At 38.1% G+C, this 57,108-nt stretch carries 58 protein-coding genes and 1 tRNA gene; 20 read left to right on the forward strand and 39 right to left on the reverse strand.

All coding sequences use genetic code 11. The features are described 5' to 3' along the window. Positions 1–308: 308 nt before the first annotated feature. Both CHB66_RS07220 and trhA read right to left on the reverse strand, forming a co-directional pair. Positions 309–381 (reverse strand) — tRNA-Gln (locus CHB66_RS07220). Between the two features lie 142 nt (positions 382–523). Next, entirely contained in the window at positions 524–1,162 is a 639-nt protein-coding gene (trhA, locus tag CHB66_RS07225; RefSeq protein WP_089239487.1) for a PAQR family membrane homeostasis protein TrhA, read from the reverse strand. Positions 1,163–1,330: 168 nt separating this feature from the next. On the opposite strand from trhA, the gene CHB66_RS07230 reads away from it, so the two are divergent. Then, positions 1,331–1,579 carry a hypothetical protein gene (locus CHB66_RS07230; RefSeq protein WP_089239489.1) on the forward strand — a complete coding sequence of 83 codons (249 nt, stop codon included), beginning with the start codon at positions 1,331–1,333 and terminating at the stop codon, positions 1,577–1,579. A gap of 58 nt (positions 1,580–1,637) precedes the next feature. Here the strand turns inward: CHB66_RS07230 and rplI are convergent, their stop codons facing one another. The 4 genes from rplI to CHB66_RS07250 form a co-directional block, all read right to left on the reverse strand. Further along, entirely contained in the window at positions 1,638–2,081 is a 444-nt protein-coding gene (rplI, locus tag CHB66_RS07235; protein ID WP_089239491.1) for a 50S ribosomal protein L9, read from the reverse strand. A gap of 44 nt (positions 2,082–2,125) precedes the next feature. Beyond that, positions 2,126–2,377 carry a 30S ribosomal protein S18 gene (gene rpsR / locus CHB66_RS07240; protein ID WP_014773610.1) on the reverse strand — a complete coding sequence of 84 codons (252 nt, stop codon included), beginning with the start codon at positions 2,375–2,377 and terminating at the stop codon, positions 2,126–2,128. Continuing rightward, entirely contained in the window at positions 2,377–2,745 is a 369-nt protein-coding gene (gene rpsF / locus CHB66_RS07245; protein ID WP_089239493.1) for a 30S ribosomal protein S6, read from the reverse strand. Before rpsF ends, rpsR begins: the two co-directional genes overlap by 1 nt. A gap of 70 nt (positions 2,746–2,815) precedes the next feature. Next, the gene (locus tag CHB66_RS07250) at positions 2,816–3,736 is read right to left on the reverse strand and encodes a hypothetical protein (RefSeq protein ID WP_089239495.1); all 921 of its coding nucleotides are present in this window, start codon (positions 3,734–3,736) and stop codon (positions 2,816–2,818) included. A gap of 40 nt (positions 3,737–3,776) precedes the next feature. Between CHB66_RS07250 and CHB66_RS07255 the strand changes: the two genes are divergently transcribed. Continuing rightward, complete coding sequence (locus CHB66_RS07255) at positions 3,777–4,364, forward strand: class I SAM-dependent methyltransferase (protein WP_089239497.1); 588 nt, start codon at positions 3,777–3,779, stop codon at positions 4,362–4,364. A 1-nt stretch (position 4,365) separates the two neighbouring features. Here CHB66_RS07255 and CHB66_RS07260 read toward each other — a convergent pair whose 3' ends face one another. Beyond that, positions 4,366–5,145 (reverse strand): class I SAM-dependent methyltransferase, encoded by a 780-nt coding sequence (locus CHB66_RS07260; RefSeq protein WP_089239499.1) that lies wholly within the window; start codon positions 5,143–5,145, stop codon positions 4,366–4,368. Between the two features lies 1 nt (position 5,146). Next, positions 5,147–5,533 (reverse strand): Co2+/Mg2+ efflux protein ApaG, encoded by a 387-nt coding sequence (gene apaG, locus CHB66_RS07265; protein WP_089239501.1) that lies wholly within the window; start codon positions 5,531–5,533, stop codon positions 5,147–5,149. Positions 5,534–5,609: 76 nt separating this feature from the next. On the opposite strand from apaG, the gene ung reads away from it, so the two are divergent. Next, a complete protein-coding gene (gene ung, locus CHB66_RS07270; RefSeq protein WP_089239503.1) occupies positions 5,610–6,272 on the forward strand; it encodes a uracil-DNA glycosylase in 663 nt (220 codons plus the stop codon). 5 nt (positions 6,273–6,277) lie between these two features. Here the strand turns inward: ung and CHB66_RS07275 are convergent, their stop codons facing one another. The 10 genes from CHB66_RS07275 to CHB66_RS07320 all read right to left on the reverse strand — a co-directional run bounded on the left by CHB66_RS07275 (position 6,278) and on the right by CHB66_RS07320 (position 16,696). Beyond that, positions 6,278–7,117: an N-acetylmuramoyl-L-alanine amidase-like domain-containing protein gene (locus CHB66_RS07275; RefSeq protein ID WP_089239505.1), complete on the reverse strand. Its 840-nt coding sequence runs from the start codon at positions 7,115–7,117 to the stop codon at positions 6,278–6,280. A 142-nt stretch (positions 7,118–7,259) separates the two neighbouring features. Continuing rightward, positions 7,260–8,336 carry a signal peptidase I gene (lepB, locus tag CHB66_RS07280; RefSeq protein ID WP_089239507.1) on the reverse strand — a complete coding sequence of 359 codons (1,077 nt, stop codon included), beginning with the start codon at positions 8,334–8,336 and terminating at the stop codon, positions 7,260–7,262. 14 nt (positions 8,337–8,350) lie between these two features. Continuing rightward, the gene (gene dapB, locus CHB66_RS07285) at positions 8,351–9,073 is read right to left on the reverse strand and encodes a 4-hydroxy-tetrahydrodipicolinate reductase (RefSeq protein ID WP_089239509.1); all 723 of its coding nucleotides are present in this window, start codon (positions 9,071–9,073) and stop codon (positions 8,351–8,353) included. Positions 9,074–9,076: 3 nt separating this feature from the next. Further along, positions 9,077–9,676 carry a DUF5683 domain-containing protein gene (locus CHB66_RS07290; protein WP_317045588.1) on the reverse strand — a complete coding sequence of 200 codons (600 nt, stop codon included), beginning with the start codon at positions 9,674–9,676 and terminating at the stop codon, positions 9,077–9,079. Between the two features lie 4 nt (positions 9,677–9,680). Beyond that, positions 9,681–10,595: a ParB/RepB/Spo0J family partition protein gene (locus CHB66_RS07295; RefSeq protein ID WP_089239511.1), complete on the reverse strand. Its 915-nt coding sequence runs from the start codon at positions 10,593–10,595 to the stop codon at positions 9,681–9,683. A gap of 9 nt (positions 10,596–10,604) precedes the next feature. Next, positions 10,605–11,384 carry a ParA family protein gene (locus tag CHB66_RS07300; protein ID WP_089239513.1) on the reverse strand — a complete coding sequence of 260 codons (780 nt, stop codon included), beginning with the start codon at positions 11,382–11,384 and terminating at the stop codon, positions 10,605–10,607. Between the two features lie 9 nt (positions 11,385–11,393). Further along, positions 11,394–12,077 (reverse strand): metal-dependent hydrolase, encoded by a 684-nt coding sequence (locus CHB66_RS07305; RefSeq protein WP_170932452.1) that lies wholly within the window; start codon positions 12,075–12,077, stop codon positions 11,394–11,396. 392 nt (positions 12,078–12,469) lie between these two features. Further along, positions 12,470–14,269 (reverse strand): membrane protein insertase YidC, encoded by a 1,800-nt coding sequence (gene yidC / locus CHB66_RS07310; RefSeq protein ID WP_089239515.1) that lies wholly within the window; start codon positions 14,267–14,269, stop codon positions 12,470–12,472. A gap of 102 nt (positions 14,270–14,371) precedes the next feature. After that, positions 14,372–15,991, reverse strand: coding sequence for a CTP synthase (locus tag CHB66_RS07315; RefSeq protein ID WP_089239517.1), 1,620 nt, complete (start codon positions 15,989–15,991; stop codon positions 14,372–14,374). 150 nt (positions 15,992–16,141) lie between these two features. Further along, a complete protein-coding gene (locus tag CHB66_RS07320; RefSeq protein WP_089239519.1) occupies positions 16,142–16,696 on the reverse strand; it encodes a hypothetical protein in 555 nt (184 codons plus the stop codon). 42 nt (positions 16,697–16,738) lie between these two features. Between CHB66_RS07320 and CHB66_RS07325 the strand changes: the two genes are divergently transcribed. The 4 genes from CHB66_RS07325 to CHB66_RS07340 all read left to right on the forward strand — a co-directional run bounded on the left by CHB66_RS07325 (position 16,739) and on the right by CHB66_RS07340 (position 20,257). Continuing rightward, positions 16,739–17,425: an aspartate/glutamate racemase family protein gene (locus CHB66_RS07325; protein ID WP_089239521.1), complete on the forward strand. Its 687-nt coding sequence runs from the start codon at positions 16,739–16,741 to the stop codon at positions 17,423–17,425. 226 nt (positions 17,426–17,651) lie between these two features. Continuing rightward, the gene (locus CHB66_RS07330; protein ID WP_089239523.1) at positions 17,652–18,122 is read left to right on the forward strand and encodes a hypothetical protein; all 471 of its coding nucleotides are present in this window, start codon (positions 17,652–17,654) and stop codon (positions 18,120–18,122) included. Further along, positions 18,119–19,540 carry a CCA tRNA nucleotidyltransferase gene (locus CHB66_RS07335; protein ID WP_089239525.1) on the forward strand — a complete coding sequence of 474 codons (1,422 nt, stop codon included), beginning with the start codon at positions 18,119–18,121 and terminating at the stop codon, positions 19,538–19,540. The genes CHB66_RS07330 and CHB66_RS07335 overlap by 4 nt, the downstream gene beginning before the upstream one ends. Positions 19,541–19,546: 6 nt before the next feature. After that, positions 19,547–20,257 carry a tetratricopeptide repeat protein gene (locus tag CHB66_RS07340; RefSeq protein WP_394335278.1) on the forward strand — a complete coding sequence of 237 codons (711 nt, stop codon included), beginning with the start codon at positions 19,547–19,549 and terminating at the stop codon, positions 20,255–20,257. Between the two features lie 78 nt (positions 20,258–20,335). Here CHB66_RS07340 and CHB66_RS07345 read toward each other — a convergent pair whose 3' ends face one another. Further along, a complete protein-coding gene (locus tag CHB66_RS07345) occupies positions 20,336–20,875 on the reverse strand; it encodes a DinB family protein (protein ID WP_089239529.1) in 540 nt (179 codons plus the stop codon). A 92-nt stretch (positions 20,876–20,967) separates the two neighbouring features. On the opposite strand from CHB66_RS07345, the gene CHB66_RS07350 reads away from it, so the two are divergent. The 3 genes from CHB66_RS07350 to CHB66_RS07360 all read left to right on the forward strand — a co-directional run bounded on the left by CHB66_RS07350 (position 20,968) and on the right by CHB66_RS07360 (position 23,544). Beyond that, positions 20,968–21,300 carry a zinc ribbon domain-containing protein YjdM gene (locus tag CHB66_RS07350; RefSeq protein ID WP_089239531.1) on the forward strand — a complete coding sequence of 111 codons (333 nt, stop codon included), beginning with the start codon at positions 20,968–20,970 and terminating at the stop codon, positions 21,298–21,300. Between the two features lie 314 nt (positions 21,301–21,614). Then, a complete protein-coding gene (locus tag CHB66_RS07355) occupies positions 21,615–22,919 on the forward strand; it encodes a PAS domain-containing protein (RefSeq protein ID WP_089239533.1) in 1,305 nt (434 codons plus the stop codon). Positions 22,920–23,127: 208 nt separating this feature from the next. Beyond that, positions 23,128–23,544, forward strand: coding sequence for a LytR/AlgR family response regulator transcription factor (locus CHB66_RS07360; protein WP_089239535.1), 417 nt, complete (start codon positions 23,128–23,130; stop codon positions 23,542–23,544). Between the two features lie 19 nt (positions 23,545–23,563). Here CHB66_RS07360 and CHB66_RS07365 read toward each other — a convergent pair whose 3' ends face one another. Continuing rightward, positions 23,564–24,781, reverse strand: coding sequence for an S-adenosylmethionine:tRNA ribosyltransferase-isomerase (locus tag CHB66_RS07365; RefSeq protein WP_089239537.1), 1,218 nt, complete (start codon positions 24,779–24,781; stop codon positions 23,564–23,566). Positions 24,782–24,878: 97 nt separating this feature from the next. On the opposite strand from CHB66_RS07365, the gene CHB66_RS07370 reads away from it, so the two are divergent. Continuing rightward, the gene (locus tag CHB66_RS07370) at positions 24,879–25,964 is read left to right on the forward strand and encodes an o-succinylbenzoate synthase (RefSeq protein ID WP_089239539.1); all 1,086 of its coding nucleotides are present in this window, start codon (positions 24,879–24,881) and stop codon (positions 25,962–25,964) included. A gap of 252 nt (positions 25,965–26,216) precedes the next feature. Here the strand turns inward: CHB66_RS07370 and CHB66_RS07375 are convergent, their stop codons facing one another. Next, positions 26,217–26,408: a cold-shock protein gene (locus CHB66_RS07375; protein WP_076500877.1), complete on the reverse strand. Its 192-nt coding sequence runs from the start codon at positions 26,406–26,408 to the stop codon at positions 26,217–26,219. Between the two features lie 207 nt (positions 26,409–26,615). Here CHB66_RS07375 and CHB66_RS07380 point away from each other — a divergent pair, with 207 nt between their 5' ends. Next, positions 26,616–27,011, forward strand: a complete 396-nt coding sequence (locus tag CHB66_RS07380; protein WP_089239541.1) for a DUF7793 family protein — start codon at positions 26,616–26,618, stop codon at positions 27,009–27,011. Positions 27,012–27,189: 178 nt separating this feature from the next. Here CHB66_RS07380 and mnhG read toward each other — a convergent pair whose 3' ends face one another. Genes mnhG through CHB66_RS07415 form a run of 7 tightly spaced genes read right to left on the reverse strand, consistent with a single transcriptional unit; the run spans position 27,190 to position 32,879 of the window. Next, on the reverse strand, positions 27,190–27,546 hold the full coding sequence (gene mnhG, locus CHB66_RS07385) for a monovalent cation/H(+) antiporter subunit G (protein ID WP_089239543.1): 357 nt from the start codon (positions 27,544–27,546) through the stop codon (positions 27,190–27,192). Beyond that, a complete protein-coding gene (locus tag CHB66_RS07390) occupies positions 27,539–27,814 on the reverse strand; it encodes a cation:proton antiporter (RefSeq protein ID WP_076500874.1) in 276 nt (91 codons plus the stop codon). The genes mnhG and CHB66_RS07390 overlap by 8 nt, the downstream gene beginning before the upstream one ends. Next, positions 27,811–28,290: a Na+/H+ antiporter subunit E gene (locus CHB66_RS07395; protein ID WP_170932453.1), complete on the reverse strand. Its 480-nt coding sequence runs from the start codon at positions 28,288–28,290 to the stop codon at positions 27,811–27,813. The genes CHB66_RS07390 and CHB66_RS07395 overlap by 4 nt, the downstream gene beginning before the upstream one ends. Further along, positions 28,287–29,810 carry a proton-conducting transporter transmembrane domain-containing protein gene (locus CHB66_RS07400; RefSeq protein WP_089239545.1) on the reverse strand — a complete coding sequence of 508 codons (1,524 nt, stop codon included), beginning with the start codon at positions 29,808–29,810 and terminating at the stop codon, positions 28,287–28,289. The genes CHB66_RS07395 and CHB66_RS07400 overlap by 4 nt, the downstream gene beginning before the upstream one ends. Then, positions 29,803–30,159 carry a Na+/H+ antiporter subunit C gene (locus CHB66_RS07405; RefSeq protein ID WP_089239547.1) on the reverse strand — a complete coding sequence of 119 codons (357 nt, stop codon included), beginning with the start codon at positions 30,157–30,159 and terminating at the stop codon, positions 29,803–29,805. The genes CHB66_RS07400 and CHB66_RS07405 overlap by 8 nt, the downstream gene beginning before the upstream one ends. A 1-nt stretch (position 30,160) precedes the next feature. Next, the gene (locus CHB66_RS07410) at positions 30,161–30,571 is read right to left on the reverse strand and encodes a Na+/H+ antiporter subunit B (protein WP_089239549.1); all 411 of its coding nucleotides are present in this window, start codon (positions 30,569–30,571) and stop codon (positions 30,161–30,163) included. A gap of 1 nt (position 30,572) precedes the next feature. Further along, positions 30,573–32,879, reverse strand: coding sequence for a putative monovalent cation/H+ antiporter subunit A (locus CHB66_RS07415; RefSeq protein WP_089239551.1), 2,307 nt, complete (start codon positions 32,877–32,879; stop codon positions 30,573–30,575). Positions 32,880–33,124: 245 nt separating this feature from the next. On the opposite strand from CHB66_RS07415, the gene CHB66_RS07420 reads away from it, so the two are divergent. Next, positions 33,125–35,680 (forward strand): phosphoenolpyruvate carboxylase, encoded by a 2,556-nt coding sequence (locus CHB66_RS07420; protein ID WP_089239553.1) that lies wholly within the window; start codon positions 33,125–33,127, stop codon positions 35,678–35,680. Positions 35,681–35,715: 35 nt separating this feature from the next. Here the strand turns inward: CHB66_RS07420 and CHB66_RS07425 are convergent, their stop codons facing one another. Continuing rightward, positions 35,716–37,206, reverse strand: coding sequence for a potassium/proton antiporter (locus CHB66_RS07425; RefSeq protein ID WP_089239555.1), 1,491 nt, complete (start codon positions 37,204–37,206; stop codon positions 35,716–35,718). Positions 37,207–37,431: 225 nt separating this feature from the next. Between CHB66_RS07425 and CHB66_RS07430 the strand changes: the two genes are divergently transcribed. The 4 genes from CHB66_RS07430 to CHB66_RS07445 all read left to right on the forward strand — a co-directional run bounded on the left by CHB66_RS07430 (position 37,432) and on the right by CHB66_RS07445 (position 42,186). Beyond that, positions 37,432–38,247: an adenine nucleotide alpha hydrolase family protein gene (locus CHB66_RS07430; RefSeq protein WP_089239557.1), complete on the forward strand. Its 816-nt coding sequence runs from the start codon at positions 37,432–37,434 to the stop codon at positions 38,245–38,247. Next, a complete protein-coding gene (locus tag CHB66_RS07435; protein ID WP_089239559.1) occupies positions 38,244–39,926 on the forward strand; it encodes a cation:proton antiporter in 1,683 nt (560 codons plus the stop codon). Before CHB66_RS07430 ends, CHB66_RS07435 begins: the two co-directional genes overlap by 4 nt. After that, a complete protein-coding gene (locus CHB66_RS07440) occupies positions 39,923–40,603 on the forward strand; it encodes a potassium channel family protein (RefSeq protein WP_089239561.1) in 681 nt (226 codons plus the stop codon). Before CHB66_RS07435 ends, CHB66_RS07440 begins: the two co-directional genes overlap by 4 nt. A gap of 98 nt (positions 40,604–40,701) precedes the next feature. After that, positions 40,702–42,186, forward strand: coding sequence for a S10 family peptidase (locus CHB66_RS07445; protein WP_170932454.1), 1,485 nt, complete (start codon positions 40,702–40,704; stop codon positions 42,184–42,186). A gap of 181 nt (positions 42,187–42,367) precedes the next feature. On the opposite strand, the gene CHB66_RS07450 is transcribed toward CHB66_RS07445, so the two are convergent. Next, the gene (locus tag CHB66_RS07450) at positions 42,368–43,264 is read right to left on the reverse strand and encodes a glutamate--tRNA ligase family protein (RefSeq protein ID WP_089239563.1); all 897 of its coding nucleotides are present in this window, start codon (positions 43,262–43,264) and stop codon (positions 42,368–42,370) included. A gap of 98 nt (positions 43,265–43,362) precedes the next feature. On the opposite strand from CHB66_RS07450, the gene CHB66_RS07455 reads away from it, so the two are divergent. Continuing rightward, the gene (locus CHB66_RS07455) at positions 43,363–44,106 is read left to right on the forward strand and encodes a hypothetical protein (protein ID WP_089239565.1); all 744 of its coding nucleotides are present in this window, start codon (positions 43,363–43,365) and stop codon (positions 44,104–44,106) included. Here CHB66_RS07455 and CHB66_RS07460 read toward each other — a convergent pair whose 3' ends face one another. Further along, entirely contained in the window at positions 44,107–44,586 is a 480-nt protein-coding gene (locus CHB66_RS07460) for a DUF4442 domain-containing protein (RefSeq protein WP_089239567.1), read from the reverse strand. It lies immediately after the preceding gene. 101 nt (positions 44,587–44,687) lie between these two features. Here CHB66_RS07460 and CHB66_RS07465 point away from each other — a divergent pair, with 101 nt between their 5' ends. Beyond that, on the forward strand, positions 44,688–45,494 hold the full coding sequence (locus CHB66_RS07465; protein WP_089239569.1) for a M48 family metallopeptidase: 807 nt from the start codon (positions 44,688–44,690) through the stop codon (positions 45,492–45,494). A 52-nt stretch (positions 45,495–45,546) separates the two neighbouring features. Here CHB66_RS07465 and CHB66_RS07470 read toward each other — a convergent pair whose 3' ends face one another. Both CHB66_RS07470 and CHB66_RS07475 read right to left on the reverse strand, forming a co-directional pair. Further along, on the reverse strand, positions 45,547–46,353 hold the full coding sequence (locus tag CHB66_RS07470; protein WP_089239571.1) for a 3'-5' exonuclease: 807 nt from the start codon (positions 46,351–46,353) through the stop codon (positions 45,547–45,549). Between the two features lies 1 nt (position 46,354). Next, a complete protein-coding gene (locus tag CHB66_RS07475) occupies positions 46,355–47,725 on the reverse strand; it encodes a UDP-N-acetylmuramate--L-alanine ligase (RefSeq protein ID WP_089239573.1) in 1,371 nt (456 codons plus the stop codon). 192 nt (positions 47,726–47,917) lie between these two features. On the opposite strand from CHB66_RS07475, the gene dnaB reads away from it, so the two are divergent. Next, complete coding sequence (dnaB, locus tag CHB66_RS07480; RefSeq protein ID WP_089239575.1) at positions 47,918–49,504, forward strand: replicative DNA helicase; 1,587 nt, start codon at positions 47,918–47,920, stop codon at positions 49,502–49,504. 69 nt (positions 49,505–49,573) lie between these two features. On the opposite strand, the gene CHB66_RS07485 is transcribed toward dnaB, so the two are convergent. The 6 genes from CHB66_RS07485 to CHB66_RS07510 form a co-directional block, all read right to left on the reverse strand. Then, the gene (locus CHB66_RS07485; RefSeq protein ID WP_089239577.1) at positions 49,574–49,876 is read right to left on the reverse strand and encodes a rhodanese-like domain-containing protein; all 303 of its coding nucleotides are present in this window, start codon (positions 49,874–49,876) and stop codon (positions 49,574–49,576) included. Between the two features lie 5 nt (positions 49,877–49,881). Continuing rightward, a complete protein-coding gene (locus CHB66_RS07490; RefSeq protein WP_089239579.1) occupies positions 49,882–51,717 on the reverse strand; it encodes a T9SS type A sorting domain-containing protein in 1,836 nt (611 codons plus the stop codon). Then, positions 51,717–52,490: a PASTA domain-containing protein gene (locus CHB66_RS07495; protein WP_089239581.1), complete on the reverse strand. Its 774-nt coding sequence runs from the start codon at positions 52,488–52,490 to the stop codon at positions 51,717–51,719. The genes CHB66_RS07490 and CHB66_RS07495 overlap by 1 nt, the downstream gene beginning before the upstream one ends. A 108-nt stretch (positions 52,491–52,598) precedes the next feature. Then, positions 52,599–55,559, reverse strand: a complete 2,961-nt coding sequence (locus CHB66_RS07500) for a M43 family zinc metalloprotease (protein WP_245812686.1) — start codon at positions 55,557–55,559, stop codon at positions 52,599–52,601. Positions 55,560–55,686: 127 nt separating this feature from the next. Continuing rightward, on the reverse strand, positions 55,687–55,929 hold the full coding sequence (locus tag CHB66_RS07505) for a NifU family protein (RefSeq protein WP_076500835.1): 243 nt from the start codon (positions 55,927–55,929) through the stop codon (positions 55,687–55,689). A gap of 17 nt (positions 55,930–55,946) precedes the next feature. After that, positions 55,947–57,041: an Mrp/NBP35 family ATP-binding protein gene (locus tag CHB66_RS07510; RefSeq protein WP_089239585.1), complete on the reverse strand. Its 1,095-nt coding sequence runs from the start codon at positions 57,039–57,041 to the stop codon at positions 55,947–55,949. Positions 57,042–57,108 lie beyond the last annotated feature (67 nt).

Here is a 57,108-nt window from a genome sequence, read left to right on the forward strand (position 1 = left end):
AGTTTAGAGGCGTTTCAAATGTAGAGTTCTTCCTATTTAGACTAGCTAATATCTATGGCTAAATTTTGAACCTCCCCAGATTTTAAGACTGATCCCGTTTCAAATGTAGAGTTCTTCCTATTTAGACTAGCTAATATCTATGGCTAAATTTTGAACCTCCCCAGATTTTAAGACTGATCCATTTTAAGACTGATCCCTGATCCAGGATAACTGAATGATTTTTTTTGAAAATAAATAAAAAATTAGTTAAAAGCAAAAGCTCGGGAACATACATAAAAAAATCCGAAGCATTTAAGCTTCGGATTTTGTTGGCCGACTAGGGCTCGAACCTAGACTCTTCTGGACCAAAACCAGACGTGTTGCCAGTTACACCATCGGCCAATTTTCCTTTTGGTTAATTACTCTACCTTAAGGTGTCACAAATGTAGGGTGACTTTCTTTTTTATGCAAGTACCAATACAAAGTTTTTTGCCTGTTTTTCTTAATTCCCTAGATTTCAGAAAGAAAAATAAAAGTGAAATTTTCAAGCCCCTTGAATCAATAACATAATGCCTATAAAATGTAGAATAGTTCCAGCCAAAACAAATATATGCCATATGGTATGAGCAAAGGCCATCTGTGGCCTAGTATAGAAAATGGTGCCCAATGTATAACTTAAACCGCCAGCCGCGATTAGTGAAAGGATTGTAGTACTTAGGTTTTTTAATAGTGGATTGATTAGAAATATTGCCATCCAGCCCATGCCCAAATAGAGGATTAGAGAAGCTTTTTTAAATCTGTGAGTAAAGTAGACCTTGAAAATAATCCCAAAGGCAGTCAGGCCCCAAATAATTCCAAAAAACACCCAGCCCAAAGTACCTCCAACTGTCAATAGTAAAAATGGAGTGTACGTACCTGCTATAAGAAAGTAGATTCCAATATGGTCAAGAGTTCTAAGCCAAGCCTTGACCTTCTCTTCTTGTACAGCATGGTAGAGTGTAGAAAAAGTGTAGAGCAGCAAAATAGAACCACCAAATAAGCTACAACTTACGATATGAATGGCGGATCCTTCTATTACAGAGAAAGTGACCAATAATGAAATGGCTACCACACTGAATAATACACCGATACCATGCGTAATGCTATTGGCAAATTCTTCCTGTAATGTTTGCTTTCTTGTCATGTTTATGTTTTTGGTAAAGATAATCAATGGAATTTTCAGATGATGTCAGTCACGAAATCGTTTGAAAATTGTGTTTTTGTTAATTTTATTTAGAAATATTGATAAAATAAAAATAAATATGCAGATTTAATGAAAATAACATCTCTTAACCCTATAATTGTTAGTAACATGACAGAAAAAAACCTAGTAAAAACTGTGCAGAGCACATTGGAAAAATTGGGAAAATTGAAATTGGATCAACAGCTTCAAGAGGAGCTTACTTGGTGTTTGGGAAGCTATGAATATGATCAGAATCCTGTTGGAGTGATTGAGAAAAGTAGCAAAGCATTAGAATTGCTCAAATCCAAGAGAGAAGAGCATGCGAGGGCTGTTTCGAAGAAACTTATCGAAGATTTGGAAAAGCTTGTCTTGAATTGAGGGATAAAAAAAGGCTTTCTCGAAAGAGAAAGCCTTTTCTGTAATAATTGTAGACTAATTACTCGCCAACAACTACAAATTTCACGTTACTTTTTACTTCTCTGTGAAGATCAACTTCAGCTTCAAATTCTCCAGCAGCTTGAACAGGTACATTGATAGATATTTTCTTTCTATCAATCTCAATACCTTGAGCAGCTAGGGCATCAGAAATTTGAAGCGTGGTTACTTTACCGAAAATCTTTCCAGATTCACCGATTTTAGCTTTGATTTCCAAAGTAGTACCTTCTAATTTAGTAGCAAGGTTTTCAGCTTCTGTTTTGATTTTTTCAGCTTTGTGAGCAGCTTGCTTAATGTTTTCAGCTAATACTCTTTTGTTAGAGCCAGTAGCCAAAACAGCGAAACCTTGAGGAATCAGGTAGTTTCTACCGTATCCAGGCTTTACATCTACAAGGTCATTCTTGTAGCCTAAACCTTTTATGTCTGTTTTAAGAATAACTTCCATTTTGATAATTTTTTAAAATTTGTAATAAATCGATCAGTGATAGATTATTTCAATCCATCTGCTACGAATGGCAATAAAGCCAAGTGCCTTGCTTTTTTAATAGCGTTAGCCACTTTTCTTTGAAACTTCGCAGAGTTACCGGTCAATCTTCTAGGAAGGATTTTACCTTGCTCATTCACAAACTTCAAAAGGAAGTTAGGATCTTTGTAGTCAATATACTTGATACCGTTCTTTTTGAATCGGCAGTATTTCTTTCTATTCTCTACTCTATTGATTGGTTCGTTTCTTAGTGTCATTAGGCTTGCTCCTCCTTAGCTTCAGCTTTTTTGTTAAATTCACCTTTTCTTCTTTTCTCAGCATAAGCCAAGCTGTGCTTGTCAAGTACTGTAGTCAAGAAACGCATTACTTTCTCGTCTCTTCTGATTTCAAGCTCAAACTTCCTGATCAAAGTTGGCTCTGACTTGAATTCAATCAGAACGTAGAAACCGGTGCTTTTTTTCTGAATTGGATAGGCCATCTTCTTAAGACCCCAATTTTCCACATTAACGATTTCTGCCCCCTCTTCTTTTAACAAGTTTACAAACTTGTCTACGGTATCCTTCATCTGAACATCAGACAAAACGGGAGTTAAAATGAATACCGTTTCATAATTTTTCTGGAACATGATTAATTTGTTTAATTAATGTTTATTTAAACAGTCCGCAAAAGTAGAGTTTTAATCCTTTTTATCCAAATTATTTGACTTCAAAACTCCCAGTTCCAATTTGATAATTGTCTGCATAGATTCTTACTTCATACTTTCCTGAAGTGTAATTGCTACCTTTTTCATAAAAGTAAGTCAAGGATTGCTTGCTGTTGTCAAAGAGAATGTCCTGATGTGTGGTGTAAAATTCCTCTCTTCCGTCGATCATAAAAGTACCCGAACCGCGGGCAATGTCAAAAATTGGTTGATTGTTTGGAGCGATGATTTGTACATAGATGTCTCTTGGTCCTTTTTGAGCTACTTTATTATCTGCTAGGTTGAAAGTGATTTTCAAGCGGTCTATTTGCCTATTTCTAAAACCATCTTCACGCTCTCTACCCCTCGAATTGACTGCTGCCACTACAATATTTTCAGCTTTAAGTCTTGCAGCGATGCTGACTTTTTCTTCAAGTTCCTCCTTTTGTAAATTAAGCTGTACTACTTTTTCTTCGATTTCAGCCTGGCTAGTTTTTAAGTCTTGGTTCTCGCTAAAAAGTTGTTGATTGACTTCTCTGAGTTTGACAATTTCTTGATCTTTTTCCTGCAACACTGCCGTGAAGCTATTGATTCTTCTATTCAAAGCTTCAATTTCTTCTGCTGAGCGTTTTTTCTCAGAGTTCCGCTCGGTGATCAGTTGTTCCCGCATTTCTTCCAAAGCTGCTACATCTCCCCCTAGTTTTTCGATTTCTTGGATCCTTAGATCCAATTGGTAGGTGATGGAATCTAACCTTCTGTTGATCTCGTTGTTGTCCTCAGACAGCAGTAAAATCTCCTCAGTTTTCTTATTTCGATCTACTGCATCGTAATAAAGTTTGATGCCACTGATGATTACGAGGATAATCAAAACAATGATGAGAATGTTTTTTCCGTTCTCAGATTTTCTAGGGTTTTCCTTTTCAAAATTGGTATTCATTGTATATATCGTAGTATTTTCGCCAAATTAATAATTTATCATGAATCTATCACTTGATCAAAGCTATTGGACTTCTCGGTATAAGCAAAATCAAATAGGTTGGGATGTGGGACAAGCCACTACTCCGATTAAGCAATATTTAGACCAAGTTGAAGACAAGTCTATTCGAATTCTCTTTCCTGGTGCAGGAAATGCATATGAAGCTATTTATGCTTGGGAAAACGGTTTCCAAAACATTCATGTTTTGGATTTTTCTATCTTTCCACTAGAAAATTTCCAAAAGCAACATCCAGATTTTCCTAATGACCAAATTCATCATCAAGATTTCTTTCAGCACGAGTATCAATATGATTTAATATTGGAGCAAACATTCTTTTGTGCTTTACCTGTGGATATACGCCAAGAATATGCGATAAAGATGCATGACTCGCTTAAGCAAGGTGGATTGTTAGTAGGAGTGATGTTCAATAGGATATTTGAACATGATGGACCTCCATTTGGAGGAACGGTAGATGAATATAAGTCCTATTTCGAAGATTATTTCGACATACTGACCATAGCACCTTGTTATAATTCTATTCCTCCAAGAGCTGGTTCTGAGATATTTATTAGATTTAGGAAGAAATAGGTTAGTATTTTAGAATATAGCTGCTTTTAGGTAGTTTGTTGTCGAAAAATAAAATGCCCGTTTCGAAGAAGTCCAAATCCATACTTACAGTAGAATGTTTTCTGAGTTCTTGCCAAGCTTGATACATGCCTTTTGACCAATGTATATCAGCTATGGCAAGGATACTTTTTTCGTGAAGATAAGGAAGGAGCAAATTGAAATAAGTCATAGTGCCTGCGGATGTGTGTGTGGCGTCTATCAAAGCAAAATCAACTGATTTGATTTTATCCAAAACTTCTGGCAAAGTTTCCTCAATCTTTCCTAAGGTGTAATTGCTATTGCTATCCGTGGGCAATTCTTGGGCTTTTCTCCACAAGGCTTCAGACCCTTCGAAAGTATGAAAATCTCCTTTAGTAGCTCTACTGAGATATCTCGCATTGATACCTGTACAGGTGCCTAGTTCCAAGACTTGATTAGCAGGGGTCAATTGGATGAAATATTGATAAAGCTGAGAGAATTTTCTCCCACTTGTGCTATGTTTGGTGACTTCTCCTGTTTTCCTTTCATTTGATTTCAGCTTCTTGGAGCCAGCGCCAAAATCCGCAATGGATAAGATGTCCTGATCTTTGAGAAGTGTTTTTCTGATTTCTTCCAAATCTAAATCAAAAGCTTTGCGCTCCTTGATAAAAGAGAGCAGCTCAGTGTAGATTTTATAGATAGCAGGAGACTGTAATGAGTACTGATCCTCATGATACAGCCAATATTTGATGTAAGAAAAAAAAGGATAGATATGCTGCTTCAAATCAATTGTCGAAGATTTGGGAGATTAATTGGAATTCTGGTATCATCACCTCAAATAGTTTACCATCCATTATTTTTTCCATTATGTAGGCACCACGCATCTTTCCTAGCCCAGACTTAAGGTTACAACCTGAGATATACTCGTGAGTTTGACCAGGCTCTAATATAGGTTGCTGACCTACTACACCATCGCCCTCTACAATCTTGATCGCATCGCCAGCATCAAAAATTTCCCACTTTCTTCTCAACAATTGTATGGTATGGGCACTGTTGTTTTCTATATTTACCTTGTAGGTAAATACGAAGTGTTGCTGATGTGGACTGGAGAACTCTGGCTGATAAGTAGCTTCTACGGTGACTTTGACTCCTTCTGTGATGGCACTGACCATAATTGATTTGGTTTGATAACCTACGGAAAACAAATCTATAGTATTCTAATTAAAACGCAACGAAAAAATCACCATAATGGATGTAAAAATTGAAGCAAGTTGGAAATCAGTTTTGAGTGAAGAATTTGGCAAACCTTATTTCATCAAACTTTCAGAATTTGTCAGATCTGAGTATGCCTCTCAACAAATTTTCCCAAAGGGAAAAGAGATTTTCATTGCATTTGATCATTGTCCTTTTGACCAAGTGAAGGTAGTGATACTGGGGCAAGATCCCTATCATGGGCCAGGTCAGGCGCATGGTTTGTCCTTTTCTGTCAGACCTGGGGTGCCATTTCCTCCAAGTTTGCTGAACATTTTCAAAGAGATCAACAAAGACTTAGATCAACCTATTCCATCCAATGGAGATTTGACTCGTTGGGCAGATCAAGGAGTCTTGCTCCTGAATGCAACACTTACAGTTAGGGCTCATCAGGCGGGTTCTCATCAAAAGCAAGGATGGGAAACTTTCACAGATGCTGTGATTAGGAAGTTGGTAGAAAAAAAATCAAATGTGGTATTTATGCTTTGGGGAGCCTATGCCCAAAAAAAGGCCGCTTTTATTGATGAAAGTAAGCATCTCAAACTGCATGCACCACATCCTAGTCCTCTTTCCGCCCATAGAGGGTTTTTAGGTTGCGGACACTTTTCCAAAGCAAATACATACTTGGAAGAAAATGGTTTATCAACGATCAAATGGTAAAGCTTTCAATCAAGCATCCTAGCCACCATGATACCTGTCTGGGATTTGTTGTTTTGAATGTAATCTGCGAGTGGCACAGCTGTGATTTCTACCTGCATGCTGCGTGTGCTGGCATGCAGCAAGTGAATTCTGCCTGCCTTTTCTATTGCAAAGCCCACATGGACAATATCAAGATTGTTTAAAGAGGAAGTAATAGCTATCAGATCTCCAGATTTGATGTTGGATTCATGTTTCTTGATGTCAGATTTTGGGATGTAATGATAGGTTCTATTTGCAATTTGGGTTTCTATAGATTTGATGTCATTGACAAAAATGGGAGAACTCAGTTGCGGATAATATTGTGGGTTTTCTGACATGAAGCTGGGCTGATTGGTATAAGTTTGTCCACCAATTTCAGCAGTGATATCTTTGATGATCCCTTTTTGTTCGTTTTCATAAAGCCAATCTGAGAAATAATGTAATCTAGATGGGTATTCTCCGAGTATACCATTTCGATACCTGATTTTCTCTAATTCTTTTTCATAGCTTTCAAAAGTGATTTGACCTTTCTTGACAATGCTTGAAAGACCAATCACAGTTTCTAAATATGTAGTACAATCAAGTCCAACTAGGTTAATCACCAATTTTTCATCACCAGGTATTTCCAGTGTTTTTTCTACATAAGGAGTACCTAGCATCCAGCTTCCTATGATGATGTTCAGTTCAATAGGACTGTGTTTTTCTTTTTCTAATAGTGAAGCTTTCTCTAAATATCCATCTAGTTTCTGCCTGCTTTCAAGCGTGCAGATGGTTTGAGCTATTAGCAAATTGGGAAAGAGTAATAAGAAGAACAAAAGCTTATGCATAGCTAGAAACGGCATCAGGTTACATATTTGAAAGCGAATATTCATCATATAAAAGTACTAAAATTAAGGCACAAGGAGTAAGCCAAAAAATAAAGCCAGTCGAATTCAATTTTCGACTGGCTTTAATTAATGATGAAAGTATTTATTTAATACCATTGAAGAATCTCTCCCAGCGGATTTTGCTGAACATTGATTTGTGTTTATCAAGTGATAGCCATAGGAACCATGCTTTTCCTACTATATGATCTTCAGGTACAAAACCCCAATACCTAGAGTCAAGGGAATCGTGTCTATTGTCACCCATCATGAAGTAATAGTTCTGTTTGAATGTATATTCAGTGACTTCTTGACCGTCAATATAGAGTTTGTTGTTTTTGATTTCTAGGTTTTTGTGACCTTCATACTTTTCAATTGTGAATGCATATTTGGCCATATTCTCTTCATCCATAGAAATTGTAAAACCTTCACCTGGGATTTCTAGGGGACCCCAATGGTCTCTGTTCCATCCAAAGTAAGCACCATCAGGGAAAACCATAGATTCACCCATATCTGCTCTTTCAAATCTAGGGTTTACTGAGCCAATAGCAGGTGAGTTTTCTAGTTTTTTGGCGTCTTCTTCAGTAGCCTTCACCATATATCCAACACCATTAGAAAAAGGCATATAGTTATCTCTACTGATACCATAATCTTCAAAGAAATCAGGTGAGAGATTTCTTTCTGTCAAAACATCATATGAAAACTGCATCTTTGGAGGGTTTTCAGTCTCCTGACCGTTGATGTAGACTTGTCCACTTTTGATTTCCAAGATATCACCAGGGACAGCTACGGCTCTTTTTATGTAATTGGTCTTGAGGTCTACAGGGTATTCATATTCAGCAGGATAGTTGAATACAACCACATCATTTCTTTTGACAGAAGTGAAGCCAGGTAGTCGATAGTAAGGAAGTTCTATCCAGTCTAGGTATGACTTGATTTCTGTTCCCCAGATTTTTTGGTGGGTGAGGGGCATTTGCAGAGGTGTCTTTGGAATTCTCGTTCCATAGTGCATTTTACTTACAAAAAGGAAGTCACCTATCAAAAGGGATTTTTCCATGGATCCCGTAGGAATTGTAAATGGCTCAAGTAACAGCCATCGGATCAAACTCGCTGCAATGACTGCAAACACCAATGCATCAACCCACTCTCTGGCTGCTGATTTTTTCTTTTTTTCTCTAGTCATAGGTTTCAAAAATATTAGAAAGATAGGAAATCATCCATAGATAGCACACCTTTTTTGTCTTTAATCCACTCGGCTACCAAGACCGCGCCAAGTGCAAAGCCCTGGCGGCTATGGGCAGTATGGCTGATCTCAATATCATCGATAGCAGACTGATAGCGAATGATATGTGTACCTGGAGCAGGATCAATTCGCTTGGCTGTGATAGGAAGCACCTGTTCGTCAGCGTTCACTTCTTCGGACAGTTTCCAGGTTTTTAAATGTGTGATATTCTCCAATATTCCTTCCGCCAGGGTAATAGCAGTTCCACTTGGCGCATCTTTTTTCTCGGTATGATGTACTTCTTCCATGCTGACTTTATAGTCATTTTGATCTCCCATCAGTTTGGCAAGATATTGATTGACTTTAAAGAATACATTCACCCCAATAGAATAATTGGATGCATAGAAAAAGGCTCCGCCATATTTTAGTGTCATTTCATCCAATTCAGGTTTCTGTGCTAGCCAGCCTGTGGTGCCGGATACGATCGGAATTTCTTTGCTTATCGCCCACTTGATGTTCTCTACAGCGGCTTCTGGTTGAGAAAATTCAATGGCTACATCAATTTCAGCTGGATTAAGTTGATCCAACTCGTGCCGGTTGTCAATATTGATTTTTGCAACTATGGAGTGGCCTAGGGATTCAGCGATTTCGCTGATGATTTTGCCCATTTTGCCATAGCCAAGGATAATTATATTCATTATTTAGAAATTAAGCTTCAATGATAATCCTACCACATTCCTTCCTGCGAAAAGAGTTTGGTAAGAGGGTTCAAATTTCATACTGATATCATCACTAATGTCAAATCCTGATAAGTGGGCATCTACTTGAGCATCTACTATATTGAGAACATAGATGGCTGCAAATACGATAAAGTTCAGGTCTCTATTTCTTCTCCAGAAGTCTACATTTCGGACTAATGCATCTCGATTGAGATTGGGGAAGCTTTCACTTTGCCCATTTTGATCAAAGAACCGGAGTTCATTTCTGAAAAGTTGGTATCTTCTGTTATTGAATTCTATGAAATAGAGATTGGTCACAAATCCTCCATAAATGATCGGAAGCTTCCAAACTTTTTCATTGTAAACCTGACCTGCTCCTGGAAGCACAGCAGAAAGTATGGTGGCTAGTTTGGGATCCTTTGGAAGTTTTTCATTGAGTTCAATATTGACTGTATCCCTTTCAGATTGACCAAAAGCAGTAATATTTGAACAGGCCAATAAAACAAAAACAGCAATGGTTCTCAAGAGCACCATTGCCAAGCTTTTGGTCTTTTCCCTGGGGGTATATTGAATTGGTTTCACCTGATTAGATAATCTCCAATATTTCTAGGATTCTATTGAGGTCAGAAGCCGAATGAAAAGGGATTTTAATTTCACCTTTGTTTTTATCATTGGCCTTGAGTTGTACTTTGGATCCAAAGTGATTGGCTAATCTTTGCTGGATCTTGCCAATTTCATATTTCCTTACTGGATCTAAGGAAGTTTCTTTCTTGGACTCAGAAGCTTCTTCTTGATTATTAAGTGCCTTGACCAATGCCTCAACTTTTCTCACGCTCAACTCTTCGGCTACAGTCTTCTTGAAAATGGCCAATTGCTTGTCAATATCTTCAATGTTGATCAAAGCTCTCGCATGCCCCATACTGATCACTTGATCCCTGATGCCAGCTTGAATGTCTGGAGGTAATTTCAGCAACCTGAGGTAATTGTTGACTGTAGTTCTGTTTTTGCCAACTCTATCTCCAAGCTCTTCTTGTTTCAAATCACACTCTGCCAACAAGCGCTGATAGGAATGTGCGATTTCGAGTGCATTCAAGTTTTCTCTCTGAATATTTTCAATCAAAGCCATTTCCAGCATTTGCTGGTCATTGGCTGTGCGCACATAGGCAGGGATTTTATCTAAACCAGCAAGTTTTGAGGCTTGAAATCTCCTTTCTCCAGATATTAGCTGATATTCATTATCTGCCAGTTTTCTAACTGTAATAGGTTGAATAATTCCTTGTACAATAATGGAATCAGATAATTCTTGAAGGGCGTCTTTGTCAAAATATGTTCTTGGCTGATATGGGTTGACCTGTATTTCAGTGATTGGAATTTCATAGATCCCAGCTGTACTCTGAGCAGGAATCAGATCTTGTTTTTGGTTTTTTTGGGGTGAGTCTTGCAATAAAGCTCCCAAACCTCTTCCCAATGCATTCTTCTTCTGTGGTTTTTTATCAGCCATATTGCTTTATCAATTTACTTTTTCCATTCCGTTTTTCGCAGCAATCTCACTGGCTAGGTTAAGGTAAGCCATGGCTCCTTTACCCTCTGCATCAAATGCAATCACTGGTAAGCCAAAGCTCGGTGATTCGCTCAATCTTACGTTTCTTGGTATGATAGTTTCAAATACCAAACCTTTGAAATGCATGCGAACCTCGTCAACTACCTGGTTGGAAAGCCTTAATCTGACATCATACATGGTCAGTAAAATACCTTCTATTTCCAGATCCGGATTAAGTCTGGTCTGAATGATTTTAATGGTATTCAATAATTTACCGAGACCTTCCAAAGCAAAGTATTCACATTGCACAGGAATGATGACAGAATTTGCTGCAGTGAGGGCATTGATTGTGATCAGGCCAAGGGATGGAGAACAATCAATGATGATGAAGTCATAGTTATCCTTTACTTTGGCGATGACAGACTTCATCTTTTCTTCTCTATTTTCAAGATTGATCATCTCTACTTCAGCACCTACAAGGTCAATATGAGAAGGCACTAAGTCTAGGTGTTCTAGATCAGTTTTGATAATGATAGAAGCGATATCAATCCCATCTACCATACATTCATAGATACTTGTTTCGATCTCTTTTGGATCCTGTCCCAAACCTGAAGTGGTGTTTGCCTGTGGATCGGCATCAATCACCAATGTTTTAAATTCCAAGACCGCCAAACTGGCAGCGAGGTTCATTGCGGTGGTAGTTTTACCGACTCCACCCTTTTGGTTTGCTATAGCAATTACTTTTCCCATTATTTAGGTTCAAAGGGTAATAGATTCTCCAATATTAAGCAAAATCAACTCTTTTCCGGCTTCAAATGCAGATTTTTTTGCAGCTTCAAGGTCTATCTGAATGTAAGGAAAGGTGTCATAATGCATGCCGATGATTTTGTTAGTACCCACAAAGTCAGCAGCTTTGATTGCATCTGCTATTCCCATGGTGAAGTTGTCACCAATAGGAAGAAAGGCAAAATCCACCTTAAATTCCTCTCCAATCAATTTCATATCATAAGTCAAGGCAGTATCCCCAGCATAATAAAAGCACCCTCCTTCGTGGCTGACTACAAATCCTCCCGGCTGTCCACCAGAGCTTCCGTCAGGTAAAGTACTGCTATGTACAGCATTGACATACTTGATTTTCCCAAAATCCAAAGCCTTAGATCCACCATGATTCATCGGGTGAAATTTATCTACCCCTTTTTTTGCAAACCAACTCGCTACTTCAAAGTTGGAAATCAACAAGGCATTAGAGTTTTTGGTGATCTTTTCAGCATCGGCCACATGGTCTTCATGGCCATGACTCAAAAGTACAAAATCAGCTCTCAAAGCATCTACATCTATTGAGGAAGCTTCTGGATTTGGGCTGATAAAGGGATCAAATAGCACGTTTTGATCTTTGATTTTGACCAAAAAAGACGAATGTCCAAAGTATGTAATTTCGATCATCGTATTTGTTTTTGTGTTATCGGCTTCCTACAAATATATCATTTATATTTTTACGCTGAATATTTTGTTTTCCACATCAAATTGTGGATAGTGATAACGTTTTGATAATGAAATATCTACCAAATTCTTTGGCCATTTGTACCAAAAGTCGAAATCCTAATAGATTCAAGATTAAGCAAATAAAAAAGGAAGCTGAAAACAACTTCCCTTTTAAAATTAGTCTTTACCAACTTTTACTTTTTCGCGAAAATTATAAACCGTAATATACAACCTTGATATAGCGTAACACCTATTAATATCTAGTATCAATCAATATTAAACTTTTTCAAAAGCATGGTTTATTAACTTCGATTTCAGCAATACCTAAACGTAGGAGTCCAATTTGAAAGTTATTATTTCTTCTTCTTATTAGCCTCTGCTGCTTTCATTGCATCTTCAAGTTTCTGTTGGAACTTAGATTTCTTTTTATTCGCATTCTTGATTTTGCTAGCTTCGATTTTTTCTCTGATTTTTTTATCATCTACAAATAGCTTGATCAATGCCTGCTGACCAAATGTCACCATGTTAGATACAAAGTAATAGAAACTCAATGCAGCAGGGTAGGAGTTTAGAATAAACATAAAGCCAATAGGCATAATGTATCCCAAGTTCTTCATAGGTCCTTGAGCTGCTGTCAATTGATTATTGAAGTGTGTGTAAGCGATCTGCGACACTGTCATCAAAAGCGTGAATAAAGAGATATGCGCTCCATAGAATGGTATCGTAAATGGTAATTTGATAAATGCATCATAAGTCGATAAATCATGAGCCCAAAGGAAGGATTCTTGTCTCATCTCGATGGAATTCGGGAAGAAAAAGAACATCGCAAATAAGAATGGCATCTGAAGCAACATAGGTAGACAGCCTGAAATAGGGCTGACGCCTAATTGACCAAAAAGCTTCATCTGTTCTTGCTGCTGCTTGGTAGGGTCGTCTTTGTATTTTTCTTTAAGCTCATCAATCTCTGGCTTGATTACCCGCATCTTGGCCATCCCTACATAGGATTTGTAAGTAAGTGGGAATAGGAAACCTTTGATGATCAATACCACCAAAATGATGATGATGCCGTAGTTGCTGAAGTATTTTTCTAAGAACTGGAAAAGGTTTACAATGATGTACTTATTTACCCAGCTTACGAAGACATAGCCCATGTCTACATTTTCTTCAAAACCAGCTGTAATGCTTTTTAGGACTTTGAAGTTATTTGGTCCGAAGTAATAACTCAAACCTGCTTGACCATTTTCCAATGGCAGGGAGATGCTGGCTTTTAAGTTTTTGACTGAAAGGGTGTCTTTAGGAGTAACCTGCTCTAGGTTGGCTGAATTAAATTGATTGGCAGCAATGATTCCTGAAGTGAAAAATCGCTGACTAAAACCTATCCACTTCAATGGCTCTGATACTTGCTCACTTGCCATTTCCTTGGTCAAGCTGAGGTAATCGTGCTTTCCAGTAGATTTGTAAAAGTTAATATTAGTTTTTCTTCTTGATTCTTCTATGTCTTCTTCATGCTTTTTCAGACGATCATCCCAAAGGATATTCACATTTGAATCTACCAATTGGCTACCAAAACCTGAAAGCTCCAAGTTTTTGTCTACCAAATAACTTCCAGCTGCCAAGGTGTATGTTCTTTTGATCGTAGCTGAGCCAGTTTGAGCGGTAAATTCTACAAATGAAACCTCTCCAGCTTCAGTTGCTCTCGTACCTGTATTGGCATTGAAAAAGAATTCATTCAGGCTCAATGGACCTTTCGTCGTATTGATTTCATAAGAAATATCCGAACTATTTTCGTCCAAAAGAACCAGCGCTGTTTTGTCCCAAGAATCAAACTCCTTTAATATCACCTGAGTGATTTCAGCACCTTTGGTGGAGAAAGTGACAATCATCTTGTCATTTTCTAAAGTAACTTCTGAAGCTTTCCCTCTTGTCAAAGGAGCAAAAACGCCAAATTGAACTTGAGCTCTTAAGTCTTGAAGGCTATCAGGTTCTTCCAAAACAAGGTCTAAGCTTTCACTGCTTTGTGGTTCTTGAACATTGGAAACTACCTCGCCGGTAGGTTCTTGTACTTGCGGCTCAGGAGTACTGGCGAAGAAAATCGAATACACCAGAATGACTGCGGCGAAAAGGATCAAACCTGTCGCTTGATTTCTATCCATAATTTTATTTTAAACTGTCTATTCAAAATCAAAGGTAACACAAAAGGCTTTTGAGAAGCTTCCTTTGTATTACCGTTCAAATTTGTGGCAAATATAGAAGTATTATTTGGTCTTTTTGTTTTCGATCGTCGCTTTGATGAATCTGACGAACAATGGGTGAGGGGTGAGCACGGTACTTTTGTACTCAGGGTGAAACTGCGCGCCTAGGAACCAAGGGTGGTTTTTGATCTCCATAATTTCTACCAAACCTGTCTCAGGGTTAATGCCCGAAGGTATCATGCCATTTGCCTCAAACTGCTTGATATAGGCATTGTTGAATTCATATCTATGTCTATGGCGCTCGTTGATCTTGGCTTTTCCATAGGCTTGATATGCCTTGCTACCTTTTTTCAATTCACATGGATAAGATCCCAATCTCATAGTTCCACCCATCTGCTCAATATTTTTCTGATCTTCCATCAATCCAATCACTGGATCAGGTGTATTAGGATCCATCTCAGTACTGTTGGCTTTGGGAAGTCCTACTACATTTCTGGCAAACTCAATGACCGCTACCTGCATACCAAGACAAATCCCAAAGAATGGAATATTATTCTCTCTGACGTAACGCACTGCTTCTATTTTCCCTTCCAAGCCACGCTCACCGAAGCCAGGTGCGACAACCACACCATCGAGTTCTTCAAGTTTCTTTGGAATAGCATCAGCATAGAGTTCTTCCGAGGAAATCAGTTTCAAGTTTACCTTACACTCAGATGCTGCACCAGCATGAACAAAAGCTTCAATAATGGATTTATAAGAATCTGGTAGTGAGACATATTTGCCTACTAACCCAATATTTACTTCTTGTGTTGGATTCTTAAGCCTTCCTAAGAAATCCTTCCATTGCTCAAGGTCAGTGTTGGTTTTGGAAGTGAGCTTCAACTTGCTCATCACACGCTCGTCAAGCTTTTCTTTTTTCATCAACAAAGGCACATCATAGATAGTCTCTGCATCCATAGCTTCGATGACACAATTCAACTGCACATTGCAGAACAGAGCAAGTTTCTTTTTCACCTCCATAGGCAGGTGATGCTCAGTACGGCAGACCAATATATCAGGCTGAATACCTGCTTCGAGCAATTGTTTGACGGAGTGTTGAGTAGGTTTGGTTTTGAGTTCTTTGGCAGCAGCTAGGAAAGGTATCAAGGTGAGGTGGATGACCAAAAAGTTGTTTTGACCGATGTCCCACTTGACCTGTCTGACGGCTTCTATAAAAGGCAAGGATTCAATATCACCTACACAGCCACCGATCTCAGTGATGATGACATCAAATTTGCCATCTTCTCCCAATTTCAAAAAATTCCTTTTGATCTCGTCAGTGATATGTGGGATTACTTGTACGGTTTTGCCCAAGTATTCACCTTTTCTCTCTTTGGTAATGACATTATTATAGATACGCCCAGTAGTGACGTTGTTGGCTTGGGATGTAGGTGTATCTAGGAATCGCTCGTAGTGCCCCAGATCAAGGTCAGTCTCAGCACCATCTTCAGTGACATAGCATTCGCCATGTTCATAAGGATTGAGCGTCCCAGGATCAATGTTCAGGTATGGGTCAAACTTTTGGATGGTGACATTGAAGCCTCTAGCTTGAAGTAATTTGGCCAGAGAAGCTGCGATGATGCCCTTTCCGAGTGAAGAGGTCACGCCTCCAGTGATAAAGATGTACTTGGTGGATGATGCCATAAGAATAGTGCGGATGTGATTTTATTTTGATTCCTATGGGATACAAAGGTAGGAAAATATTCCGTTAAGGTGCGGAAGTGATGAAAAATTGGAGAAGAAAATTGGGCTATCGTCCAAAAAAGATAAAATGAAGTTGAATTGGATTTAAGGTCAATCGATTATCAAACCTGATGTCTGAGCTTGAAAACCACCCATTCCGATTTGTGTATCAAAAATGTTTACTTGTGATTCACTTTTGGTGATATCGTTCGCAGATACCTTGAGTACTACTATACCATTAACTGTTCTTGTTGTTCCGTTTGCTGTAAAGGAAAATTCAAAGGGGCGATCGGAGGAGCTTACGTTTACAATTTTGCTCCAAGTATTTGAATTAGAATGTATTTGCTCGAAAATTGTTTCGCCTTTTTCATTAGTGTAAGAAACAGTAATAGATGGAGTATTCCCAGCAGGTATAAGGAAAAAACTATTGGTGCTGATTTCATACTTTAATTTTAGACTTGGATTAAGATCATTTTTTTCTCCACATGATGAAAAAAAAACAATAGTAGAAGAACAGGGATAAAGTAGATTTTTGTCATGTGTTAATTTTGAAATTCGTAAATTGATGTATTTCGTCTTGCCTCCTAATGTATAAGTTATTTTTTGATTTTTGTAAAAATTGAAATTTTTTTGTTTTGTAAATTCGTTTTGATTTGATCGTACCAAAAGTCACCAAGATCTCCTCCTATTATCGCTACCTTCACCTCTATGAAGACACTCGGTATGATCGGTGGAACCTCTTGGCATTCTACCATAGAATATTATAAACTGATCAATGAACTCGTGGGTGAGGTGATTGGTGCGGATCAGAATCCTCCTTTGATTCTTTATAGCATTAATATACAGCTGATGCGGGAGCAAAACAAAGAAAAAATCATAGCCAAATACCTTGATATAGCACAAAAACTCGAGCAAGCAGGGGCGGAGGCCATCATTATTTGTGCGAATACGCCGCATATGGTCTATGAAGCTGTGCAGCCACTAATCAACATCCCGATTTTGCACATCGCAGCAGCCATTGGTAAAGAGGCTCAAAAGCATGGGCTAAGTACTCTTGGGTTGCTTGGGAATAAACCCACCATGACGGGAGATTTTATTCCAGGATTCCTGAAAGAGCATTTTGGCATCGAAACCATCATACCCGCATCAGCATATTTGGATCAATCCCATGATTATGTTTCCAAAGAATTGACACTAGGGAAATTCACAAAAGAGGCAAAGGATTTTTATAAAAACCAAATGTCCTTATTGGCACAAAGAGGTGCGGAAGGAATGATTATGGGTTGTACAGAATTGCCCCTTCTGATCAAGCAAGAGGAGACTGCTTTCCCCCTGATCACCACAACTCAACTTCATGCCCAAATGGCCGCTGATTTTATTTTGGGTAAGGTGTGACGAGTTACTTGAATAGCGACATGGAGAAATAATTGAATTGGTTAGTGTCACTAGCCAGCAGTAATGTAAAACTACTTTCAAGAAAAAGCACAAAACAAAATACTATAACTTATGGTGTATTTGAATGACACAAATGCGAACCTCCTCACAAAGCATCAATACTTTTTAGACTTTCACACCCGCTTTCCCAATAATCTGCTGTATTTTTGTCAAAAAATATTGATCAGTGGAAAATACAGCAGTAGCCAAACAACTCAAATCAAAAGGTCGGGTAGTTATCAAAGAAGGAAATGGGAGATTGATGGAAATCATTCAGCCAGCTTCTTGGACGGAAAGCGACAGTTCTCAAGGTATTTTTTTAATTTTTGATCTTTTTCAAATCAGATCCTTGACAGAGCAGTTCTCTGAGGTGTCCTTAGATGTGGTGGATTTTGCAACCAAAGCTACTATTTATCATAGTCCAGTGAACAGGGTTCTACAAAGTGGGCCGATAGTGGATGGCAAAGTGAAGTTTTCGCTAATTAGGAATGAATTCTGGAATAAGCTCTTATTTGCTTTTTCTCAGCCTGTAGTTTTTCAAGAAGTCACAGAGCAAGATGTAGATTTTGAATCCAAGGAACGATTTCCATTGTATGGCCCTGATGTAAAAGAATTGTATCTGAGCCCAGAAGGGGATGTGAAGATTTTGAAAGGATGAATTTCAGCAAAGAATTAGAAGCATTAGAAATATTCAGTAGGGTAGGTAAGATAGCCGATGAAATGGGCTTAGAAACCTACGTAGTAGGAGGGTATGTGCGTGATTTGATCATGGGCAGACCTTGTAAGGATATAGATTTTGTCTGTGTAGGGCCGGGTATATCCCTAGCTACTGCTGTTGCGGAAAGCTTTCCAAGCCATGTGCCACTTTCTGTTTTCAAAAACTTCGGAACAGCCATGATCAAGTTGGATGATTATGAAGTAGAGTTTGTCGGAGCGAGACGGGAATCCTATAAATCTGACTCCAGAAAGCCAATCGTAGAGGATGGAACACTGCAAGAAGATCAGGAAAGGAGGGACTTCACCATCAATGCCATGGCCATCTGTGTCAATCAAGATCGTTTTGGTGAATTAATTGACCCTTTCGATGGATTGAAAGATATCAAACGAAAAATCATCAAAACACCTACTGACCCCAATGTTACTTTTTCAGATGATCCTTTGCGCATGATGCGGGCGGTGAGGTTTGCTTCCCAATTGCAATTTGATATAAATGCCGATACTTTTGAAGGCTTGGTAAATAATGCCCACCGCTTAAGTATCATTTCTGGTGAGCGGATCATTGACGAGTTGAATAAGATGATCATGGTGGATAAGCCATCCTATGGCTTCAAGTTGCTCTTTGCTAGTAAGCTTCTTCATGAGTTTTTTCCAGAAATGGTAGAATTGCAGGGTGTGGACTCAGTGGGAGACAAATCACACAAGGATAATTTCTATCATACGCTTCAAGTACTCGATAATATCTGTACGATGACAGATAACTTATGGCTTCGTTGGGCGGCTATCATGCATGATATCGCCAAACCTGCTACCAAGCGATTCAATGCCAAAGTAGGCTGGACTTTTCATGGACATGAGGATAAGGGAGCTAGGATGACCCCGGGAATATTTAGAAGGCTCAAGCTTCCAATGGACGAGCGGATGAAATATGTGCAATTGCTGGTGAAACTACACTTACGACCGATTGCTTTGGTCAGTGATAAGGTGACAGATTCAGCAGTGAGAAGATTGCTGTTTGATGCTGGAGATGCCATTGATGACCTGATGAAGCTCTGTCGTGCGGATGTGACATCCAAGAATAACAATAAAGTTCAGCGCTATTTGGCTAATTTTGACAAGGTAGAACAGAAGATCTTAGAGGTGGAAGAGAAAGATCAAGTGAGAAATTTTCAGCCACCTGTTTCGGGAGAAGAAATTATGTCTATTTTTGGCCTCGATCCTTCCCGAATCATCGGAGATCTCAAAGAAGAAATCAAAGAAGCCATCTTGGAAGGTATCATCCAAAACAATAAAGAAGAAGCTTTGCAGTTATTGTACCATTTAGCTGAACAAAGAGGACTGAAACGTAAAACAGAATAAATTCAGATGATGAACAGAATGAGATTACTTGTAGTGCTAATGCTACTTGCTGTAGTACCTGCGATGGCTCAGGAAACACCCGCCAACGCCGAGACACCCGAATCAATCAGAAAAAGAAACGAAACTGACCAGCGAGTCTATCAATTGGCTATCCGCTATAATGACATGGCTGTAGCTCGAACAAAACTCATGGAACTGATTGAAAGAAACCCCACAAATGCTAGATATGGGGAATTACTGGCGACATTGTACTTTGAGACTAACCAATTTAGTGCGGCTGCTCTGACAGCATTGGACGTACTTCAGGTTAACGATAGGAGTATTGAAGCTTTAGAGATTGCAGCTTATTCTCTGGAGCAGATTGGGGCATTGGATAGATCCTTGACTCAATTTGAGCGCTTATATTTATTGACCGATGATATTTTTGCTTTGTATAAGTCTGCTTACCTGCAGTTCAGTTTGAAGAAATTTGATGAAGCCATGAATTCCATCAATATGTTGGTGAAAAACGCGAAATCAGCAGAAGAGAAATTGGGTTTCCCAATCTCAGACACAGAAAACCAAGAGGTAAGTATGAGAGCAGCAGCTTTGAACTTGAAGGCACTAGTCTATGTAGAACAAGGCAGTACAGAAGATGCTAGAAAAGCTTACCAAGAGGCTTTAGCTTTAGAACCTGACTTCAAGTTAGCCAAAGATGGGCTAAATGACCTGAAATAATTTCCTTGACAAATCTCAGTCAAATGTCCTTTAATAGGCCTCGAAAAGAACATCATTTCGAGGCCTATTTATTTACACTCAATCCAATAAGTTTCTCGCTTGAAGCAAGTGACGTCTTTCGTGTTCAATGATGATTGCTATGGCTTGATCTAATCTATAGACGATTAGTCTATTGGCAGGAGAGTGGATGATGCTGCATTTTTGGATATGGGAATCGAGTTCTTTGATTTTTGCAATCAATGCTTGTTGATGCTTTTCAAATTTTCGGATAATATCGTATTGTTCTCCAGAGGATACATGAGGTTCCCAAAGTGGAAAAGTCTTGACTTTTTTAGTATTGGAAACTACCACTGATTTCATAATCATGTCTCCAAGCATTTTTGGGAAGAAGGCGATTTTAGAAATAAACGCCAATTGCAATTCGCCTTTTTTGAGTTTATCGAAAATAGGGAAATAGCTGTTGTTCAGCATGATCAAATGTTCTAAGTTCTCAGCGATGCTCCAAGTTTTAGCATTCGGCTTTTGGAATAAGACTTCCTGAGATAATTCCCCAAAAGTGTTCTTGACCTCTTCCGTGATTTCTTGAAGTGCTTTGGTATAACTTGTAGTCAGAGTCATGATTTAGCGGGTTATTACACAAAGGTAATGCTTATAAATTAGTTTCTATTTACAAATGGGATCATTAGCTAGGGAATTGATATCTTTGTCTCATGCAAAATATCCCAGCTTGCCCCGCTTGTAATTCCCCATATGCTTACGAGACAGATAATGGATTCTCCTGCCCTGAATGTGCTTTTGAATGGATCCACGAATCTACAGAAGAATCAGAAATTCTAATTAAAGATGCCAATGGAACGGTATTGACAGCTGGTGATACGGTAGTAGTCATCAAAGATCTCCCTGTCAAAGGTGCTCCTAAACCAATCAAAGCTGGTACGAAAGTAAAGAATATTAGACTAGTAGAAGGTGACCATAACATTGATTGTAAAATTGATGGTTTTGGTGCTATGGCATTGAAATCAGAGTTTGTGAGGAAGGCATAAGCATATAAGACAGGAATTTGATTGAATTTTTTTATTTCATGAAAAATAGAACAAAACTAATACTGTTTTCTTTTCAAGCTCTGAAATTCATTTTTTCTGATTTGAAAAGTATTTTTCTAAATACCAAAAATTCTTAAATTTTTACTGTGAAAAAAGTTATAAAATTTTGATAATTAATGATTTACAAATTTTTATTTTTTAAAACTTTTAAACTATCTTGCATGCATCAGCAGGAAATATGGCTATGTTATAAATCTTGCCTTTAATCAAAAAGTACAATTTAGCATTCGATTGTGAGCCCTATTACGAAACATATGATCCCTGATTACCTCATCAAATCAACCCAACTCTTTGTGGTGGGTTTGGATATTGAGGGATGGATCAGTACGACGGGGTTGAAATTTGAAGAGGAATTTATGCTCTTCAAAAAAGAGTACATCAACAAGCCTTTCATTTCGTTTTTGGATCCTTCAGAAGAGGGGTTATTTGAATTTTTACTGTCCGATTTACTAGAGACACCGAACAAAAGTAAACAGGTGTTTTTAAGTTTTTCCAATCAGAAAAAGATCAATTGGGAGTTTTCTATCCTCAAGTCAGACGAAGGAGATATTGAAGGAATTCTTGGCATAGGTCAAGAGGTAGTTGTTTCCAAGGAGTCTCATGATAGCGTAGAGCGCTTCTTTGGTCAAGCTGGTATCAAAATCAATACTACCGAGGACGTTTATATCAAGCTTAACTCAAACTGGGAATTGACAGCCATCAACGATCCTGCCCAGCGATATTTTAACAAATGCAGTAACTCCTTACTTAATAAGACTATTTGGCAAGTATACCCTAGCAAAAAAATCCATCAGTTTGCACTGGAATTTAAGAAGGCAAGGGAAGGTCAAGATATCATCAGTTTTGAGGAATATAGAGGGGATATCAATCGCTGGTATAAGGTCTTCTTGATCAATCACGAAGAAGAATTGCATGCTTTACTTCAAGATATTACTGACGAACATTTAAAACGCTTAGAATCCGAACAAGCAAATATTACCTTACAACAAATTTTGGATCAAGCTGAAGAGAGTCATTTTTTAATTGACTTAGAATTAAACGTAATAGGCTTCAACGAGAATGCTAAAAAATTGGTAAAGTGCCATTTCAAAAAGAATCTTAAACAAGGAGATGATTTCTTACCTTATCTCATGAATGGAATGGAAGAGCAGTTTCTCAAAGACCTAGAAAATGTTTTTGCAGGAAAATCTATCTCTTATGAAAAAGAAATTAAACATTCCAGAACAGGTGAGGAATTATGGTTTGAGCATAAGTTTTCCCCACTTTTCAATGCGGACAAAAAGGTGATTGGATTTGTCTATTCAAATAAAAATATTGTAGAGAAAAAACAAGAGTACAAACGAGTAGAGGAAAAAAATAAGGTTTTGAGAGAGGTGGCCTATATTCAGTCACATATGCTTCGATCTCCTTTATCTTCCATGCTGGGTTTGTTAGACTTGATAGACAAGAAGCAGCTTGATGCAGAAAATACAAAGTACTTCTCATATTTGAAACCGTTGGCACAGGAGCTTGACATGGTGATTCGAGAAAACGCCCGCAAGGTCAACGAGTTTGATTAAGACAGTTTTTCATAATGTTATCTTGACTAAAAACCCAGATAGAGCTTTCTATCTGGTTTTTTTTTGCCATTATGTTGCATGCTAGGGAGGATTTTTAAAGCATTTCAAAAACTAAATAGCAAACATTCTGTTTACAAATTACCAAAGTCTGTGCTTCCTTGTGGGAAGTGCTACACAGATTGGTCATTTCACATCAAGGTATGATAAAATGAAAGACGTATTGAAAAATTATAATTCTAATGGAAACGGTCATACTGATTCAAATGAGCAAAGTGCTGATTCAGAGCTCTTAATCAAAGGTGCCATTTTCGTTAGAAATAAAGGAAATCTTGTTAAAGTAAAGTTTGAAAACATCCTTTGGATGAAAGGCGATGGAAATTACACCACTCTTGTGACCAGGGATTCAGTATATTCTTTAAGAAATATTTTGAAGGATTTTGAATCTGTTTTACCAGAGTCGGATTTTATGAGAATTCATAAAAGTTACATTGTACGTTTAGAAGAGATCGTTGCTATTAATCCACGAGAGATAATGGTAGGCAAGGATAGTGTGCCGGTAGGAAGGACATATTACCAAAATCTAATTAATGGAATCAATAAATTGAGCTCAGGGGGATCAGATTGAATCTCCCTTTTTGATTTTTCTAACTTTTCCAAAGTAAGCTGCTATCTCCATAACTTAAGAATCTATATTCCATCTCGAGCGCTTGCTTGTATATTTCTTTCCAATTTCCATTGGTAAAGGCTGCCACCAGTAATATTAATGTGGAACCAGGTTGGTGAAAATTAGTTACTAATCCATCACAAACTTTAAAATCGTAGCCTGGCATGATAAATATTTCTGTACTTCCTGTTATTTCATCTAAATTCTCCAAAATCATCATTTTCAAAATTGCCGCAAAGCTTTCCTGCCTGCTTGGTAGTGGCATGTGAAATTCATAAGGGTAAAGTTTGGGAATCAAGAATGGTACATGTCCTTCGTTGATCAATTTCACACCATACCAATATAAGCTTTCAAGAGAGCGCATGGAGGTAGTGCCTACTGCGATCAGTTTATCATTGTGATTGGCTAGGGATGTAATGGTGGACTTCGAAACAACAACTTGCTCGCTATGCATGGCATGGTCTGTGATTTTTTCTGCTTTGATTGGCTGAAAAGTGCCAGCACCTACATGTAGGGTTAGGAATGCTTCTTTTACTTCATTTCTAGAAAGTTTCCCCAATACTTCTTCTGTAAAGTGTAATCCGGCAGTAGGAGCGGCGACTGCACCTTCTTTTTTTGAGTAGACTGTCTGATATCTTGGCTTGTCTACTTCTGTAGCCTTTCTGTTAAGATAAGGAGGAAGTGGAACTTCTCCAGATGCTTCCACAATGGATACAAAGGGAGCATTTCCCGTCCAAGTGAATTTCACGATTCTACGCGCTCGGTCTTCAAGGTGTGCTTTCAGCTGAATTCGAGTGCCCTGATAGATCACTTCTCCACTCAAGACCTCCCCATCTTTCCATTTTTTCTGATTTCCAATCATCGTCTCCCATGTGACAGACACGGTATTGATCATGACTTCATTGATGACTGTGGTGGGTAGTAGCGGTTTTAGCAAAAATATTTCAACTTTCGCTCCAGTCTCTCTTTGAAAAATCAACCTAGCTGGGATCACTTTTGTATTATTAAATACCATCAAGCTACCCGAAGGAATCAAATCAGGAAGTTGACTAAAGGCTAAATGATTAATTAAGCCGTTCTTGTATTGAAGCAATTTCGAAGCGTCTCTTTTTTCGAGTGGAAACTTGGCGATTTTTTCCTCTGGTAGGGTATATTCGTAATCTGATAACTTTAGCTGATCAAGTGTGTTTGATGACATAGGAAATGATATACTGCTATATTAGAGTGCAAAGATAATCGATTATGCTCATCTGCCATGATCCTAAGAGAAGTAGAAGAAAAATTAATAAGCAACCATGAAAGCCTTAAGAAATCTAGTTTTTGGATATAAGAAACATATTTTAGACTTCAAATTTGATGCTGGTACTTCCAGAGGTGTCTTGAAGCAAAAGGAGACATTTTATATTTCAGTATGTGAAAAATCCTTTCCAGATACCATTGGCTACGGCGAAGCTGGACCTTTGCCAAAATTAAGTCTGGATGATTTTCCTGATTTTGAGCAAAGACTTGCCGAGTTGATTAGCCAGTTTAATGATCAAGATTTATCATTGGAGCATATTGCTTTAGATGACTTTGTGAGCTTACATGTTCCTGCTCACTATCCAAGTATTCGATTTGCCATAGAAACTGCCTTGTTGGATTTGAGAAATGGAGGTCAGCGGTTAATCTTTCCTTCTGATTTCACTATCAAGAATAAGTCCATTCCTATCAATGGATTGATTTGGATGGGGGATAGAGAATTTATGCTGGAGCAGATAGATCATAAACTCAATGATGGTTTCAGCTGTATCAAAATGAAAATTGGAGCTATAGATTTTGATCAGGAATGCGAACTACTAGGATATATCAGAAAGGAATATGATGCATCTCAAATTACCTTGCGCGTAGACGCCAATGGTGCTTTTAGTCCTAGTGATGCATTAGAAAAGTTAAATCGCCTTGCTACTTATGATTTACACAGCATCGAGCAACCCATCAAACAAGGTCAAATTGAAGCCATGAGACGGCTTTGCGAAGTAACTCCGCTTCCCATTGCTCTGGATGAAGAACTGATAGGAGTGGTTGATTTTGAAGAGAAGAGGTTGCTTCTAGAAAAGGTCAAGCCACAATTTATTATTTTAAAACCTACATTGGTGGGAGGACTTCGTTCTTGTGATGATTGGATTGCTTTAGCAGAGAAAATGAATATTGGCTGGTGGATAACCTCTGCCTTGGAAAGTAATATTGGACTAAATGCCATTGCTCAATACACAGCTACTTTTGAACCATATATGCCTCAGGGGCTAGGAACTGGTCAACTCTATCACAATAATATTGAATCTCCATTGAAAATAGATTCAGGTACACTTATTTATGATAGACAGCTTGATTGGGGGATATGAATATTCACAATTGAGCTAACAATTTAATTTGATTGACACTCAATTATTGCGCAAATCGTCGCCATGCAATTGACTACCATCACTTGTCAACCACCAGTGAGGTTCATAAGGATTACTTCTTATTATTACTGGTGTGAAAACGGATAACCATTTTGGACTAATTGAGGATCAAGGAATTCAAAAGAAGATTAAAAACAAAAAGCGGTTCAAACCAAAGTTTGAACCGCTTTTGAGGTTGTCAATGAATATGTATTAAGCTAACTTTACATTCACTGCGTTAAGGCCTTTTCTTCCTTCTTTAAGGTCGAAAGTCACTGAATCATCTTCTCTGATTTCGTCAACCAATCCTGAGATGTGTACAAAATACTCTTTAGAAGATTCATCTTCGATGATAAAACCGAATCCTTTGGACTCATTAAAAAATTTTACTTTTCCTGTGTTCATGATAATATTATTGAATTAATTAATGATTCAAAGGTACGCATACTTTCCACATTAAAAACTTATTTGTAAAATATTTTTTTGTAAAGTTTATATTTTACCAAAATATACATCAAAACATCTTAGATAATTCGATTGATTTTTATCAAATCTTTGGTAATAAAGTACTTCGGTAAAAAAACACTTTCATCATAATTGAGTTTTGAGGATATGGAAGCATATGCATTAGTTGACAATTCAGAATTCCCCTTAGTCATGATTTCTTTTACGGGAAATAAAAGTACAGACGAAAACTTTCAAGCCTATTTGGCATCAACGAAAGCAGTTTACAGACATGAAAGGAAATTAGCGATTATTTTTGACGCGACTTTTGCAGGAGTTCCTTCAATCAAGCATCAAAAAATGCAAGCCAATTGGCTCAAGGAGAACGAACCTTTGATGCAGCAGTATTGTATTGCAACGGCTTATGTCATTCCCAATATGGCAGTAAGAACAGTGCTCAAATTTATATTTGCACTTCAAAAGCAACCTGTACCTTATCAAATATTTGAAAAGCAACAAGATGCTAGACATTGGATAGATGGTTTGTTGAGTAAGTCACATTGATAGTAGACAGTCGACAGACCACGGACTACAGAAGTCAATAAAATGCTTTAAAGTCAAATCTCCCATTCCCAATTTCCCTAATAACTCAATAACCCAATCCCCAATCTTTCAATCTTCAAATTCCTAATAACTAATTCCCCAATCCCTAATTCCCCAATAACTCAATAACCTAAATCCCTCAATCCTCACTTCTCAATTTATGTGACTTCGTATCATACTTGCCCTCTAATTCATCAATTTTCGAATTTTTCCACATTTTGACACCAGTGAAATAAGAGGCTCTCCCAATCATATGAGCACCAACAGGAGCAGTGAGCAGCATAAAAACGATAATAGCAATAACTCTTGCCAATATTGCTGCATCTGAGAAATAAATCCCAGCACCTAACAAGATTAAACCTATGCCAAGTGTAGCAGCCTTGGTAGTCACAGAAATCCTCAAATACAGATCTGGCATTTTAACTACCCCGACCGCTGCTAGTAAAATGAATAGTGCTCCAAGTGAGCTGAGAATGATTACGATTATTTCAGTCATTTTTTTCTCTTTTTTCAAGGTAATAAGCAAATGCTACCGTGCCCAAGAATGCAATCAAGGCCAAAATCATAGCAATATCTAGAAATGCTGGCTGATTGGTGATAATGCTATATACTGCAATGATACCTATGCCTGTGGTCAGTAGTAAATCCAAAGCCACAACTCTGTCGGATAGCTTGGGTCCGATTAGAAACCTGATGAAAATAATCAAGATCGATACAGCCAAAATCGGAAGTATGATGTAATATAAATAGTCGTAAACACTCATCTTGTTATTTCTAATAGTCTACGTTCGAATCCATTTTTGATACCCGCCACAAACTCGGCTCTATCCTTGACATACATAGCGTGTACATACAATACCTTGCGATCATCTGATACGTCTAGACTTAAAGTACCAGGTGTCAGCGTAATTAAATTTGCTAATAAGGTTATCTCCAGGTCAGATTTGGCATCAAGAGGTATTTTCACAATACCAGGCTCCATATAGTGCTTCGGTGTGATGACATCATAAGCCACTTCTATATTAGCTTTGATCAATTCATATAAGAAGAAAAAGACAAACCCTATAAGTTTTGGAATTCTGTTAAAGTATTTGTTTTCTCTTCTATCGGTGGCTGTGATCCACAGTAGGAAAAAGCTGAGAGCAAATCCAAACACAAAGTTCTCAACGGTGAAGGCTCCTGTGATAGCTACCCAAATCAAGGATAGTAAAAGATTGCTTAAGAATTTGGTTTTGATCATGGCATTGTTGTTTTAGATCCCAAAACTGCTTCTATATAGGCTGAAGGGTCGATCAGTTCAGCCGCTATTTGCTTGCTTAAAAGGATAATATGCTCAGCGGCTAAACCAATATACAGAGAAGTAGCAGCTAATAAAACAATCGGAATCACCATAGCCCATTGTTTCAAAGGTTTGAGCTCTCTGAAATATTTGACATTGATTTTTTTAGGAAGGTTCACAGCATCTTTCCAGAATACTTCAGACCAAACTTTAGCAATTACCCATAAAGTAAGAAAGCTCCCTAGTAGAATAAAACCTATCAAAGTATACTGACCTTCCAAATAACTTCCTTGTATCAAGAATAGCTTGGCCCAAAATCCAGAAAGGGGAGGTATGCCTACTAAAGAAAATAGTGGAATTGCCATCAAAAGAGAAAATTTGGGGTATTTTTTATAGATACCTCCTAGTTTTTCAATATTCAAGGTTCCTTTCAATTTGAAAATCAGACCTGAAACCAAAAACAGATTCGTTTTGACAATGATATCATGGATCAAGTAGAAGATGGCACCCACAAGAGCCAACTCAGTATAAATCCCCAAACCAGCAATCATAAATCCAATATGACAGACGATCAGATAGGAAAAGATTTTTCGCATATTGACCTGTAAGATCGCACCAAGTCCACCAGATAAAATGGTCATTGCAGCCAATACGATCAATAAATTGCTCAAGAAAGCATCTGGTATAAAGATTAAGGTGAAAATTCTCAATAAGGCATAAACACCAACTTTAGTCAATAAGCCTCCAAAGATAGCCGAGATAGCAGGAGGAGGGGTGTGATAAGAAGCAGGTAGCCAAAAATACAGTGGGAAAATGGCTGATTTGATTCCAAAACCCACCAAGAATAAAATCGCAACCACATTAACCAAACCCCTGTTTTCAATTTGAGCGACCTGTTCGGAAAGGTCTGCCATATTCAGACTACCGGCCATTCCATAAAGAATCGCAATTGCAGTCAAGAAAATAGCAGAAGCCAATAAATTCATAGTGACATATTTGATGGCTCCTTCTATCTGTGCTTTTTCTCCACCAATAGTGATCAGTACAAATGAAGCGATGATGATAATCTCAAACCAAACATAAAGATTGAAGATATCTCCTGTCAAAAAGGCCCCATTGAGTCCCATCAACAGGAAATTTAAAATTGGAAAATAACCAAACTTCAATCTTGCATTTCTAATACTCCCTGTTGAGAATATGGCAACAGCCATTCCAGAAATAGCAGTCAATAGAACCATCGTAGCACTGAAGACATCAGCCACAAAAGTAATCCCAAAAGGTGCTTTCCAGCCACCTGCTTGCATGGTGAGGATACCGTTTTGATAAACTTCCTTTAGGAGCCAAATGGCAATTCCCAATGAAATCAAGCTACAAATAATCGTAATCAAACGCTGTGCATTGACCCTGAACCAAAAAAACAGCAGCAAGACAGCTGTGAATAATTGGAAGATTACTGGTAAAATTATGTATGGATTATTCATAAATTTCGTCGGTAGTATTCAATTCATCCAAATCATCCGTGTCGGTGATTTTATAAGCTCTTTTGACAAGAATGATGGCAAAAGACTGTAAACCAAAACTGATTACAATCGCTGTGAGTATCAAAGCTTGGGGCACAGGGTCTGCATAGATTTCAGTGAGCATTTTGGCGGATGATTCTATAATTGGTGGTTTTCCTTTGACAATACGTCCCAATAGGAAAATCAGCATATTTGCTCCATTTCCCAATAAAATCAAACCAATGATCAGCTTAACCATACTTCTTCTAAGCATCATGAAGATACCCGAAGCATAAAGTAATCCGATCAAAATGACGAGTAATAATTCCATATTAAAGTGTTTCCGAAATTGTGAAAATGATCGTAAGTGTCACACCTATTACAACAAGGTATACACCAGTGTCAAAAAATAAAGCTGAACCCACCATGCCAATCACAGGCAGCGGGTCTTCAAACCATAATCCAGTCATGAAGCTTTGTCCTACCAATAAAGGAGCAGCACCACTCAGTAGGGCAATGCATAGGCCAATAGGCATCAAAAAACCTGGATGAAACTTAATCAAGCTCTTGGTCTGCTCTAGGCCATTGGCAAAAGAGTGAATGACGAATGCTATAGAGGCGATCAGTCCTCCTACAAAACCTCCTCCGGGCAAATAATGACCTCTCAATAGGATAAATACAGAAAAGAGAATCAATAATGGTAAAAGATAGGTTGATGCTGTTTTGAATATGATAGTCTTCATGTTATTCCTTCTCTATACTTTTCAGTCTCAATTTCAATAAACTAAATACCCCAATGGCAGCAATGACCAAAACGGTAATTTCTACAATGGTATCCAATCCTCTAAAATCCACCAGAATGACATTGACCACATTTTTTCCCTTGGCAAGGATGTATGCGCTTTCAGCATAGAAGATGGAGGTTTCCCTATTCAATGGCTCTGAAAGTACTTCAAGCGTTAGGATAGCGATCAGAGTTCCAAAAAATACTGATAGAATCCCATCTCTTACCCTGACTCTCCTTTTAGAGAAAGTCTTATATTTCGGTAAGTTATAGATTACCAAAACAAATAGAATAACGGTCAATGTATCAATAGAAAACTGAGTCATTGCTAGATCTGGGGCCGAATAGAATAAGAAAATCAAACAAATTGAATAGCCTATCACTCCCAGTGATGCAACAGCTACAAGTCGTGACTTTGAGAAAACAGTGAAAATGATCGAGATGATCATGATCAGGACTACAATCACTTCATAGATGGTCAATTCGGTAAGCTTAGCAGTATCCACGTAAAAGTTTACACCTTGATAAAGTCTATAACCTAGCAATATGGTCAAAAAACCAAGTATAGTAATTACATAGTTTCTCAAGTATCCATTTTGGAAAAATCCAGTCCAGAGTTTTGCAAATTCTGAAAATAACCTCCCAAATAACATAGCGATAGTCTGAGGAGAGAACAACTCGAACTTGAGAGTTTTGCCAAAAAGGGCTTCTGATGGCTTCAATTTCCAATACAAAAGAACACCTAGCGTCAAGGTTAGCATACTTAGGCCTAGTACTACATTGAACCCATGCCATAGCTTCAGATGTATGAGCGTATCATTATTGGTCAGGCTGCTGAATACTGGCTGAATCAAATTTTTCTCAATCAATACAGGGAAAAGCCCAAAAACTAAGCCTAAAACAGCAAGGATCAGTGGAGGAACCCACATGGTTGGGTGTGGAAGATGAACTTTGGAGAACTCAGCAGGTAGATTTCCTGCAAATGGTTTATAGCCAGCCAAAAGTCCTGCAAAGAGCAAACAAATATTCGTGAGGATGGCTGCGCCCGTCAAGAGATAAGCCCAATCTCCAAAGTGCAAAGTGGCTTCATAGATCAAGTCTTTGCCAATAAAACCAAAGAAAGGTGGTGCTCCAGCATTAGAAAGAGCGGCCAATCCTGCGGCAATTGCCACAGGCATCATGACTTTTCTTAATCCACCTAATACTGTCACATCTCGAGTGCCAGTTTCATGATCTACAATACCAGTAATCAAGAAAAGCGTGGCTTTGTATAAAGCATGAACTAGAATAAACACACAAGCGGCTAACAAGGACTCTTCGGTTCCTAATCCAATTAGAAAAACCAAAATCCCTAAAGCTGAGATGGTAGAATAGGCCAAGATGCTTTTCATATCCATTCTGAAGATAGCGTGAATAGCTGCATAGACCATCGTCACTGCTCCGACGATGATCAATGTGGTGTTCCATTCAGCAGTACCGCCAAGAAGGGGTGTAAATCTGGCTAGGATATAAATACCAGCTTTTACCATCGTCGCAGAGTGCAAGTAAGTGCTCACAGGTGTTGGCGCTTTCATCGCTCCTGGTAACCAAAAGTGAAAAGGGAACTGTGCAGATTTGGTGAAGGCACCAAGAAACACCAAGAGAATGATCCATCCATAATTGTCATGTGCTTGAATCAAATTTCCATTGGATAATAATTCCTGAAAAGAGTAAGATCCTCCAGCAGTACCAAGGAGCAACATCCCCGCTAATAGGAATAAACCACCCATTCCAGTTATGCTTAATGCTAGTAAGGCAGATTTTCTTGATTTGGGATCATCATTATTGAATCCGATCAAGAAGAAGGAACTGATACTGGTAAGTTCCCAAAATATAAATAACGTGATGATATTATCCGATAACACTAAGCCTAGCATAGATGCCATAAACATACTTAGGTAGCCGTAAAACCTATCTAAATATATATGGCCTTTGAGATAACTGAAAGTATAGAAAAATACCAAGGTTCCAATTCCAGTGATCAGCAAGGCAAAGAGCATAGATAGTCCATCCAAGTGAAAGGATAGGTTGATACCAAAGCTTGGGACCCATTCGTATACAAAACTTAGTTTTTCGCCTTTGCCAATTCTCGGAAGATAGCTCGCGAAATACACAAACAAGCTCATAGGGAGAAAAGGAAGCAGTATAGAGCCTTTACTTTTTATAAACTTGCTCAAAAGCGGAATCAAGGCCGCAACTATAAATCCTGATAATATGGCTATGATCATGTATCTCTGGATATTTCTTTAGCGATTTAAAAATTCTAAATTACAAAAAAAGGTCTAGGTCTTGCCTAGTCTTTTGATAGAAGGTAATTAGTCTGGTGGTGATTCATTCAGTTTTTGTTTGTTTTACCGATAGAATATTCAAAAATAAACTGAATTTGATATTAAAATCATATTGATAGGCCTAATTTTCTGAAAAAAAATAAAAATTGAGTATTTTTACTTTTATCAAACCATAAAACCATAAAATGTCAAATAACAAATACCAAAACGAAGTAGCCAAGCGCTTCACGATTTACAACAGTCTATTTTTAGATCTTCCATTTAGCGATATTAATAGAACAGGGACATTACTTCCCATTTTGGCAAGTAAATGTGAAGAAGGCTATGATAAGGATAAAAGCCCAAAAGAGATCATTCAAGGTTTTTTTCAAGAATTAATGTCTAAGCATTCTGAAGAGCAAAGACATGATTTACTTTTCAAGATGGTTCAATATGTAGAAAGGCAAGTAGTTTTGTTTGATTCAATCGAAGATGCTGCCTTTGACAAAATTCATGATTTGAGAGGAAAAGGGAGCGTTCAGGCACTTCTAGCTAGAGTAGAAAATGACCGCAAAAAGGAGGCTTTAATCGAAAAGCTCAATAATTTTTCTGTGAGACTTACACTAACTGCTCACCCTACGCAATTTTATCCAGGTAATGTTTTAGGAATTATCACCGACTTAGAGACAGCAATCAAAAACAATGATCTTGGTAATATCAACCTGCTTTTACAACAGCTTGGTAAAACAGGTTTTATCAATAAAGAAAAGCCTACTCCTCTTGATGAAGCTGTGAGTTTGATTTGGTTTTTGACCAATGTGTTTTATAAAAGTATACCTGATATCTTGACACGCTTACTCAATAGTTTGGACATTCCCCTACATGATTGGGATAATCCCGGCTTATTGAAAGTTGGTTTTTGGCCAGGAGGTGACAGGGATGGAAATCCTTTTGTGACACATGATATCACGGTAAAAGTAGCCGAGAGACTACAAAAGTGGATTTTGAGGTGCTACTACAGAGATGTGCGTTTGATCAAGCGAAGGTTGACCTTCAAGCACGTGGAGCCAATCATGGCAAAAGTTGAATCAGGTCTATTCAATTCCCTTTTCGAGGATCAGAGTTTTTATACAAGCAAGGATGCGCTATTGTCGGACTTGATGGAAGCAAGGAAATGTTTGGTAGAATACCATGATGGACTTTTCCTAGATCAGCTGGATGAATTTATCTTGAAGGTCAAAATATTCGGCTTCCACTTTGCCAATATGGATGTAAGACAGGATAGTAGGAAGCACGATGGGCTTTGGGATGAATTGATAGCATTGAAATTAGGTTCCAAAGAGTTAGAAAAGTATCATGAACTGTCTGAAGTAGAAAAGATCAGCTATCTATTTGATTTTGATCAATTACCAGATTTCGACAAAATTCAAGATGATTTTCACAAGGAAATGTTGAAGAGTTTTGATGCCATACAGACTGTTCAAAAAGAGAATGGAGAAGATGGCTTGCATCGGTATATTATTTCCAATTGCCAATCGGCCTTACATGTTTTAGAGGTTTTTAAATTGGCGCAGTTGAACATCAAACACCAATCTGGTCAATTACCATTAGATATTGTTCCTCTTTTTGAAACTATCGATGACTTGGCTAAAGCTCCTCAAATCATGGAGCAATTGTATAAAAATGAAGCCTATGCTGCTCACCTTCAAAGCAGAGGTGCCAAACAAACCATCATGTTGGGTTTTTCTGATGGCACCAAGGATGGAGGCTACATCAGGGCCAATTGGTCTATTTTACAAGCAAAAGAGGAGTTGACAAAAGTTTCTAGACTTTATGATGTCAGTGTGGTATTCTTTGATGGGAGAGGAGGCCCCCCCGCGAGAGGTGGAGGAAATATGCATAATTTCTATGCTTCACTAGGTCCACAAGTAGAAAATAAGGAAATACAGATCACCATACAGGGACAAACAATCTCTGCGAATTATGGCAAACCTGTGTCCTGTACCTATAATCTAGAACAACTACTCTGTGCAGGAATAGAAAATGAACTTTATCCATCTTCCGAAAAATCTCTTACTGACGAGCAAAGAGCCTTGATCAATCGGATGGCAGATGTCTCTTATCAGTTTTATAAAGATTTTAAAAATCACCCACAGTTTCTGCCATATTTGGAGCATGTGACCCCTTTAAAATATTTTGGCAAGGTAAATATTGGTTCTAGACCTTTGAAAAGAGGAAAGGATAGTGGGTTGAAATTCGATGATTTGAGAGCGATTCCATTTGTTGGGTCTTGGGCGCAAATGAAGCAGAATATTCCTGGTTTCTTTGGCGTGGGAGCAGCTTTAGAAGCATTGAAAGAGGAGGGGAGATTTGAAGCAGCTCAAGCACTGTACCAAGACTCCCTGTTTTTCAGATCGCTTTTAGGAAATAGTATGCAGTCACTGGCCAAATCATTTTATAAGTCTACAGCTTACCTTCAAAATGATCCAAAATACGCTGATCTTTGGAATTTGATGTTTGGGGAATATCAAAGGACTTTGAAGCTAATTCTAGAAGTCTCCGGTATGGATGTTTTACTTCAAGATAATTTGACCTCAAAAGAGTCCATTGAGATCAGGGAAAAAATCGTACTTCCTTTGATCACCATACAGCAGTATGCTATTCAGAGTATGTTGGAGCGTGGGGAGGATGATCCTGTCTTGCAGAAATTGATTCTCCGAACCATGTTTGGAATCATCAATGCGGCAAGAAATGCGGCATAATTCAAAACCCGGCTTAAGGCCGGGTTTTTTTAGTTTTAGTCTTCATCCTCTTCAATTTCAACTTCAATTGGAACATGAAGCACTTCATAGACTTTTTTGAGACAATCTTTATTTTCTGACAAGACCAAGAGTTGATCCCATGCTTGGATTTCGGTACTTCCCTTTGGAGTGATATATTCGCCATTTCTTCTCAGCATGGCTATGATTGCGTTCTTTGGAAAGCCAATTTCTAAAATTTTCCTACCGATAATTTCATTTCCATCAGGAATGACGACTTCTGACATCTCTGTTTTTGGTGCTTCATTCATGATGTAATCGATAGGAGATTTTGGTTTTGCTTTCTCTGGTAAAGATACTTTGAACCAATTGGCTACAACAGATAATGTAGTGCCTTGAATCAATACCGAGGTCAAGGAAATGAAAAAGACCAAATTAAAGATCATATGGGCTTTGTCAATACCAGCGATCAAAGGGTAAGTTGCAAACACAATAGGTACTGCTCCCCTCAGGCCAACCCATGAGATATACCAACGACTTCTATTTTTCATTTTAAAAGGCAGTAGTGTCAGAAACACGCCTAATGGTCTGGATACAAAAATCAAGAAAGCAGAAACAGCTACTCCTAAACCGATCAATGGAATGATTTCAGAAGGATTGACCAAAAGTCCAAGAGTGAGAAAGAGTACTATTTGCATCAACCAAGCCAAACCATCAAACATTTTCAGGATTGAGTTTTTGTGAATGAGCTCCTGCTGACCAAGGTAAACCGCACAAAGGTAAACTGCCAAGAAGCCATTTCCACCTAATAAATCTGTAAAGGAAAATGTAACAAACATCAAGGAAATAACTAGAACAGGGTACAAACCTTCGAAGCCTAGATTGATTCTATTGATAGCTTGCTTACTCAACCAACCGAAAAGTAAACCTAATGCCCCGCCAATGATCATTTGCTGAAAGAATAATAAGAAAATGGATAGGATTCCTTGATTTGGATTAAGAACAAGCCCTAAAAAGGCAATTGTCAGCACGTAAGCCATTGGATCATTACTACCGCTTTCTAGCTCCAAAGTAGATCTCAAACGGTATTTGAGTGCAAGGCTTTTTGATCTTAGAATTGAAAATACGGCTGCGGCATCTGTGGAAGACACAATTGCACCGAGAAGTAAGCCCTCTAAAATAGTAAAATCTGTCAATAACCAAACAAATACTCCAACTGAGGAAGCTGTCAGAAGCACTCCAACTGTAGATAGTGCAATCCCTTTGCCTAATACAGGCTTTATAGATTTCCAACTGGTATCAAGCCCCCCTGAAAAAAGGATGAAATTCAATGATACAATTCCGATGAACTGAGCAATTTCGGGATTATTGAACTGAATACCGAGTCCATCGGATCCTGCTAACATACCAACCAATAGAAATAAAATCAAAGTTGGGACGCCAAACTTATAGGAGGTTTTTCCAGCTAGTATGCTCAGGAAAAGTAAGACGGATCCTATGAGAAGAATGTTTTCTATAGTGAGACTCATTTGGTCGGTTGCTTAAATAATGTTCAAATCAAGTTTTCTTGAAATTTCAAATTAACACAATATAAAGTTTAATTTAAATGTATAGCGGAAAGGATAATGAAATGTTACAGTTTCAAATGAAATAAGTCAATTAGAAAATTGAAAGTTACACCAATTGGTTAATTCATGCATCTCTATGGGGTAATCAAATATTTTTCTAATTTTAGCTAAACAAGACAGGTTACTATGAAAATTTATGTTTTGATTGATTTTTCTGATTATTCTAATTCGCAAGTTCAGCTTGCCAATCAATGGTGTTTGTCTTTTGGGTGTAAAATGATTTTGGTCCATCAACTTGACTTGATGATTCCATCTCTTGGAAGTCCTGACATTAGGCTGAAATTTGAATATGATCAAAAAAGAGTGGTTTTTCAGGAAATTGAAAAACTTCGTGCGCAATACGTGGATGAAACAATCTTTGTGAATATAGAAGTTACGGCATTACCCTTGATCAAATTTCTAAAAGAAGAAGCTAAAATTGAGGAAGAAGATATTATTCTGGCTGGCATCAAAGGTACAGGGATTTTGAAGCAGATTTTCATTGGGAGTACCGTGACTCGAGTTATAGAGGAAGTTAATCGATTAACCATAGCGCTGCCTTTACACGTCAAGGTTAATGTTCCAAGTAAATTGGTTGTAGCCGTACATTATAAGACTTCTATAGGAGAAAAATTACTGAAGCAATTGATTAAAAGTATCAGTAGCAAGCTAGAAGTAGTAGAGTTTATTACAATTATCAGCAAAGTAGAAGAGAAATATGATTCAGAAGCATATTTACTTAATCTAAAGAAGACATTTGATTCACTAATTTCTTGCCAAGTAAATTCATTTAATGGAAACGATGCGATGGCTGAGTTAAAGAGTTATATGTTACATCAGGAGGGGATGTTTTTGGTTTTGCAAAAGGGCTCAAGATCTCTTGCAGACAGGGTTTTTCGTAAATTCATAATTAATGATCTTGTTTACGATGCTTCCATTCCTTTAATTGTTTTGCCCTCATGACTTGGTTAGCAGAATTATCACAGAATCCTTTTTATGAATTTGCGATTATCCTCTCTTTGGCAGCACTATTGGGAGCTTTAGGGCAAATTTTGAAACAGCCATTGATTGTGATGTTTATTGCCCTAGGGATAGTGGTAGGACCATCTGTTTTGAATGTAGCACAAAGTAAGGAGAATATTCATTTGCTGGCTGAGGTAGGGATTGCTATTTTACTTTTTATCGTGGGCTTAAAATTGGACCTACGATTGATCAAGTCTACAGGTAAGATTGCCTTGATGACTGGACTTGGTCAGGTGATATTTACTTCCGTGATTGGATACTTTATAGGGATTGGTTTAGGTTTTTCCACTCTACATAGTTTTTACATCGCTGTTGCATTAACCTTTTCTAGTACCATCATCATTGTCAAGTTACTTTCTGATAAAAAAGAAATCGATGCGCTTCACGGACAGATTGCAATTGGATTTTTGATCGTACAGGATATTGTTGTGATTCTTGTAATGATTGTGCTCTCGACTATCGGGAGAGGAGGAGAGGATACCATGTTGTTTTTAGAAATCGGTAAGACACTATTATATTCATTTATTTTGGTGGGTGCTACAGTTTTAGTAATGAGGTACATCATTCCTAAGCTGAGTTTTTTTCTGGCAAAGTCCGTAGAAATGCTCACGCTCTTTGCCATCGCATGGGCTGTTTTATTAGCCATGATCAGTGAATTGATTGGTTTTAGTGCAGAAGTAGGTGCTTTTCTAGCTGGGGTTAGTTTGGCATCTTCTCCTTTCAAGGAAGTCATCAGTGGTAGAATGACTAGCTTGAGGGATTTTTTGTTGTTGTTCTTCTTTGTAAACTTAGGTGCAGGATTGAATTTAGGTGTCATAGGCACCCAAGTGCCTGCGGCGTTTGTATTTTCTATTTTTGTATTGATAGGTAATCCCATTATAGTATTGGTGATCATGGGCTCTATGGGTTATAGAAAACGAACATCCTTTCTAGCTGGATTGACAGTGGCTCAAATTTCAGAGTTTTCATTGATTTTTGCAGGACTGGGTTATACCGTCGGGCATTTGACAGAGGAGGTTGTAGGACTGATTACTTTGGTTGGACTGATTACCATCGCTCTATCCACTTACATGATCTTGTATTCAGGCAAGCTTTATCAGTTTTTGGCGCCTGTTTTAAAGGTTTTTGAAAAATCAGACCCTTACCGAGAGAGAAAAATGAAACAATTAGAGTCAAGTCATTTTGAAGTTTTGATTTTAGGGTTAGGTAGATTTGGACAAAAAGTAGCCGATCAAATACAAGCAAAAGGGCATACTGATTATTTAGGAGTAGACTTTGATCCACAAGTGGTAAAATCTTGGCAAGAGTCTAGGAAAAAAATTATGTATGGAGACCTTGAAGATCCAGACCTGTTGGAACATCTTTCTCTGGATCATACCAAGTGTGTGATTTGTACAGTTCCTGACTATCATCATAGCATTAAGCTAGTCAATTCTTTGGATAAGTCTAACTTTAAAGGTCAAATTTTTTTGACAGCAATGCATGAGTTTGAAAGTAAGTATTTTGATCATTTGCTCAATGTAAAAGTTTTGTTGCCCTTTGAGATGGCAGCTCAAAACTTTTATAACGCTCACCTAAGCCCAATTCTTAATTCCGATTCCCAAAACACTGAGAAATGAAAGAATATTTAAAAAAAGTTAAAGGTTTCTGGGTGTCAGATACCAGTTTTCCAGCGTTGTTGGTGATGTTGATTTTTACAGTATTTATCTTACCTGTGATCATAGAATATCAAAATGACGCTACCTTTTTTCTGAATTTCATGCTAATTCTACTTTTTTTTATTGGCATATTTTCAGCTAAAGAAAAAGCATATATCATTTTAACAAGTGTTTTACTAGTAACGCATATCAGTTTGAGGTTGATTAGGTTCGGTGATAACCCCTTTGATTTTTACCTTTTAGAAAGGATAGTAGCCATCTTGAATTTAATAGCCCTGATCGTAGTAAATATTCTTTTACTTTTTAGAAATAATGAAGTGAATTTTTATAGAATCATTGGAAGCATTAATGTTTATCTATTATTTGCCATGATTGGAGCATTTGGATTTGAAATTATCCATCTATCAACAGGCGAATCAATAATTGGGGAGGATGTAAGTCTTGAAGGTATGGATGTGGATTTTGGGGAATATATTTATTACAGCCTCACATGTATCAGTACGCTTGGCTTTGGAGATATTTTCCCAGTAAATTTCTCAGCAAAAATGTTATCAACTTTTCTTTCGGCTTTAGGCATACTTTATCCAGCAGTTGTTATCTCAAAGTTAGTCTCATATGCTTCAAAGGAGAATATTTGAGCAAATGCCTTCTATCTAATTTTTTATGCCTTTAAGGTATTATGATGAAGTGGTTTTGAAATAGTTTAATATTTTAGTGAAAATTAAATCCAAATATTATGATCAAAAGATACCTTTTAAGTGCAGCGTTATTGGTTGGTTCCATGGCTTTTGCGTGGGCGCAGGAAACCAGGCAGATAGCTGTAGAATCAGCTTCGGTGACAAATAATGAAGTGACTATCAATGGCAAAAGAGTTCCTTATAAGGCTACAGCTGGAACCATGCCTGTTTGGGATGAAGATGGCAAACCGATGGCTTCTTTGTTCTATACCTACTATGAAAGAACAGATGTCTCTGACAAGACAAGTAGACCTTTGGTGATTTCATTTAATGGTGGCCCTGGATCAGCTTCTATTTGGATGCATTTGGCTTATACGGGTCCATATAAGCTTAATATTGATGATGAAGGCTATCCGCTTCAGCCTTATGGCTACAGCAAAAATCCTCATTCTATCCTAGATGTTGCCGATATTGTTTTTGTTGATCCTGTGAATACTGGTTATTCAAGAATTGTGAATAAAGAGGTTTCTAGATCTACTTTCTTTGGAGTCAATGCAGATATCAGGTACTTAGCAGACTGGATCAATACCTTTGTGAGCAGACAAAATAGGTGGTCCTCTCCAAAATACCTGATTGGGGAAAGCTATGGTACTACTCGAGTTGCTGGATTGGTTTCTCAATTACAAAATTCACATTGGATGTATTTCAATGGCGTGATTCTAGTTTCTCCTACAGGGCTGGGATTGGACAGGAACGGACCAGTGGCTGCGGCTAATTACTTACCATATTATGCTGCTACAGCATGGTATCATGGAGTTTTGCCAGCTGATCTTCAGTCCAAAGATTTAGATCAAATTCTTCCTGAAGTTGAAAAATACACATTAGATGAAGTACTCCCTGCTATTGCGCGTGGAGGTTCATTGGATGCAGCCAAGAGAAAGGAAATCGCCTCCAAAATGGCCTATTACTCAGGATTGAGCGAAAGAGTTATCCTTGAGCACAACTTAGCTGTTCCGACCAGCTTTTTCTGGAAAGAATTGTTGCGTGATCAGGGGTTAACGATTGGTAGACTTGATAGCCGATATAGAGGGATTGATAAGTCTGATGCAGGTGACCGCTATGACTTTGACCCAGCCTTGACATCATGGAATCATGCTTTTGCACCTGCTTTCAACCTTTATGCTAAAAATGTCTTGAAGTACGAGACAGATTTAACTTACAATCTTTTTGGTCCAGTCAACCCTTGGGATAGAAGCAATGACAACACTGGTGAGCAATTGGCCAATGCGATGCGTCAGAACCCATATCTACACGTGATGACTCAGTCAGGTTATTTCGATGGTGGTACAGATTATTTCAATGCCAAATACAATATGTGGCAAATGGATCCCAATGGTAAATTGCAAGACAGAATGTCTTTCAAAGGCTACAGATCTGGCCACATGATGTATCTGAGAGCTGAAGACTTGAAGACTTCAAATGATGATATCAGGGAGTTTATCATGAAAACCATTCCTGCTAAAGATCAACCTGCGAAGTATTAAAAGTTAAAAAATCTCAAATCGAATTTGCCAACAAAAAATTCCTTGAGAAGTCTGACTTTGATATTTATTGATATTCGATACTCGTGGATACTTATTGAAAACTATAGACTGAGAGATTCATGCTTATTCCTTAGAATAGAATTAATTGATATTAATAAAACCAGTTCCGCAGGAACTGGTTTTATTTTTGTAAGCAATAATTGGAAAAATCTTCGATACTTTCAATGGGTTGTTTTATTCCTAATTGATCTGCTAGTAATCTAAAGACGTCTGTTTTCTTTTTGCCTGATTTTCTCAAGAACTGAATAGAAGTGTCTCCTGCTGATTTAGATAATTTACGGTTTTGGGTATTCTTAATCAGTTGATGATGATGAAAAGTACTTTGACCAAAATCATTTATACCCAGATGCCTAGCGATATGAATCTGAGCCAAAGATGATCCCCATAAATCTTTGCCTCGAACAATCAAGTCTATTCCAAAAGTTAGGTCATCCACTACAGATGCTAATTGATAGGAAGGTAGCCCATCTTTTTTTTTCACAATTATATCATTGAGTATTCCAGGAGTTTTCCCAGATTCCCAACCATCAGTTGTTTTGATTTGAACAGGATGATGAAATGGTAATTTTGTTCTCCAATTGATTTCAGGTAAGTTGAAATCAAGATTTCTTTTTTGGCAATAACCAGTATAAAAGCCTTTGGGATGCATACGTTCAACTTTCTTTCTACTGCAATCACATGCAAAGAGCATGTTTTTGGATTTCAAGATTTCAAGAGCTTTGGTGTAATTTACTTTTCTGTGTTTAGAGCTATACTTACTTTCAAATTCTTTTAAGGTTTTGGGGCCTGAATCAAATGGTATTTCTAGAAAATCGAGTGTATCAAAAATATCTTGAATATATTTTTTCTTTACTCTCTCTTGATCATAGTCATCAATTCGAAGGAGGATTTTTGCCTCTGATGCTTTGGCCAAGTGATAAGTATTCAAAAAAGAAAAGACATTTCCAAGATGTAAAAACCCACTTGGAGTAGGCGCATACCGTGTTAAATGATGTTTGTCTAAAGTCACCGTAATCATCAGTGTTTTCTCTGAACCCTAAATTAGTCATTATGCTGCTTAATGTTTTTTAACAGCCTATATTTTTGTTGCAGACGCATAGGGTGTAACTTCGTGCTGTGAAAAAAGTCCTACTTATCTTATCCTTTTTTGTAAGCTTTGGCTTCATATCTCAAGCCCAAACAGTCACAGGCAATGTGATTGATGGCTTGGATAAAGGTTATTTGGATCAAGTTTGGGTAGTCAATTTAACCAATCTAGATAGCGCAGAAACCAATATGCGTGGATATTTCCGTATCAAAGGTAGCTCTGGAGACTCCTTAGTTTTCAAAAGACAGCATTACATCCCTGCTGGCAAGAGGGTAGGAGAGCAAACCCATTTTGTAATGGAGATTTATTTGAATGCCCGGCTTTTACCGAGATTTGATGTATATGCTAAAGAATATAGAATACCCTTCTCTATGGATGGAAGTGCAAGCCCAACAGGTATGCGAGGCTTAACTGATAGACCTGCTGGACCAGGGAAAATCTATTCGGGTATGTCTGATAATCCAGGGCTTATGCCTGCCTTGACCATTGATGGGCCGATATCCTACTTCATGAAAAGTGAGCGGCAAAAAAGGCAATATGCAAGAAGGTTAGCTGAAATAGCAAGACAGCAGGACTACCTAGACTTGATTCAATCTGATTCAGTGATGATTGCGCTAAAAACAGAATACAATCTCACAGACAAGGATTTGGATGATTTGATCATTGAGTTCAATCTTCAGAACATTTCCCATCAGTTTAAAGACATGAATTCCAAAATGGTGGAACAGCGCTTATTAGATTTCTTTGATAGAAAGACTGGGAGAAAGTATTGATCAGGCTTTTCTCTTAAAGGACCATGTCACATAAAATCTGGCTACAACTTCTTCACTGGGGTTCATTCCAGTTGAAATCATCGTTAATTTTCCTGTTTCTTCGATTTCAAGCTGATCAATGATAGCAGTAAGTTCTTTTCCCTGATCACAAGTGAAAATTATTTTCTGATTAGCTTTTTTATAATATTCAGCCCTGAAATCTACCACTAGCATGCTGAATTTTCCTTTTCCAGCCATGGATAATTGGCATAGTGCTCCTGTGCTTAGCTCAGCTGCACCAGCCAATGCAGCAAAGTAAATTGACTTGAAGGGATTCTGAGATCTCCAGAAAAATGGAATGCTGATTTGACATTGATCAGGTGTGAGATTTTTGACCTTAAGTCTCCAAAATACTGCTGAAGGGAGCTTGAAAAGCATAGCCCACCAAAAAATAAAGGGGTTTGTCATTTTACTGAGATAGGATTTAGCTTCAGGAGTCATAAGTATGAAATTTACGATATCTTCAATTTACTTGAAAAATATGAAAAGCTTTTTGATATGGCATCTTTTTTGGGCATTTTCGTGAAAATATTCAAACTGTTATGTTAAAGAAAATATCAATATTGTTTCTCATTGGAATAGTTACCTATTCCTGTGCCAAGGTGCCACTAAGCGGGAGAAATCAGCTTAGCTTAGTCAGCAATGCTGAAATCCTACCAATGTCCTACGATCAATATGCACAGGTACTGAGTGAAAGTAAATTGGTGACCAATACTGCAGAAGGTCAAATGGTAGTCAAAGTTGGTAGGAGGATTGCTGATGCAGTTTCTAAATATATGGCTGAACGTGGATATGAAAAGGCTTTAGAAGGATTTGCGTGGGAGTTTAATCTAATCGAAAGTGAGCAGGTTAATGCTTGGTGTATGCCTGGCGGAAAGGTAGCTTTTTACACTGGGATCATGCCTATCTGTCAAGACGAGGCAGGAGTAGCAGTAGTGATGGGACATGAAGTAGCTCACGCAGTAGCCAGTCATGCCAGAGAGAGAATGTCTAATGGATTAGTCCTCAATGGTCTAATAGGAGGTGTTCAAGTGGCAATGGGCCAAAATCCAACTTTAACACAGAATATCTTCTTGCAGGCAGTAGGATATGGAGGTCAACTAGGAATGTTGAGTTTTTCGAGAAGACATGAATTGGAAGCAGACCAGTTAGGGCTGGATTTCATGGCTTTGGCGGGTTATGACCCAAGAGTAGCTCCTGCATTTTGGGAAAGAATGAATGCTGGGTCTAGTGGAAATAGACCACCAGATTTCTTGTCTACGCACCCTGGGCCAAACAGAAGAATCGATGAGCTCAACAAGCAGATGCCCAAATCAATGGAGTATTACGAAAAGAGCAATAAGCAATAGCATAAAAAAACCAGACTCAGCGTCTGGTTTTTTTATATCATCTTGGTTTAGATCAACCCATGTTGAAGCTTCTCAGCTTTACTTGGGTGAATTTCCTTTTGGTATCTAGCGGGAAGTCACCTTTCATCATCCAATCATAGTAAGAAGGCTCTTCTTTGAGTACTTGGACGATGGTTTTTCCTTTGTGTTTTCCAAAGTTGAAACATTCCTCACCACTTTCATTGAAAATAAATCGACCAGCAAGGTCAACCATTTTTTCATTGAGTAATTGGTGGATTTTTTTCATGTCATTTTGAAAAACTCCCAGCTTATTACCTAATAAGTCTTCCGCTTCTTCCCCCTCGTACCTTTCTATTTGGGCTTTGAATACTTCATAGGTGGCTATGGTATCCGCTTCAGCGCTGTGTGCATTTTCTAAGGTTTTGCCACAGTAGAATTTATAAGCTGCTGAAAGGTTTCTTTTTTCCATCAAGTGAAAAATCTTCTGTGCATCAAGTAAGTTTCTTTTTTCAATATCAAAATCAATCCCCGCTCTCAAAAACTCCTCAACCAACAAAGGGATATCATATTTCAAAACATTGAAACCTGCTAAGTCCGCACCTGCGAAGAACTGATGAAGTTCTTTAGATGCATCCTTAAAAGTAGGGGCGTCTTTGATGTCAGCATCATAGATGCCATGGATCAGCGATGATTCCAAAGGGATAGGGATGGTGGGATTGATTTTCATGGTTTTGATTTCCTCCGTACCATCAGGCTGTACTTTGACTATGGAGATTTCTACAATTCTGTCAGTAGATATGTTTGTCCCCGTAGCTTCAAGGTCAAAAAAGGCAATTGGGGTTTTGATATTTAAATTCATCTTAACGGTTTTTGTTGATTTTGTTTTTAAGTATGGATAGATCCATGTCGTCATAATTGCCCGAACTCATCAAGAGCAAATTAGTCTCTTGATAATCTTGTTGCTCTAGTAAAGCTCTGAGTTCTTCTATCTGTGTGAATACAAGTAAATCATTTCTCTGAAAACCTGCTTTCAATGTGTTTTCATCCATCAGCTCCAGCTTTTTCAAAGATACTGCTTTTGGATTCAAATAGATAATGGCTATATCAGCTTGATCAAAAGTATGTGCATAATTATGGATAAATTCCTTATTGAGAGAGCTATAGGTGTGCAATTCTTGAACAGCTATTAGCTTTCTTTTTGGGAATTGATTTTTTACGGCATTTACCGTCGCTTTAAGTTTGGAAGGCGCGTGAGCAAAATCCCTATACAATACAGCATCACTTGATTCTGCGAGTATTTCTTGTCTTTTGGCAGCACCTTTGAATGTTTGAATATGTTTGTAAAAATCTGCTCTCTTCACACCTAGACTTTCACAGACATGAATAGCACCTTGAAGGTTTTGAAGGTTGTGGTCTCCGAATATGTGGATGGGAAGTTCCATCTGATCAGCCAATAAGATGGTTTTCCCATCGACAATCTTACTTGGATGGGCTTCGTAAGGAATTAGCTTCATCGCTGCTTCTTTACAGGATTCACCAATTTTTTTGACAATGGGATCTTTTTCGCAGTAGATGAAAGTCCCACCTTTAGGAGTCATTTCAGCTAGTTTTTCAAATTGCTCAACATAGTTTTCAAAAGTTGGAAATACATTGAAATGATCCCAAGCTACACCACTCATCAAAAGTATGTCATGGTGGTAATGGAAAAACTTGGGTCTTCTATCTAATGGTGAAGTCAAATATTCGTCTCCTTCGATGATGATGATATGAGCATTCGATAGCTTGACCATTAAGTCAAATCCCTCTATCTGCGCACCTACTAAGTAATCAAAATCTAAACCTTCGCTTTTGAGCACATGTAAAATCATCGAAGTGATACTCGTCTTTCCATGACTTCCTGAGATGACTATCCTAGTTTTATCTTTACTTTGATTGTAGATGAATTCAGGAAAAGAGTAAACAGGAATACCTAATGCTTTTGCTTTGATCAATTCTGGGTTGTCAATTCTAGCATGCATCCCCAAGATGATTCCGTCTAATTCTGCATGAATTTTTTCTGGATACCATCCCTTTTCTTCAGGTAATATACCTGCTTGAGAAAGTCTACTTTTTGAGGGTTCGTAAATTTCATCATCAGAACCACTGACTTTGTAGCCTTTGGCCACCATAGAAAGGGCTAGATTGTGCATCACTGCTCCGCCGATGGCTATAAAATGATATTGCTTTTTCATAATTTTTCTGAAGATTAAAATTAGAATCTTCTTAGCAAATATTAGACTGAAATGATTTTTATTTCCTTTTTTTGATAGAATTGTTGCATGCCATACGCTAGGGCTTTGATTATCCGTTGATTAATCAGGATGTTGATAACTCGTGCATAAATTGTTCAAAACCTTTTGCATAAACAGCTTACATTTGTTTCTATGGCAGAGAGTAATCCACAAGGAAAAGATAGAATATTAGGTAGAAAAAAGCCTGATTTGGCTGGAATATCTGGAGTTGGGAAGCTTCCTCCTCAAGCAATAGAGTTAGAAGAAGCTGTATTGGGCGCATTGATGCTTGAGAAAGATGCACTGACGCAGGTTGTGGATATTTTGCGTCCTGAGAGTTTTTACAAAGAGTCACATAAAGTAATCTATTCGGCCATTTTAGATTTGTTCAGTGACAGTCAACCCATAGACATGTTGACTGTTACCAATCAATTGAGGAAAAATGGTAAGTTGGAAATTGCTGGAGGGGCATTTTTTATTACTGAGCTTACCTCTAAGATCTCTTCTGCCGCCAATATTGAATATCACGCCAGAATCATCACCGAACAGGCAATGAAGCGTGATTTGATTAGCATAGCATCAGAAATTCAGAAAGAGGCTTTCGAAGATACCACAGATGTATTTGAGCTTTTAGATAAGATGGAGTCTTCTCTTTTTGAAATATCAGAGAAAAATATCAGAAAGAATTATTCCGATATGCGCTCGATCATGAAAACAGCCATCATGGAGTTAGAAGCCAAAAAAGGCCAAAAAGATGGTTTGACAGGTGTGCCTAGTGGTTTTACTGCTCTGGATAGAGTTACTTCTGGCTGGCAAAAATCTGACTTGGTGATCATCGCTGCGCGACCTGCGATGGGTAAGACAGCCTTTGTACTTTCAGTTTTGAGGAATGCAGCTGTAGACCACAATAGACCTGTTGCAATTTTCTCGTTGGAGATGTCATCTGTGCAGTTGGTGAATAGATTGATTTCGTCAGAGGCAGAACTGGATTCTGAGAAAATCAAAAAAGGGAATCTAGCTGATTATGAATGGGAACAGTTAGTTCACAAAACTGCTAAGCTTTCCAAAGCACCGCTTTTTGTAGATGATACACCTGCTCTATCCATTCTAGAGCTCAGAGCAAAATGTAGGAAGCTCAAGGCCCAGCATGATATTCAGATGATTGTAATTGATTACTTACAGCTGATGTCAGGCGATTCAAAGTCCGGTGGTGGAGGGAATAGGGAACAGGAGATCGCTAGTATTTCAAGGTCATTGAAAATGATCGCAAAGGAATTGGAGGTACCGGTGATCGCACTTTCTCAGTTATCTAGGGCTGTTGAGACTAGAGGAGGAGATAAGCGACCGCAGCTATCGGATTTGAGGGAGTCTGGTGCTATAGAGCAAGATGCAGATATGGTAATGTTCCTATACAGACCTGAATACTACGGGATCAACGAAGACGAGGAAGGGAACTCAACCATGGGAGTAGGTGAGGTGATTATTGCCAAGCATAGGAATGGTTCTTTGGAGACAGTTAAGTTGAGGTTTATTGGTAAGTATACCAGATTTACAGACTTGGAATTAAATGTACCTTACAAGCCGCAGGATGCCCTCTACGGATCCAAATTCCCAAGCAGTGCTAGCGGTCAGGGCTTCGAAAGTGGCAATACAATCAGACTTCAATCCAAGGCCAATGGAGGAGATGAAGGGGGAGGATTTCCAGGAGGTTTTGGAAGTGATGATCCAGCACCGTTTTAAAAAAATCAAAACAGCCATCCAAAATTCTTGAATGGCTGTTTTGATTTGATATATCAGCATCAGGATTTTTTAATCTTCTAATGCCCTGAAAGCCATAATTCCACCAAGTACATTTCTTACCTTGGAATAACCTTTGGTTTCTAAAAACTTCTTGGCGTTACCACTTCTTGCACCTGAACGACAATGAATGATGATTTCTTGGTTTTTATAACTTTCAATTTCCTCCAATTGATGCGGGAGCGTTCCGAGAGGTATATTCAATGCTCCTAAGTTATCTTCTTCGTATTCCCATTCTTCTCTTACGTCGATGAATACAAATTCTTCCTTATTATCTAAGCGTTGTTTAAGCTCTTCTACGTTAATATCTTCCATATGATTTATTTGACTAATACTCTATATGATTGCGGTTTTCCTTGTTCTAACACATTGATCAAGTACATGCCCCGCATTTGTCCGGCAAAATTAAGGATTTTACCCTTTTCTAACTCTTCGTACTGTATATTTATTCTCCTCCCGTATGGATCTAAGACCTGAATCAATTCAAATTGTCCTTCAATTCTTAATTGATCGATGATTGGATTAGGATATAATCTTAATTTTTCGGTAGTAATGGCCTCAGACTCTTCTACTGGTGGCGACTGACTGAGATGTGGTCTAATCATCAGCGAGCCACTTACAAATTCATTTTGCTGCCAGCTTCCAGCCACATTGTAAAAGATTTCTTCTCCATTGTCTCTGGTTTTATCTAATCCTACGTGGATGAAGTCATTAGTGAACTGCGTAAAACCCACATAAAACACATCAGGTAGCAGGATATTTTCATCAATTTCAAAGAAGGAGAATTCTTCTATGCTTTCTTTTCTTGGAATCAAACTCTCTTTGACATAGAGTGGTTCTGAGTCAAGATTTCCCCAGACCATGATATCTATGCCCCTGTCGAATTGCAGAAAATTAGTAAAGTTGATACTGATTCCTTTGAGAAAGGCATTTTGTGTTTTCTCATATCTGACGGCAAGCATGCCAGATCTCTGATTGATCCCAGCAGAATAATCGACTTTTCCATCATCATAGGCAAAATAGTCTCTAACAGAAACAATCGTCCTGACTGTATCATTGATTCTAAGATCTACTTCAGGATAAAAAATGCTATCTCCCTCAACGATCTGGAATAAAATCCCATCGCCAGAACTCAAGTATGTCACCAGTTCCAAATCACCTTCTGATTCAGGCAATGGTATCGAAGAGATGGGGTTTGAACTGAAACCTCTTCTCTCTAAGGCTAGAGGTACTGGGTTAAAAGGTGTATTATCGTTGATTTTGAGAAGGGAGTTTTGAGTTTCCAAATCACGTAACTCAATGGTGTATTCCATCGCACGAAACCTATTTTCCAGATTTTTAAATTCATTTCCTGTGTTGGTTAGATACTGCTCTGGTTCAGCTGTCAACTCAAAAAGAGGTACTGATGCATATTTTTCAAAAATAGGGGAATTTGTTTCTGTCAAGGTTCGATCTATTGCATTCCTGTCTAGTATGCTTCTGTTTTTATTCAAGTAGACATAATCAATCAACCAAGTGTCAAATGGCCCTGAAAGCCTCCCTCTTGCTTGAAATCGAAATTGAAAGCTTTCATGCTGAAATTCTTCTGTCACTTGGAAGATTTCTTGCGTAAAAAAAAGTCTCTGTGCTTCCAATTCCCCAAATTGATTCCAGATTTCAACCCACTCTCCAGCTTGATTCAAAAACTGCAAGGTGATTTGGTCATTGATATCTGGCATTTCTGCTTTTCCAGCAGGTTGCCAATAGAAACTTAGAAATACGGTTTCTTTTTCGCTATCACTTAAAGTACTGAGGTCGATTGGCCTTGAGGTCAACTGATCTGCAAAGCCTTGTGCCAATGGGTTGTTGTCATATTGTCTGCCATTGGACGCAATGCCATCGAATAAAGCAACTCCAAGGCTGGGTGCTCCATTAGCAACTGTGTAAGAATGCGTAACACCATCATTGATCCAAAGATCTGACCTGATTCCATTAGTGCTAAAATCATCCCAAAACGGCAGTGATAAAATTTGATCTTCTAGTATTCTTCCTTGAAAAAATCTGTTTGAAGTTTGACTAACAGGGGTAGGAAGTTGTTGGAATTGAGCAAAAGACTCACTGACGCACAGCATAAATATGCTGGCGAGGAGTAAGCCTATTGCACAATTATTTTTCATTAAAAATCTCTTTGTTTTGCTATTTCTGAAATCCAAAGATCAATTGGCTCTCCTGTTTTGACTTCTGCGCCAGCAGGAGGGATTTGCCTTACGATTGTTCCTTGAGGAACGGTATCTGTAGTGACATAGCTAAGTCTACCCATCCTCAATCCGGAGCCAATGATTAAAAACTCAGCATCTATTTCATCCATACCTATCAGATTAGGAACATCAAGGATTTGATTACCTAATCCGTCACCGACAACCAGATCAATTTGTGAGCCTTTAGGTAGTTCAAAACCTTCTGGGATATTTCTACCTCTATATTTTTGCTCTAGGACTACATTGATACCAATATCTGGAACATATTTAATTTCTCCACGAACTAAACCAATGTTGGCTAAGATCTCTTGCACATTCTTTAATTGGCTATTGACCAAGTTGGGCATCTTGATCATTGGAGCATTTTTGGAATTGAGCGTAATGTAGATTTTCCTACCAGACTTCACTTGACTACCTGCTCTAGGAAGCTGCTTGAGAACGGTTAGAGGAGGCAGGTCTGCATTGAAACCACTATCTAGTTCAATTTCATAATTTAAATTTCTTGCACCTAGATAGCTATCTAACTCTTCATAGCTAAATCCTTCCAAGTCTGGGATAGAAACAGTTTGTCCGTGATTGGTATAAGATGGTAAAAAGAATTTTAGAAATAAGAATGCGATTAGAGTAGTTGCACCCAGAATCAAAAGAAGATGAATCCCTACTTTCTTTAAGGAATCTTTGAGTTTGCTCATGCAGATAGATTTTTTAAGCTAACGTATAAAGGTAAAATTATATTTAATTTTCACCAATAAATGTGCCCTTTTGATATTTGGACTAATACTTTTTCTTAGGGTTAAATACTAATGCACGATCAGTCTTCTTGTTTCCGTCAAAGAGTTGCTGGTAATTTTTACGACAAACAAACCTTTTGAAAATAGCTGAGTGCTAAAGTTATATGTCTGGTTGAGTGTATTAGGATAATCGATATCTTGGACAACAGTACCACTTGAAGAAATTACCTGAATATTTACCGTTTCGTAAGTTTGCAGATTGAAAGCAATGCTAAATACATCTCTAGCAGGGTTAGGATAAATGATGGTATTGCCCAACCCTGGATCCACAGGCTCAGGATTGGCAGAGAGGAATAACTCTACATCATCTATGTAAACAGGTTCATTACCCGGACTTCCATTTTCAATGACAAATGCTAACCTAACATTGGTTCTTCCAGATCCTGCTAATTCAGAAAGATCTACAAACTCCCTGTTAAAATCTGCTCTATTATTTGGATTGACAGACCCTGAACTAATTGTGTTTATTTCAGTACCAGTTTTTCTAAGTAATTCGGTATAGGTAACACCTCCATCAATACTCCCCATTACTTTGAAAACAGTAGAAGGAGCCTGATTGCTTGCAGCGATGCTGTAGAAAATACTAGCTTGACTGCTTAAAGACAGGTTGAATTTTGGAGAACCAACCCATTGAGGTTCGTTGGAATTGGTACCTTCTAATCTTATTAGATTACTTTGAGCTTCATTTTGAAGCGGAATGACATCCCAGGAATTCTGATTACTAAGTGTGTTGACACTAGACCAAGGTTGAAGATTTATTGTTGCATTGAAATTTTGTCTCCACGGTGCAGTGATCGTATTGGTGTTTCTGACATTGAATTGTACTAGCTGAGATTCATTCCCAGGGTTCTGGTCAAAGTTCGGAAATACCAAATCATATTGAACTCTTGAAACGCCTGAAGCAGTAAGTGAATTTGGAATCTCCACATTGAGTGATTGCCCTGCATTCAGAGAAGCTCCTCGAGCTACAAAACTTTGAGGCGCTGCATTATTTGTTCTTCTATTAAGCACAAAACTTGTAATTGGTAAGTTGCCTGTATTAGTGATTTGGACTAATTCATTTGTTTGTGAGCCGTCGTTGATTGGTCCTGGACTTACTAGTCTGTTTAAGTCAATTTTATATCTAAACTGCTCTGTAGCCAATACTTCAATATCTTTGATGTAAATGTTATTGCCATAACCAGTTCTAGATATAAAAGCTACTCTAACATTATCAAAATCATTGAATTGGGCAAGGTTTACGATTTCTCGTCTGAACTGCGCATTTGAATTTGGTATAAATTCATCAAGGATTGCAGGGGCTGTTTGTAAAAGATTGGAATCCTTATCATAAGGTGAATCTATAATATTAAATGTATTACCACAGTCAGTTGAGACAGCTACATACAAAACATCAGAAAATCCTGCTGCATTATAAGGCGCATGCGCCATGTTGAAAGTAAGTTGCGCATTAGGGAAATTGGCTAAATTAATCGATGGGGAGATGATGAAATCCAGTTCACCAGGCGCTTCATATTCATAATTTTGAATTCTGATCAAATTCTGGATACTGCCTGATATTGGGAGAGAAATTCTTTCCCAAGTCAAAGCGTTGTCAGGATTTCTAATGATCCAATCACCAATATTTGTAGAAAGATCAAGCGCATAAGGGATATTGATTTCTGGTTGGATAATAGGTCTACTAGTACGAGAGTTGTTATCAGGGTTTCCATCAGAAGCTTGACCATTCACTTGTGTAATCTTTACTTCAAATAAATCTTGGCCATTGCCGCTCAAATTGATAGAATTGAAATCTACAATTGCTTCTTCGCCGGTAGCTAAGTTAAAGGAGAAGTTTCTGGCTTGAATCAAATTTCCATTTAGCCTGATTTCTATTGTTGCTGAGGTTATATTGTTTAGCCCTCTATTGAGTAATTCAATAGTTGGAGTCACATCGTTGGAACAAATAAGGTCTTGTGGATCAATAATTCTTTCGATTGAAAGATCTATTGTAGGTAAGTTAGGGTCTTGTGTTGCAAAGTTATTGATCAAAGAGCCCCTTCTTGGACTGAATTCTAGTACTACGTTCATTCTCGCTACTTGACCTTGGGTGAAAAGATTCATACAAGCGTCAGGAGTGTAATCCATGTAGTTTTCAGTCATATCCCTACTCCCACAACTAAAAAGCGGATTGTTAATTCTACAAGCATTGTTTGGACTTTGTTGGTTAGGAGTGTCTTCTACAAAGTCATCTACTTCACAGCCATTGGCTGATGACTGTGCATCTCCCCAAACGTGCCTTAGGCCAAGAAAATGGCCGATTTCATGCGTGGTAGTTCTGCCTCTAGATCCCGAAACTGCATTTCCACCTTCACCAAAATATCTGTAATCCATCGTTACTCCATCTAACTCTCTTGGGGTTGGAGAAAAATTTAGACCAGGTAAATTTGAAACAGGGAAAGTAGCATAACCAATAAAAGGTTGTTGAAGCGTGACAACCCACATGTTGAGGTAATCTTCAGGTGGCCAGCTAGAGATTTCTGAGATAAGGGCAGCATCATTGATATCATAGACGCTTTTAGTTCCTTGAACCCTGACAATGCCATTGGTAGGTATACCTCTTGGATCTACTTTGGCTAACACAAATTCAATATTTGCATCGGCTGCCACATTTTGGAATTCTGCTGGAGTTTGATTTCTGTCTGGATTTAATCTTCTGAAGTCTTCATTAAGAGTTCTGATTTGAGCTTCAATTTGCGATAAAGGAATATTAGCACCTTGACCTACCGCTGTACCATTGTGAATGACATGAACCACAACAGGGATGACTCTTCTTTCATTTTGAACTCTGGCTTGGATTCGTGGTGATTTGGATATTTCTTCCATTTTATCATTGACCCAAGATTCAAAAAATTCTCTGGAACCATAAATTCCGAGCGCTTCCTCTTGCATTTTTTCAATGATGGTATGGCCACACTTTTCATCATGCATGTGTTGATAGGGCTGCCCAAAAAAGTTTTGTGAATAAACCGAAAAACTCAGTAAAAACAGGAAAAGGGTAAAGCTCAAGCTTACCCTCAAATGATGAAATATCCTAACCATATAATTCAATACACAATTACGCAACCGCGATATTTACAGCCTCTACTTTAATGATCTCAGGTATGGCTTTCTTGACAGCTTCTTCTACACCGGCTTTTAGGGTCATTGTAGACATAGGGCAGGAACTACAAGCACCTGTAAGCTCTATCCTCAATACCATGTCATCAGTTAATTCTACTACTTTCACATTACCACCATCAGCCTCTAAGTATGGTCTTATGCTGTCTAATGCTTGTTCTATTTTTTCTTTCATTTCCATTTTCAAACTCTTTAATATCAAGCCCCAATTTGTACAACGGCTGTTTTTGCTTTGCTAGCGTTTCTGATAGCGATTTGTCTTGCTACACTTTCTGCTAAGTCGGAGAATGCTTTTTGCGTAATACCTTCTTTCAATACAGCCGGATAGCCTGTATCCCCACTTTCTCTGATGCTCTGTACAATAGGTATTTCTCCTAAGAACGGTACTTCAAATTTCTCAGCTAACTTTCTTCCACCTTCTTTGCCAAATAAGTAATATTTGTTATTTGGTAATTCTTCGGGTGTAAAATAAGCCATATTTTCAATAACACCTAAGATAGGTACGTTAATTTGAGGCTGTCTAAACATAGATAGACCTTTGGTCGCATCAGCTAAGGCTACTTTCTGTGGTGTAGTTACAATTACGGCGCCAGTTACCGGTATGGTTTGCACCATGGTCAAATGAATATCAGAAGTTCCGGGTGGAAGGTCGATTAATAAATAGTCTAATTCACCCCATTCTACATCACCAATGAACTGCTTCAGAGCAGAACTTGCCATTGGGCCTCTCCAAACCACAGCTGAATCTGCTGGTGTCAAAAATCCAATGGACATTAATTTTACACCGTACTGTTCAATAGGTATGATTACATTTTTACCATTTTCCTGTTTTACTGCTGGCTGCTCTGATTCTACATTGAACATGGTCGGTACGGAAGGACCAGAAATATCTGCATCAATCAAGCCAACTTTTGCTCCTGACTTGGCCAATGCTACGGCTAAATTTGAAGCGGTTGTGGATTTCCCAACCCCACCTTTACCTGATGCTATGGCGATGATATTTTTTACCTTTGGAAGAAGAGGGGTATTATCTCTTGTAGTGGTAACATTGGATGTCATAAAAATATCCAACTCCACCTCTGTACCTAAACTACTTTCTAGCGCTTCGATACAGTTGTTTTTGATTACTTCTTTAAGTGGGCATGCTGGAGTGGTTAAAACCACCTTAAAACTGACTTTGTTTTCTTCTATTGCAATATCCTGAATCATTCCCAACGTAACCAAATCTTTTTTGAGATCTGGATCTTCGACGGTGGACAATGCTTGTAGGATTTGTTCTTTACTAATTGTCATGGATACGGTTTTCAAATTTGTCGCAAGTTAGACTATAATTGTTCTAAATAAAATACTGAATGGTTTT

This window comes from Belliella buryatensis, from assembly GCF_900188245.1.
Classification (GTDB): domain Bacteria; phylum Bacteroidota; class Bacteroidia; order Cytophagales; family Cyclobacteriaceae; genus Belliella; species Belliella buryatensis.

What these genes read in the sequence shown, in the direction of transcription:
- trhA (WP_089239487.1), bottom strand. Translation starts at nt 1,162, where the DNA reads ATGACAAGAAAGCAAACATTACAGGAAGAATTTGCCAATAGCATTACG.
- CHB66_RS07230 (WP_089239489.1), top strand. Translation starts at nt 1,331, where the DNA reads ATGACAGAAAAAAACCTAGTAAAAACTGTGCAGAGCACATTGGAAAAA.
- rplI (WP_089239491.1), bottom strand. Translation starts at nt 2,081, where the DNA reads ATGGAAGTTATTCTTAAAACAGACATAAAAGGTTTAGGCTACAAGAAT.
- rpsR (WP_014773610.1), bottom strand. Translation starts at nt 2,377, where the DNA reads ATGACACTAAGAAACGAACCAATCAATAGAGTAGAGAATAGAAAGAAA.
- rpsF (WP_089239493.1), bottom strand. Translation starts at nt 2,745, where the DNA reads ATGTTCCAGAAAAATTATGAAACGGTATTCATTTTAACTCCCGTTTTG.
- CHB66_RS07250 (WP_089239495.1), bottom strand. Translation starts at nt 3,736, where the DNA reads ATGAATACCAATTTTGAAAAGGAAAACCCTAGAAAATCTGAGAACGGA.
- CHB66_RS07255 (WP_089239497.1), top strand. Translation starts at nt 3,777, where the DNA reads ATGAATCTATCACTTGATCAAAGCTATTGGACTTCTCGGTATAAGCAA.
- apaG (WP_089239501.1), bottom strand. Translation starts at nt 5,533, where the DNA reads ATGGTCAGTGCCATCACAGAAGGAGTCAAAGTCACCGTAGAAGCTACT.
- ung (WP_089239503.1), top strand. Translation starts at nt 5,610, where the DNA reads ATGGATGTAAAAATTGAAGCAAGTTGGAAATCAGTTTTGAGTGAAGAA.
- CHB66_RS07275 (WP_089239505.1), bottom strand. Translation starts at nt 7,117, where the DNA reads ATGCATAAGCTTTTGTTCTTCTTATTACTCTTTCCCAATTTGCTAATA.
- lepB (WP_089239507.1), bottom strand. Translation starts at nt 8,336, where the DNA reads ATGACTAGAGAAAAAAAGAAAAAATCAGCAGCCAGAGAGTGGGTTGAT.
- dapB (WP_089239509.1), bottom strand. Translation starts at nt 9,073, where the DNA reads ATGAATATAATTATCCTTGGCTATGGCAAAATGGGCAAAATCATCAGC.
- CHB66_RS07295 (WP_089239511.1), bottom strand. Translation starts at nt 10,595, where the DNA reads ATGGCTGATAAAAAACCACAGAAGAAGAATGCATTGGGAAGAGGTTTG.
- CHB66_RS07300 (WP_089239513.1), bottom strand. Translation starts at nt 11,384, where the DNA reads ATGGGAAAAGTAATTGCTATAGCAAACCAAAAGGGTGGAGTCGGTAAA.
- CHB66_RS07305 (WP_170932452.1), bottom strand. Translation starts at nt 12,077, where the DNA reads ATGATCGAAATTACATACTTTGGACATTCGTCTTTTTTGGTCAAAATC.
- yidC (WP_089239515.1), bottom strand. Translation starts at nt 14,269, where the DNA reads ATGGATAGAAATCAAGCGACAGGTTTGATCCTTTTCGCCGCAGTCATT.
- CHB66_RS07315 (WP_089239517.1), bottom strand. Translation starts at nt 15,991, where the DNA reads ATGGCATCATCCACCAAGTACATCTTTATCACTGGAGGCGTGACCTCT.
- CHB66_RS07325 (WP_089239521.1), top strand. Translation starts at nt 16,739, where the DNA reads ATGAAGACACTCGGTATGATCGGTGGAACCTCTTGGCATTCTACCATA.
- CHB66_RS07335 (WP_089239525.1), top strand. Translation starts at nt 18,119, where the DNA reads ATGAATTTCAGCAAAGAATTAGAAGCATTAGAAATATTCAGTAGGGTA.
- CHB66_RS07340 (WP_394335278.1), top strand. Translation starts at nt 19,547, where the DNA reads ATGATGAACAGAATGAGATTACTTGTAGTGCTAATGCTACTTGCTGTA.
- CHB66_RS07345 (WP_089239529.1), bottom strand. Translation starts at nt 20,875, where the DNA reads ATGACTCTGACTACAAGTTATACCAAAGCACTTCAAGAAATCACGGAA.
- CHB66_RS07350 (WP_089239531.1), top strand. Translation starts at nt 20,968, where the DNA reads ATGCAAAATATCCCAGCTTGCCCCGCTTGTAATTCCCCATATGCTTAC.
- CHB66_RS07355 (WP_089239533.1), top strand. Translation starts at nt 21,615, where the DNA reads ATGATCCCTGATTACCTCATCAAATCAACCCAACTCTTTGTGGTGGGT.
- CHB66_RS07360 (WP_089239535.1), top strand. Translation starts at nt 23,128, where the DNA reads ATGAAAGACGTATTGAAAAATTATAATTCTAATGGAAACGGTCATACT.
- CHB66_RS07365 (WP_089239537.1), bottom strand. Translation starts at nt 24,781, where the DNA reads ATGTCATCAAACACACTTGATCAGCTAAAGTTATCAGATTACGAATAT.
- CHB66_RS07370 (WP_089239539.1), top strand. Translation starts at nt 24,879, where the DNA reads ATGAAAGCCTTAAGAAATCTAGTTTTTGGATATAAGAAACATATTTTA.
- CHB66_RS07375 (WP_076500877.1), bottom strand. Translation starts at nt 26,408, where the DNA reads ATGAACACAGGAAAAGTAAAATTTTTTAATGAGTCCAAAGGATTCGGT.
- CHB66_RS07380 (WP_089239541.1), top strand. Translation starts at nt 26,616, where the DNA reads ATGGAAGCATATGCATTAGTTGACAATTCAGAATTCCCCTTAGTCATG.
- mnhG (WP_089239543.1), bottom strand. Translation starts at nt 27,546, where the DNA reads ATGACTGAAATAATCGTAATCATTCTCAGCTCACTTGGAGCACTATTC.
- CHB66_RS07390 (WP_076500874.1), bottom strand. Translation starts at nt 27,814, where the DNA reads ATGAGTGTTTACGACTATTTATATTACATCATACTTCCGATTTTGGCT.
- CHB66_RS07395 (WP_170932453.1), bottom strand. Translation starts at nt 28,290, where the DNA reads ATGATCAAAACCAAATTCTTAAGCAATCTTTTACTATCCTTGATTTGG.
- CHB66_RS07400 (WP_089239545.1), bottom strand. Translation starts at nt 29,810, where the DNA reads ATGAATAATCCATACATAATTTTACCAGTAATCTTCCAATTATTCACA.
- CHB66_RS07405 (WP_089239547.1), bottom strand. Translation starts at nt 30,159, where the DNA reads ATGGAATTATTACTCGTCATTTTGATCGGATTACTTTATGCTTCGGGT.
- CHB66_RS07410 (WP_089239549.1), bottom strand. Translation starts at nt 30,571, where the DNA reads ATGAAGACTATCATATTCAAAACAGCATCAACCTATCTTTTACCATTA.
- CHB66_RS07415 (WP_089239551.1), bottom strand. Translation starts at nt 32,879, where the DNA reads ATGATCATAGCCATATTATCAGGATTTATAGTTGCGGCCTTGATTCCG.
- CHB66_RS07420 (WP_089239553.1), top strand. Translation starts at nt 33,125, where the DNA reads ATGTCAAATAACAAATACCAAAACGAAGTAGCCAAGCGCTTCACGATT.
- CHB66_RS07425 (WP_089239555.1), bottom strand. Translation starts at nt 37,206, where the DNA reads ATGAGTCTCACTATAGAAAACATTCTTCTCATAGGATCCGTCTTACTT.
- CHB66_RS07430 (WP_089239557.1), top strand. Translation starts at nt 37,432, where the DNA reads ATGAAAATTTATGTTTTGATTGATTTTTCTGATTATTCTAATTCGCAA.
- CHB66_RS07435 (WP_089239559.1), top strand. Translation starts at nt 38,244, where the DNA reads ATGACTTGGTTAGCAGAATTATCACAGAATCCTTTTTATGAATTTGCG.
- CHB66_RS07440 (WP_089239561.1), top strand. Translation starts at nt 39,923, where the DNA reads ATGAAAGAATATTTAAAAAAAGTTAAAGGTTTCTGGGTGTCAGATACC.
- CHB66_RS07445 (WP_170932454.1), top strand. Translation starts at nt 40,702, where the DNA reads ATGATCAAAAGATACCTTTTAAGTGCAGCGTTATTGGTTGGTTCCATG.
- CHB66_RS07450 (WP_089239563.1), bottom strand. Translation starts at nt 43,264, where the DNA reads ATGATTACGGTGACTTTAGACAAACATCATTTAACACGGTATGCGCCT.
- CHB66_RS07460 (WP_089239567.1), bottom strand. Translation starts at nt 44,586, where the DNA reads ATGACTCCTGAAGCTAAATCCTATCTCAGTAAAATGACAAACCCCTTT.
- CHB66_RS07465 (WP_089239569.1), top strand. Translation starts at nt 44,688, where the DNA reads ATGTTAAAGAAAATATCAATATTGTTTCTCATTGGAATAGTTACCTAT.
- CHB66_RS07470 (WP_089239571.1), bottom strand. Translation starts at nt 46,353, where the DNA reads ATGAATTTAAATATCAAAACCCCAATTGCCTTTTTTGACCTTGAAGCT.
- CHB66_RS07475 (WP_089239573.1), bottom strand. Translation starts at nt 47,725, where the DNA reads ATGAAAAAGCAATATCATTTTATAGCCATCGGCGGAGCAGTGATGCAC.
- dnaB (WP_089239575.1), top strand. Translation starts at nt 47,918, where the DNA reads ATGGCAGAGAGTAATCCACAAGGAAAAGATAGAATATTAGGTAGAAAA.
- CHB66_RS07485 (WP_089239577.1), bottom strand. Translation starts at nt 49,876, where the DNA reads ATGGAAGATATTAACGTAGAAGAGCTTAAACAACGCTTAGATAATAAG.
- CHB66_RS07490 (WP_089239579.1), bottom strand. Translation starts at nt 51,717, where the DNA reads ATGAAAAATAATTGTGCAATAGGCTTACTCCTCGCCAGCATATTTATG.
- CHB66_RS07495 (WP_089239581.1), bottom strand. Translation starts at nt 52,490, where the DNA reads ATGAGCAAACTCAAAGATTCCTTAAAGAAAGTAGGGATTCATCTTCTT.
- CHB66_RS07500 (WP_245812686.1), bottom strand. Translation starts at nt 55,559, where the DNA reads ATGCATGATGAAAAGTGTGGCCATACCATCATTGAAAAAATGCAAGAG.
- CHB66_RS07505 (WP_076500835.1), bottom strand. Translation starts at nt 55,929, where the DNA reads ATGGAAATGAAAGAAAAAATAGAACAAGCATTAGACAGCATAAGACCA.
- CHB66_RS07510 (WP_089239585.1), bottom strand. Translation starts at nt 57,041, where the DNA reads ATGACAATTAGTAAAGAACAAATCCTACAAGCATTGTCCACCGTCGAA.